At 44.2% G+C, this 57,671-nt stretch carries 56 protein-coding genes (1 of these 56 running past the window's edge); 17 read left to right on the top strand and 39 right to left on the bottom strand.

Annotation, left to right across the window (positions count from 1 at the left end):
- Together sdhC and QNI24_RS10155 are read right to left on the bottom strand one after the other, a co-directional pair.
- Positions 1 to 343 carry the 5' portion of a succinate dehydrogenase, cytochrome b556 subunit gene (gene sdhC, locus QNI24_RS10160; protein WP_267176936.1) on the bottom strand. Its footprint begins 35 nt before the window's first position, so 343 of the gene's 378 nt are visible here — the first part of the coding sequence; its start codon is at positions 341 to 343; the stop codon falls past the left edge of the window.
- 32 nt (positions 344 to 375) lie between these two features.
- The gene (locus tag QNI24_RS10155; RefSeq protein ID WP_267176935.1) at positions 376 to 531 is read right to left on the bottom strand and encodes a DUF1674 domain-containing protein; all 156 of its coding nucleotides are present in this window, start codon (positions 529 to 531) and stop codon (positions 376 to 378) included.
- Between the two features lie 163 nt (positions 532 to 694).
- Here QNI24_RS10155 and ygfZ point away from each other — a divergent pair, with 163 nt between their 5' ends.
- The 3 genes from ygfZ to QNI24_RS10140 all read left to right on the top strand — a co-directional run bounded on the left by ygfZ (position 695) and on the right by QNI24_RS10140 (position 2,797).
- Positions 695 to 1,399, top strand: a complete 705-nt coding sequence (gene ygfZ / locus QNI24_RS10150; protein WP_267176934.1) for a CAF17-like 4Fe-4S cluster assembly/insertion protein YgfZ — start codon at positions 695 to 697, stop codon at positions 1,397 to 1,399.
- Between the two features lie 146 nt (positions 1,400 to 1,545).
- On the top strand, positions 1,546 to 2,340 hold the full coding sequence (locus tag QNI24_RS10145) for a phosphate/phosphite/phosphonate ABC transporter substrate-binding protein (RefSeq protein ID WP_267176933.1): 795 nt from the start codon (positions 1,546 to 1,548) through the stop codon (positions 2,338 to 2,340).
- A gap of 88 nt (positions 2,341 to 2,428) precedes the next feature.
- Positions 2,429 to 2,797 (top strand): PilZ domain-containing protein, encoded by a 369-nt coding sequence (locus QNI24_RS10140; RefSeq protein WP_267176932.1) that lies wholly within the window; start codon positions 2,429 to 2,431, stop codon positions 2,795 to 2,797.
- A 4-nt stretch (positions 2,798 to 2,801) separates the two neighbouring features.
- On the opposite strand, the gene QNI24_RS10135 is transcribed toward QNI24_RS10140, so the two are convergent.
- The 6 genes from QNI24_RS10135 to ppsR are packed head-to-tail and all read right to left on the bottom strand — an operon-like array spanning position 2,802 to position 9,597.
- Positions 2,802 to 3,548 (bottom strand): class I SAM-dependent methyltransferase, encoded by a 747-nt coding sequence (locus QNI24_RS10135; protein WP_283708701.1) that lies wholly within the window; start codon positions 3,546 to 3,548, stop codon positions 2,802 to 2,804.
- 37 nt (positions 3,549 to 3,585) lie between these two features.
- Positions 3,586 to 4,638 carry a 2-oxoacid:ferredoxin oxidoreductase subunit beta gene (locus QNI24_RS10130; protein WP_267176930.1) on the bottom strand — a complete coding sequence of 351 codons (1,053 nt, stop codon included), beginning with the start codon at positions 4,636 to 4,638 and terminating at the stop codon, positions 3,586 to 3,588.
- Position 4,639: 1 nt separating this feature from the next.
- On the bottom strand, positions 4,640 to 6,478 hold the full coding sequence (locus tag QNI24_RS10125) for a 2-oxoacid:acceptor oxidoreductase subunit alpha (protein WP_267176929.1): 1,839 nt from the start codon (positions 6,476 to 6,478) through the stop codon (positions 4,640 to 4,642).
- A gap of 13 nt (positions 6,479 to 6,491) precedes the next feature.
- Positions 6,492 to 8,264, bottom strand: a complete 1,773-nt coding sequence (locus QNI24_RS10120; protein WP_267176928.1) for an FAD-dependent oxidoreductase — start codon at positions 8,262 to 8,264, stop codon at positions 6,492 to 6,494.
- Positions 8,265 to 8,319: 55 nt separating this feature from the next.
- Positions 8,320 to 8,775 carry a DUF1249 domain-containing protein gene (locus QNI24_RS10115; protein ID WP_267176927.1) on the bottom strand — a complete coding sequence of 152 codons (456 nt, stop codon included), beginning with the start codon at positions 8,773 to 8,775 and terminating at the stop codon, positions 8,320 to 8,322.
- Positions 8,776 to 9,597, bottom strand: a complete 822-nt coding sequence (ppsR, locus tag QNI24_RS10110; protein WP_267176926.1) for a posphoenolpyruvate synthetase regulatory kinase/phosphorylase PpsR — start codon at positions 9,595 to 9,597, stop codon at positions 8,776 to 8,778. It abuts the gene before it with no gap.
- A gap of 107 nt (positions 9,598 to 9,704) precedes the next feature.
- Here ppsR and ppsA point away from each other — a divergent pair, with 107 nt between their 5' ends.
- Together ppsA and QNI24_RS10100 are read left to right on the top strand one after the other, a co-directional pair.
- Positions 9,705 to 12,056 (top strand): phosphoenolpyruvate synthase, encoded by a 2,352-nt coding sequence (ppsA, locus tag QNI24_RS10105; protein WP_267176925.1) that lies wholly within the window; start codon positions 9,705 to 9,707, stop codon positions 12,054 to 12,056.
- 80 nt (positions 12,057 to 12,136) lie between these two features.
- On the top strand, positions 12,137 to 15,559 hold the full coding sequence (locus QNI24_RS10100; RefSeq protein ID WP_267176924.1) for a S8 family serine peptidase: 3,423 nt from the start codon (positions 12,137 to 12,139) through the stop codon (positions 15,557 to 15,559).
- A gap of 152 nt (positions 15,560 to 15,711) precedes the next feature.
- Here QNI24_RS10100 and QNI24_RS10095 read toward each other — a convergent pair whose 3' ends face one another.
- From QNI24_RS10095 to prmB, 10 genes are all read right to left on the bottom strand, one after another.
- On the bottom strand, positions 15,712 to 17,001 hold the full coding sequence (locus QNI24_RS10095) for a bifunctional folylpolyglutamate synthase/dihydrofolate synthase (protein ID WP_267176923.1): 1,290 nt from the start codon (positions 16,999 to 17,001) through the stop codon (positions 15,712 to 15,714).
- Positions 16,958 to 17,896, bottom strand: a complete 939-nt coding sequence (accD, locus tag QNI24_RS10090) for an acetyl-CoA carboxylase, carboxyltransferase subunit beta (RefSeq protein WP_267176922.1) — start codon at positions 17,894 to 17,896, stop codon at positions 16,958 to 16,960. The genes QNI24_RS10095 and accD overlap by 44 nt, the downstream gene beginning before the upstream one ends.
- A 36-nt stretch (positions 17,897 to 17,932) precedes the next feature.
- Entirely contained in the window at positions 17,933 to 18,730 is a 798-nt protein-coding gene (trpA, locus tag QNI24_RS10085) for a tryptophan synthase subunit alpha (protein ID WP_267176921.1), read from the bottom strand.
- Positions 18,727 to 19,932, bottom strand: a complete 1,206-nt coding sequence (gene trpB, locus QNI24_RS10080) for a tryptophan synthase subunit beta (protein ID WP_267176920.1) — start codon at positions 19,930 to 19,932, stop codon at positions 18,727 to 18,729. Before trpB ends, trpA begins: the two co-directional genes overlap by 4 nt.
- 42 nt (positions 19,933 to 19,974) lie before the next feature.
- Positions 19,975 to 20,607 (bottom strand): phosphoribosylanthranilate isomerase, encoded by a 633-nt coding sequence (locus QNI24_RS10075; protein WP_267176919.1) that lies wholly within the window; start codon positions 20,605 to 20,607, stop codon positions 19,975 to 19,977.
- A complete protein-coding gene (truA, locus tag QNI24_RS10070) occupies positions 20,594 to 21,361 on the bottom strand; it encodes a tRNA pseudouridine(38-40) synthase TruA (protein ID WP_267176918.1) in 768 nt (255 codons plus the stop codon). The genes QNI24_RS10075 and truA overlap by 14 nt, the downstream gene beginning before the upstream one ends.
- Positions 21,362 to 21,441: 80 nt before the next feature.
- Complete coding sequence (locus QNI24_RS10065) at positions 21,442 to 24,069, bottom strand: FimV/HubP family polar landmark protein (protein WP_267176917.1); 2,628 nt, start codon at positions 24,067 to 24,069, stop codon at positions 21,442 to 21,444.
- A gap of 95 nt (positions 24,070 to 24,164) precedes the next feature.
- Entirely contained in the window at positions 24,165 to 25,199 is a 1,035-nt protein-coding gene (locus QNI24_RS10060; protein WP_267176916.1) for an aspartate-semialdehyde dehydrogenase, read from the bottom strand.
- 1 nt (position 25,200) lies between these two features.
- The gene (gene aroC, locus QNI24_RS10055; RefSeq protein WP_267176915.1) at positions 25,201 to 26,277 is read right to left on the bottom strand and encodes a chorismate synthase; all 1,077 of its coding nucleotides are present in this window, start codon (positions 26,275 to 26,277) and stop codon (positions 25,201 to 25,203) included.
- The gene (prmB, locus tag QNI24_RS10050; protein ID WP_267176914.1) at positions 26,267 to 27,178 is read right to left on the bottom strand and encodes a 50S ribosomal protein L3 N(5)-glutamine methyltransferase; all 912 of its coding nucleotides are present in this window, start codon (positions 27,176 to 27,178) and stop codon (positions 26,267 to 26,269) included. Before prmB ends, aroC begins: the two co-directional genes overlap by 11 nt.
- 73 nt (positions 27,179 to 27,251) lie before the next feature.
- Between prmB and QNI24_RS10045 the strand changes: the two genes are divergently transcribed.
- The 3 genes from QNI24_RS10045 to QNI24_RS10035 are packed head-to-tail and all read left to right on the top strand — an operon-like array spanning position 27,252 to position 29,492.
- On the top strand, positions 27,252 to 27,872 hold the full coding sequence (locus tag QNI24_RS10045; RefSeq protein ID WP_267176913.1) for an SCO family protein: 621 nt from the start codon (positions 27,252 to 27,254) through the stop codon (positions 27,870 to 27,872).
- On the top strand, positions 27,869 to 28,720 hold the full coding sequence (gene asd / locus QNI24_RS10040) for an archaetidylserine decarboxylase (protein WP_267176912.1): 852 nt from the start codon (positions 27,869 to 27,871) through the stop codon (positions 28,718 to 28,720). Before QNI24_RS10045 ends, asd begins: the two co-directional genes overlap by 4 nt.
- A gap of 19 nt (positions 28,721 to 28,739) precedes the next feature.
- Positions 28,740 to 29,492, top strand: coding sequence for a hypothetical protein (locus QNI24_RS10035; protein WP_267176911.1), 753 nt, complete (start codon positions 28,740 to 28,742; stop codon positions 29,490 to 29,492).
- 150 nt (positions 29,493 to 29,642) lie between these two features.
- On the opposite strand, the gene QNI24_RS10030 is transcribed toward QNI24_RS10035, so the two are convergent.
- Entirely contained in the window at positions 29,643 to 29,888 is a 246-nt protein-coding gene (locus tag QNI24_RS10030; RefSeq protein ID WP_267176910.1) for a hypothetical protein, read from the bottom strand.
- Between the two features lie 420 nt (positions 29,889 to 30,308).
- Here QNI24_RS10030 and QNI24_RS10025 point away from each other — a divergent pair, with 420 nt between their 5' ends.
- Positions 30,309 to 31,064, top strand: coding sequence for a hypothetical protein (locus QNI24_RS10025; protein WP_267176909.1), 756 nt, complete (start codon positions 30,309 to 30,311; stop codon positions 31,062 to 31,064).
- Between the two features lie 134 nt (positions 31,065 to 31,198).
- Positions 31,199 to 31,837, top strand: a complete 639-nt coding sequence (locus QNI24_RS10020; protein WP_267176908.1) for a YiaD family glycine zipper/OmpA-like lipoprotein — start codon at positions 31,199 to 31,201, stop codon at positions 31,835 to 31,837.
- Between the two features lie 69 nt (positions 31,838 to 31,906).
- On the opposite strand, the gene QNI24_RS10015 is transcribed toward QNI24_RS10020, so the two are convergent.
- Positions 31,907 to 34,783, bottom strand: a complete 2,877-nt coding sequence (locus QNI24_RS10015) for a M16 family metallopeptidase (RefSeq protein WP_267176907.1) — start codon at positions 34,781 to 34,783, stop codon at positions 31,907 to 31,909.
- Positions 34,784 to 34,991: 208 nt separating this feature from the next.
- Here QNI24_RS10015 and QNI24_RS10010 point away from each other — a divergent pair, with 208 nt between their 5' ends.
- From QNI24_RS10010 to ubiB, 4 genes are read left to right on the top strand one after another with little or no spacing between them, the layout of a single operon-like run.
- Positions 34,992 to 35,897 carry an NAD(P)-dependent oxidoreductase gene (locus QNI24_RS10010; protein ID WP_267176906.1) on the top strand — a complete coding sequence of 302 codons (906 nt, stop codon included), beginning with the start codon at positions 34,992 to 34,994 and terminating at the stop codon, positions 35,895 to 35,897.
- On the top strand, positions 35,890 to 36,636 hold the full coding sequence (ubiE, locus tag QNI24_RS10005) for a bifunctional demethylmenaquinone methyltransferase/2-methoxy-6-polyprenyl-1,4-benzoquinol methylase UbiE (protein WP_267176905.1): 747 nt from the start codon (positions 35,890 to 35,892) through the stop codon (positions 36,634 to 36,636). Before QNI24_RS10010 ends, ubiE begins: the two co-directional genes overlap by 8 nt.
- Positions 36,633 to 37,265, top strand: coding sequence for a ubiquinone biosynthesis accessory factor UbiJ (locus QNI24_RS10000; protein WP_267176904.1), 633 nt, complete (start codon positions 36,633 to 36,635; stop codon positions 37,263 to 37,265). The genes ubiE and QNI24_RS10000 overlap by 4 nt, the downstream gene beginning before the upstream one ends.
- Entirely contained in the window at positions 37,262 to 38,896 is a 1,635-nt protein-coding gene (ubiB, locus tag QNI24_RS09995) for a 2-polyprenylphenol 6-hydroxylase (RefSeq protein WP_267176903.1), read from the top strand. The genes QNI24_RS10000 and ubiB overlap by 4 nt, the downstream gene beginning before the upstream one ends.
- A gap of 89 nt (positions 38,897 to 38,985) precedes the next feature.
- On the opposite strand, the gene QNI24_RS09990 is transcribed toward ubiB, so the two are convergent.
- The 14 genes from QNI24_RS09990 to QNI24_RS09925 form a co-directional block, all read right to left on the bottom strand.
- Entirely contained in the window at positions 38,986 to 39,537 is a 552-nt protein-coding gene (locus QNI24_RS09990) for a hypothetical protein (RefSeq protein ID WP_267176902.1), read from the bottom strand.
- 64 nt (positions 39,538 to 39,601) lie between these two features.
- A complete protein-coding gene (locus QNI24_RS09985) occupies positions 39,602 to 40,951 on the bottom strand; it encodes a hypothetical protein (RefSeq protein ID WP_267176901.1) in 1,350 nt (449 codons plus the stop codon).
- On the bottom strand, positions 40,951 to 42,372 hold the full coding sequence (locus QNI24_RS09980; protein WP_267176900.1) for a rhomboid family intramembrane serine protease: 1,422 nt from the start codon (positions 42,370 to 42,372) through the stop codon (positions 40,951 to 40,953). The genes QNI24_RS09985 and QNI24_RS09980 overlap by 1 nt, the downstream gene beginning before the upstream one ends.
- A gap of 167 nt (positions 42,373 to 42,539) precedes the next feature.
- Positions 42,540 to 42,728, bottom strand: coding sequence for a hypothetical protein (locus QNI24_RS09975; RefSeq protein WP_267176899.1), 189 nt, complete (start codon positions 42,726 to 42,728; stop codon positions 42,540 to 42,542).
- A gap of 11 nt (positions 42,729 to 42,739) precedes the next feature.
- On the bottom strand, positions 42,740 to 43,042 hold the full coding sequence (locus tag QNI24_RS09970) for a hypothetical protein (RefSeq protein ID WP_267176898.1): 303 nt from the start codon (positions 43,040 to 43,042) through the stop codon (positions 42,740 to 42,742).
- Between the two features lie 17 nt (positions 43,043 to 43,059).
- The gene (locus QNI24_RS09965; RefSeq protein WP_267176897.1) at positions 43,060 to 43,383 is read right to left on the bottom strand and encodes a P-II family nitrogen regulator; all 324 of its coding nucleotides are present in this window, start codon (positions 43,381 to 43,383) and stop codon (positions 43,060 to 43,062) included.
- A 7-nt stretch (positions 43,384 to 43,390) separates the two neighbouring features.
- Positions 43,391 to 44,398 carry a sodium-dependent bicarbonate transport family permease gene (locus QNI24_RS09960; protein WP_267176896.1) on the bottom strand — a complete coding sequence of 336 codons (1,008 nt, stop codon included), beginning with the start codon at positions 44,396 to 44,398 and terminating at the stop codon, positions 43,391 to 43,393.
- Between the two features lie 95 nt (positions 44,399 to 44,493).
- Positions 44,494 to 46,293, bottom strand: coding sequence for an ABCB family ABC transporter ATP-binding protein/permease (locus tag QNI24_RS09955; RefSeq protein WP_267176895.1), 1,800 nt, complete (start codon positions 46,291 to 46,293; stop codon positions 44,494 to 44,496).
- Positions 46,294 to 46,484: 191 nt separating this feature from the next.
- On the bottom strand, positions 46,485 to 46,850 hold the full coding sequence (locus QNI24_RS09950) for a hypothetical protein (protein ID WP_267176894.1): 366 nt from the start codon (positions 46,848 to 46,850) through the stop codon (positions 46,485 to 46,487).
- Positions 46,851 to 46,876: 26 nt separating this feature from the next.
- Positions 46,877 to 47,320 carry an rRNA maturation RNase YbeY gene (gene ybeY / locus QNI24_RS09945; protein ID WP_267176893.1) on the bottom strand — a complete coding sequence of 148 codons (444 nt, stop codon included), beginning with the start codon at positions 47,318 to 47,320 and terminating at the stop codon, positions 46,877 to 46,879.
- 25 nt (positions 47,321 to 47,345) lie between these two features.
- The gene (locus QNI24_RS09940) at positions 47,346 to 48,314 is read right to left on the bottom strand and encodes a PhoH family protein (RefSeq protein WP_267176892.1); all 969 of its coding nucleotides are present in this window, start codon (positions 48,312 to 48,314) and stop codon (positions 47,346 to 47,348) included.
- A gap of 16 nt (positions 48,315 to 48,330) precedes the next feature.
- Positions 48,331 to 49,665, bottom strand: coding sequence for a tRNA (N6-isopentenyl adenosine(37)-C2)-methylthiotransferase MiaB (gene miaB, locus QNI24_RS09935; protein WP_267176891.1), 1,335 nt, complete (start codon positions 49,663 to 49,665; stop codon positions 48,331 to 48,333).
- On the bottom strand, positions 49,655 to 50,248 hold the full coding sequence (locus QNI24_RS09930; RefSeq protein ID WP_267176890.1) for an NUDIX hydrolase: 594 nt from the start codon (positions 50,246 to 50,248) through the stop codon (positions 49,655 to 49,657). The genes miaB and QNI24_RS09930 overlap by 11 nt, the downstream gene beginning before the upstream one ends.
- A gap of 62 nt (positions 50,249 to 50,310) precedes the next feature.
- Positions 50,311 to 51,039, bottom strand: coding sequence for an FKBP-type peptidyl-prolyl cis-trans isomerase (locus QNI24_RS09925; RefSeq protein ID WP_267176889.1), 729 nt, complete (start codon positions 51,037 to 51,039; stop codon positions 50,311 to 50,313).
- 306 nt (positions 51,040 to 51,345) lie between these two features.
- On the opposite strand from QNI24_RS09925, the gene QNI24_RS09920 reads away from it, so the two are divergent.
- Positions 51,346 to 52,122, top strand: coding sequence for an enoyl-CoA hydratase/isomerase family protein (locus tag QNI24_RS09920; protein WP_267176888.1), 777 nt, complete (start codon positions 51,346 to 51,348; stop codon positions 52,120 to 52,122).
- 45 nt (positions 52,123 to 52,167) lie between these two features.
- On the opposite strand, the gene QNI24_RS09915 is transcribed toward QNI24_RS09920, so the two are convergent.
- Entirely contained in the window at positions 52,168 to 52,452 is a 285-nt protein-coding gene (locus QNI24_RS09915) for a hypothetical protein (RefSeq protein ID WP_267176887.1), read from the bottom strand.
- 147 nt (positions 52,453 to 52,599) lie between these two features.
- Between QNI24_RS09915 and QNI24_RS09910 the strand changes: the two genes are divergently transcribed.
- Complete coding sequence (locus QNI24_RS09910; protein ID WP_267176886.1) at positions 52,600 to 54,498, top strand: propionyl-CoA synthetase; 1,899 nt, start codon at positions 52,600 to 52,602, stop codon at positions 54,496 to 54,498.
- 93 nt (positions 54,499 to 54,591) lie between these two features.
- On the opposite strand, the gene QNI24_RS09905 is transcribed toward QNI24_RS09910, so the two are convergent.
- The 4 genes from QNI24_RS09905 to QNI24_RS09890 all read right to left on the bottom strand — a co-directional run bounded on the left by QNI24_RS09905 (position 54,592) and on the right by QNI24_RS09890 (position 57,321).
- Positions 54,592 to 54,894 carry a hypothetical protein gene (locus tag QNI24_RS09905; RefSeq protein ID WP_267176885.1) on the bottom strand — a complete coding sequence of 101 codons (303 nt, stop codon included), beginning with the start codon at positions 54,892 to 54,894 and terminating at the stop codon, positions 54,592 to 54,594.
- 139 nt (positions 54,895 to 55,033) lie between these two features.
- Entirely contained in the window at positions 55,034 to 55,399 is a 366-nt protein-coding gene (locus tag QNI24_RS09900) for an antibiotic biosynthesis monooxygenase family protein (RefSeq protein WP_267176884.1), read from the bottom strand.
- Positions 55,400 to 55,802: 403 nt separating this feature from the next.
- The gene (locus QNI24_RS09895) at positions 55,803 to 56,759 is read right to left on the bottom strand and encodes a DUF2971 domain-containing protein (protein ID WP_267176883.1); all 957 of its coding nucleotides are present in this window, start codon (positions 56,757 to 56,759) and stop codon (positions 55,803 to 55,805) included.
- Positions 56,760 to 56,892: 133 nt separating this feature from the next.
- The gene (locus QNI24_RS09890; protein WP_267176882.1) at positions 56,893 to 57,321 is read right to left on the bottom strand and encodes a hypothetical protein; all 429 of its coding nucleotides are present in this window, start codon (positions 57,319 to 57,321) and stop codon (positions 56,893 to 56,895) included.
- A 139-nt stretch (positions 57,322 to 57,460) separates the two neighbouring features.
- On the opposite strand from QNI24_RS09890, the gene QNI24_RS15470 reads away from it, so the two are divergent.
- Positions 57,461 to 57,671: phage integrase N-terminal SAM-like domain-containing protein (locus QNI24_RS15470; protein WP_430539211.1), on the top strand; the 211-nt coding region annotated here is incomplete at its 3' end.

Genomic DNA, 57,671 nt, shown 5'->3' with positions numbered 1-57,671 from the left:
CAACCGCCATGAATAACACCAAGTATCCAGAGCGATAAACTGCTGGAATCGAGATGCCCTTGCCAATATCCCAAAACAAATGCCTGATGCCATTACACAAATGATAAAAGAAAGTAAAAACCCATGCAAAAGTCAGAAACTGACCAAAACCAGATTTGAAAAAACCAATAATGGCGTCTGCTTGAACTGGGTTATTGACCAGTTGGAACAACCAGTAAATAAAAACCAGCATACCCAAGGACAACAGCAATCCAGTGATGCGATGTAATATGGACAGCATTGACGTCAGCTGAGGTTTGTATACCTGCAAGTGAGGCGATAATGGCCTTTGTGTGTTATTCATTTATAATCCTGTTTTTTTTGAGGTTGTGATAGTCAGAAATCGATGCATCTGCCGTTCTTCTCCCAATCTCCATAACGAGTGGGGTCCAAACCATCTTTGCGCCCGCCGTATTCTTTCTTTTTTTCAGCGGTTTTTGCATCATCTTTGTTTTTTTGTGGCTTTTTGTTGTCTTCTTTGATTTGATTCATATATCCTCAGTCTTCAGTGGGTAATTAATTATTTATATGGTATTTTGCTGTCTATTTTCAAGCGAGGATGATAGCAACATGTACTTGAATTTCACGTCAAAGCTGTACAAATTTAATAATCCAAATTATAACACCTAACTAACACCAATTAAACACCAAACTTATGTCTGAAAATAACAATAACCACATTGACGTTCTTGAATTAAGTGGCAAGGATGTCATGGCTTTCTTAAACAACCAAGTAGTCAGTGAGCTCAACGACAAGAATGAAGCAGTTGTTTACACAGCTATTTGCAACCCTAAAGGCAGAATCATATTCAGCTTCTTTCTGAAAAACACTGAGAAAACAACCTATGTCGCGATAAATTCAGATTTAAGTGACACTTTTTTGCAATACGTGCAAATGCGCAAGTTTCGAATGGACGTAAACATCAATCAATCAACAGCACAACTGGTTTTGACACAAAACTTAACAAATGATTATGGCGTCGATATTATCGAAGCAGAAACATCAACCCAAATCACACCCAACCATGATCAATTTTGGCTGCACATGTTTGATGTCGGCCTGCCTTGGATAACCAAAGAAACCAGTGAAATGTTCATACCTCAGCATCTTAACCTCGACCAGATTGGAGTCATAGATTTTAATAAAGGCTGTTACCCTGGACAGGAAATCGTTGCCAGGCTTCACTTCCTTGGCAAAGTTAAAAAAAGAATGATTGCCGTAAGTCATAAAAATCCAAGCGATGTCGTGAACGGACAAATGGCAGATTTAACCGGGTTTGCTAAAAAAGTAGAAGTTTGTGCGCCTTCTATCAGGCTTGGTGATGATTGGTTGACACAGGTTATTGCACCAGCAAATTGACGATATTTAGTGCAGTTAATCAGTCACTTCCAACCACATTGTGTGAAATTGGATAATCTTATAATCAGTCATCAGCGTATGTACTTAGCCATGTTGCCATGTTATTATCTATAGTAGATTAAATAATTTATGGTGGGACATAAAACATGAAACTAAAAAAACTGGTATGGCTGTTATTTTTCTTGCTTTCAGCACAAACATCATTGGGGCAAAATTTCACATTAGCTGTCGAGGCCATTTATCCCAAAGATCAAGCTGAATTGGTTTTCCAACCCTTACAAGAATGGCTGGAGAAAAAAACTGGATTAACAATCGATTTAGTCATATCCGACAATTATTACTTTTACTGGCGTTCGGCCAGAAACGAGGAACCTGACTTCACTTTGGATGCATCCCACATAGCTGCCTACCGAGTGCAGGAAAAAAACTATGTGCCATTGGCTCGATTCGAACAAGATGCCAGTTTCCATCTAATCTCTAACTTTGAGCCAGCTGAGGGACAAGACATTGGTGAATTCTTGGTTGGTGAAGGAGTTGTGACTCTGCCAAACCCAAATATGGGTTCAATTTATTTTGACCAATGGTTTACTGATTTATTTCTGCAACCCAACAAAATTGTAACTGCGCTTTCATGGGAAGATGTCATAGAACAGGTATTTGCACAATCAGCCAACGCTGCCATCATTCCGAATTCACTGTTCGAACTGTACCCAAACTTTTTATCTTTGAAAGAAAGTGAAAAAATTCCTGGCATGACATTCACTGCATCCTCAACTGTGGATCCAGGTATCAGAGAAATTGTTCGCAATGCCTTGCTGTCTATTGGTGATGACGATGAGTCTTTTGATATCTTGATTGAGCTGAATGCCGATGGCTTTGTAGAGGTTGACATGGCAGATTATGAGGGACTGGCTGATTTATTAACCAAAATGTTGTACTGAGTCACAGTTTCACTTCTGATCATGAGGTAGGCTCAATAGCCTGAAATGTTTACTTGTACTGAGAGCGAACGTGGGTAAAATCTACCGTATGAAAAAAAACCACACAGAAGAGCGGCGCCGGTATACTCGAATACCCTGGCGTAAGGAAGTTACTTTGTATTCAGGTATGGAAGCCCACAACGCCCAAATCTTAGATATTTCCTTAAAAGGGGTGTTGCTGGAGAACCCAGACAATCACAAAGCAAACCCAGGTGACTTGTACCGCTTGAGCATTCCCTTAGAGAACTCACCAGCCATCATAATGAACATTCAAGTGGTGCATGCCAATGAAGCTGTTTTTGGCGCAGAATGGACGCAAATCGATATGGACAGCTTTGCCAGTTTAAAACGCACGATTGAGCTCAACATTGAAGAAAAAGAGCTGTTAAGAGACGACATCAAAAAACTTTCTGAATAACTCCTTACTTTTCAGCCACAACATAGCATACCCAGCCTGCATCAGCCGTACCTACTTCTGATTTTGAGTATATTCCATCACCTTCACCGGTTTCAGCGTCGGTGCCTTCCCAATAAACCTCTGCCGAACTGAATCCCGCCTCAATCAGCATTTCGGTGATTTCAGGTAAGGTCCACAACCGCCAATAATAATCAAAAGCCTTGTCCATTCTGGTTCCATCATCCAGAACAAAATGGATGTAGCATTGCATTTGTGAATTTATGGGATTAAAACTGGCTTGTTCCCAGATATAGATGAAGCCATCACACTCACGTTCCTCACGCAACTCTTTGGCTGCCTCATAACCACCAAATGCGTCCAGAAAAAGCACACCATCCGTGTTCAGGGCCTCAAGTACACTGGAAAAATAAGCAATCATTTGACTGCGTTGCATAAAAATAAAATAACTGAAATTCATCGCCAATACCACGTCCAGTTGTTGGGTTGATGCTGTTATCACATCATCATTCAATAATTCTATGCGTTGCAGTTGATCAGGCGCCAACGCAGCCAAGTTGTTATTTTCGCCCCACTGTAATACCAAAGGATCTAAATCAACGCCAATGGCCGTGTTACTTGGATGCCGCTGCACCCACTCACAAGCTGTTTGAGCGGTTCCACAAAAATCCTCTCGCAAGCTTCGTGCCGGATGGCCTTTAATCAACTGGTATGTACTTTCGACGAAATCAATTTCAGCTTCAACGCATTGCACTGAGTTCTGGTAATAATAATGTTTATCCAATGGTGTTCTACCTTAAGCTGGCGTTCAGTTTTTCCAAAACCTTGGATCCTGGACACAGCTGTTGTTGTGAGAGTTCATTCAATGGTTGTTCAACTGTTTGAATCAGTTCATGGGTATCTTGCACTGATTGATTATGGTAAATCAACCCTGTTAAAATTTTATCTAATTCCTTGGTTGATTCAATCCGATCCATGGCAGCTTTGAGACTGCTTAAATCATAATCATGAGCATTTTTGTGCAGCAACAACTCACTGCCATCATGTAAAGCAAGCTTGCGGGTGGTGCCTTCAGGATAATCCACCGTGATTTCTGATTTTGAGGGAATAAAATCGACTGTTCCTGTTGCTTCCAGATGATCACGAACCCATTCATAACCTTTGGTCGATGTTGGCGTGTTATTGAAAGTCACACAAGGCGAAACCACATCAATGAAAGCAAAACCCTGGTGTTTTATTGCTGCCTTAATCAATGGTGTCAGTTGTTTTTTGTCACCAGAAAAACTTCTGGCAACATAACCCGCACCCAACTGCAAGGCAAGTTGACACAAATCAATTGAGTCAAACACGCTAGGCACACCTTTTTTACTGGCAGAACCCTTATCAGCAGTGGCTGAATCTTGGCCCTTTGTCAGGCCATAGCACCCATTGTTCATAACAATATAAACCATATTTAGATTTCTTCTCACCACGTGGGCAAATTGCCCCATACCAATTGATGCCGTGTCACCGTCACCAGAAACACCAATGTATAGTAAATCTCGATTGGCCAAGTTAGCACCTGTGGTAACTGAAGGCATGCGCCCATGAACAGAGTTAAACCCATGTGCCTTGCCCAAGAAGTATGTTGGGGTCTTGGAGGAGCAGCCTATTCCCGAAATTTTAGCAATCTTATGTGGCTCTAAATTCAAATCAAAACAGGATTTTATGATTGATGCACTGATTGAATCGTGACCACAGCCAGCGCAAAGGGTCGATAAAGCCCCTTCGTAATTTTTAATTGAGTAGCCGCGCTGATTGGTGTGGTTTTCGGGGTGTCTAAAATTGGGTCGTACAAAAGTCATGTCATGCCTCCTGTTGTTTGATAGAGGTTGTGGATTGTTCGAGGCGATGCCGAATTTCACCAACCAAAAACGCCGCAGTGATTGGCATACCATCAATGTTCAAGACTTCCACAAACTTATTAGGTGAAACCGCCAGTTCATTAACTAACAATGTCTTCATTTGAGCATCTCTGTTCTGCTCTATCACAAAAATAACATCATGCTTGCGGACAAACTTTGCCACCTCAGCGCCAAACGGGAAAGCCTTAATGCGCATAGAATCAATGTCTTGGTCAACTCGCAAAATATCCATTGCCTCCTGCGTGGCATAATCACTGGTGCCATAATAAATGACGCCTATGCTCTTACCTTCACCATCGATTTGCGCCTTTGGTACGAGTTTTTTGGCCGTATTCCATTTGACCAGCAGCCGCTGCATGCCTCTGGCATAAACTTCGCCGTCTTCGGTGTAAGCTGCGTATTCATCATGTGATGAACCACGGGTGAAATAAGCGCCTTTAACAGGGTGAGTGCCTGGAATGGTTCGATAAGGGACACCATCGCCATCCACGTCTAAATATCGGCCCCACTTTTCAGCCATTTCATCCAACTGCTTTTCGTTGAGCACCTTGCCACGGTCATAAACCTGGTCATCGTCCCAAGTGATTGGATCACACTGATGGACGTTCATCCCCAGGTCCAAATCACTCATTAATATAACTGGCGTTTGTAACCGTTCTGCCAAATCAAAACCAGCCACGGTTAATTCAAAGCACTCTTTGGGATTAGCCGGAAATAACAACACATTCTTAGTATCCCCATGTGAGGCATACGCGGCAGATAAAATATCTGACTGCTGAGTCCTGGTGGGCATACCGGTAGAAGGACCTGTTCGCTGTATGTCCATCAACATAACCGGAATTTCAGAAAAATAAGCCAAGCCTAAAAACTCACTCATTAATGAAACGCCCGGGCCAGAAGTGGCTGTAAATGCCCTGGCACCATTCCAACTGGCGCCAATAACGATACCAATGGCTGCCAGTTCGTCTTCGGCCTGCACAATGGCGAATTTATTTTTTCCTGATTCGGCGTCGACCCGATAAGCATGACAATACTTTTCAAATGCTTCCACCACTGATGTTGAAGGCGTAATGGGATACCATCCGGCAACAGTGGCTCCGGCATATACCGCGCCTAAACCAGCAGCCGCATTACCCTCTAACAGTATTTGTTCACCGTTCAAATCACGCCTGTGGATATTCAAGCCACAACTGTTACTGAAGTGTTGCTGCGCATAATCATAACCCAACCTCAAAGCTTGTATGTTAGGGGCGATGAGCTTTTCTTTCTTGGCAAATTGCGATTTGATAGAGTCTTCAAAAACCGTGAAATCCATATCAAAAAGGTAAGCCAAGGCGCCCACATAAATGATGTTTTTAAATATCTGCCTAAGCCTCGGTTCAGTGTAGTTGGCATTACAAATAGCAGTCAGTGGAATGCCGATTTCAATTACATCATCTCGCGTGAAAGTATCTGGCAGTCGCTTCGAGGAGTCATAAAAAAAATAACCTCCCGGTAACAAATCATGGTAATCCTTAAGCATGGTCTGGCCATTAACGGCGACGATGAAGTCATAGCCACCGCGGCGCCCTAAGTAGCCTTGCTCATTGATTCTCACCTCGAACCATGTTGGCAAACCCTGAATATTAGATGGAAATATGTTTTTGGATGAAACTGGTACACCCAAACGAAAAACTGCCTTACTGAACAGGTTGTTGGCTGAAGCCGAACCTGACCCATTGACATTGGCAAACCTGATCACAAAGTCATTGGTCGCTTTGATTGTATTGACTTCATTCATTCATGACTCTCCTTTACTTACCAGCTGTGGCTTCATGTAATAAAAACTTTTGCATGTCCCATGCGCCAGTCGGACAGCGCTCAGCACAAAGCCCACAATGCAAACAGACATTTTCATCTTTGACCATCACCCTTTTGGTTTTCAATTCATCAGAAACATAAAGGTCCTGGTCTTTATTCGTTGCCTTTACCTTAAGTTGCTCACGCAAAAGATCCTCAGGTGCATTGTCAGTGAAGTTGATGCAATCCACCGGACAGATATCCTCACAGGCATCACACTCGATACAACGATCAGTTTCAAACACCGTTTGCACGTCACAATTCAGGCAACGCATGGCTTCTTCGTAGCCCTGAGATAAATCAAAACCTTTTTCTACCTCCAGCTTGCGATCACCCACTGCTTTTTGTTTATCAATCAAGGCCACAACATGCCTCTGATCGTCTGATATGTGAGCATCATACAACCAGTCATGAAAACCCATCTTCTGACTGGTTAAGTTAACTTCGGGGGCAGGCCTATCTGTGGTCGACTTGCCGTGACAATAGTGGTGTATGGAAATGGCAGCCTGATGACCATGTGCCACCGCTGTGATGACATTCTCAGGGCCCCAAGCAGCATCACCTCCAATAAAAACATGCGGCAATGAAGTCTGAAATGTGGTTTTATCAACCTCTGGCATATCCCAGTCATTGAATTCAATGCCCAAGTTGCGCTCAATCCACGGAAAAGAATTCAACTGACCAATGGCCATCAACACATCGTCACATGGCATCATCACCTCTTCACCAGTCGGCACCAGTGATCTTTTGCCCTGTTCATCAAAAACCGGCTCAACACGTTCAAATACCATGCCAACCAATCGACCATTTTCGGTCACAAAAGCTTTGGGGTTGTGGTTTTCATACATCGGGATGTCTTCATGTTCAGCATCTTCAATTTCCCATGGGGATGCTTTCATATCAGACTTTGGACTGCGAACCACCACCCGCACATCTTCACCGCCTAAACGAATCGCTGTGCGGCAACAATCCATCGCAGTATTACCGCCGCCAAGTACCAACACTTTCTTACCAATTTTATCGATGTGTTCAAATGCCACACTGGCCAACCAATCAATGCCAATATGAATATTGGCATCACCTGAGTTTCTGCCCGGCAGGTCAGGCAGGTCTCTGCCTCTGGGTGCACCAGTGCCAACAAAAACTGCATCATATTGTTTGCTCAACACAGCAGCCATACTGGTTACTTCTTGATTAAAGTGGGTCACCACACCCATATCCAAGATGTAGTTAACTTCTTCATCAAGCACTGCTTCTGGCAAACGAAAAGATGGAATTTGAGAGCGCATAAAACCACCCCCCTTGTTTTGGTCATCATACAAATCTATGCTGTAGCCCAATGGCATCAAATCTCTGGCCACTGTCAATGAGGCCGGACCACCACCGATAAGAGCCACCCGTTTACCATTTTTTTCTTTTGGAATGGCTGGCAACCTATGTGTGATGTCAGATTTGTTATCAGCAGCAACCCGCTTCAAACGACAAATCGCCACTGGCTCCTCTTCGATCCGCCCCCGTCGACAAGCTGGTTCACAAGGTCGATCGCAAGTTCGACCCAACACACCAGGAAAAACATTGGACTGCCAATTAATCATATAGGCATCATCATACCTGCCGGCAGCAATTAAGCGTATGTATTCAGGTACAGGTGTGTGTGCCGGACAGGCGTATTGACAATCAACCACTTTATGAAAATACTCTGGTTTAGTAGTGTCAGTAGGCTTCATGGTTTTCTCTCTTTTTTTGTTATTTTTGCTGTGTATATTTAATTTTTATTGGTGTCTATTCTGTTTTTACCCAATTTGATTGACAGAAGCCATTTTGCAACAGGTATATCAACCATTTATTGAGGAAACAATTTTGACTGAAGCGCAAGCTGGCCTGGTTTTTTATATCCACTTGCCCACCCATTTGGCGGTATTGCTTTTCAAATTCATTGGAATAAATCAGCTCAGCCAGCTGGGCATCGTGGTAGATCCTGATCACCAAAGCATCGGAAACTGCTTGGTCAAAAACCATACACATAGACAGTTCAGTGGTGAACTTGAAACGTTCTCTGATGGTAACTTGTAGCGTTGGCTTGTCATCAACATTGGATACATAAGTGCTGGCCTCACTTAATTGTGCTGGCAATAAATGATTCAACAATTTGTGGTTGAACTCATGTAACTGCATCAGCGATATGTTGTGTCGACTGATGTATTGTCTATGGGTTAAGTATTGTTCAGTGAGCAACATTTAATAAAGTCTTTTATTTAAATCTAAAGCTATCATTATCTTACCTGAAATTTCTTCAATTGAGGTATGTGTTGTACTTAAAAATGGAATTTGATTGCGGTGGTAGATGAGTTCAGCGTCGCTGACTTCCATTTGACACTTGCGCAATTCAGCATACCTGGAGTTGGGCCTGCGTTCACTGCGAATTTGCGATAAGCGAAAGGGATCAATGGTCAAACCAAACAATTTTTCTTTGTGTTGAATCACATCATCAGGTAATCGCATGCGCTCTAAATCCTCATCGGTGATGGGATAATTGGCTGCTTTGAGCCCATAGTGCAAAGCCAAATACAAGCACGTCGGCGTTTTACCGCTTCTTGATACGCCCAACAGTATTAAATCAGCTTGGTGCAAGTTCAGGTTCACACCATCGTCATGAGACAGTGCAAAGTTGGTTGCTTCAATGCGGTCATTATAAGAGGCACTGTCTACCATGCCATGGGCGCGACCTACACCAGGATCACTTTTGATGTTGAGGTTTTTTTCAATCCGCCTGAGCAATCGATTAAAAGGGTCTAACTTTAACCCACCTGCCGAATGAATGATTTTACGTAATTTAATATCCACCACGGTGTTAATGACCAAAGGCTGAAAGTCTGTTGGTGTTTTAGCGATGATATCAGCAGCAATTTGCGCCCCCGCCTCATCATTGATGAAAGCCAAACGTTTTTCAACGAACTCGATGCCTTTAAATTGACTGATCAAAGAACGACCAACAGTTTCAGCCGTGATGGCGGTGCCGTCAGACACATAGAAAATTGCACATTTTTTTTCTTCACTCATTAAGGAACCACTTTTACGTTATTTTTTATAATTAATCAGATTTTGCGGTTTATGCAGCCGCCTGTTGACGATAGAATATAACACTTTTGTCGATTCTTAGGAAATCCATGTCAGATTACATCATCAAACTTGACCAGTTGACCATGCAAGACTTAGACCAAGTGGGCGGAAAAAATGCCTCATTGGGAGAAATGATCACACACCTCAATGCCTTGGGTGTAAAAGTTCCCGGTGGTTTTGCCACCACTGCTTATGCCTTCAAAGAGTTTTTACAAACCTCTGGATTGAACGAAAGGATCAGTAAGGAATTAAAAAATCTTGATACAGATAACATTGATGATTTACGGAGCAGTGGTGAAAAAATCAGAAACTGGGTCTTGGAAACTCCTTTTCAAGCACCACTGGAAGCAGCGGTGAGAACTGCTTATGATGAAATGAAAGGCGACTTAGGTGATGACTTTACTGTTGCTGTAAGGTCCTCAGCAACCGCAGAAGATTTACCTGATGCCTCTTTTGCTGGACAACAAGAAACCTTTCTTAATGTGCATGGCGCCGATGAAATCCTCAGCAAAGCCCATGAAGTTTTCGCCTCTTTGTACAACGATCGAGCCATATCCTACCGAGTTCATCATGGTTTCGAACACGATGATGTTTATCTATCAGCTGGAATTCAACAGATGGTCAGGTCAGACATTGCTGCCAGTGGCGTGATGTTCACCATGGACACCGAATCTGGTTTCAATGATGTGGTGTTCATCACCTCATCTTACGGTCTGGGTGAAATGGTAGTACAAGGTGCTGTAAACCCTGATGAATTTTACGTTTACAAACCTGCATTGAAAGCCGATAGACCCGCGGTACTGCGCAGAAACTTGGGTTCAAAAGCGATTGAAATGACTTATGGCGAATCAGGCGTACAAACCCAAAACATTGAAAGTGATCGCAGCACCCGATTTTCCATCAATGATGATGAAGTTCAACAATTAGCCAAACAGGCCATGATCATCGAGCAACATTATGGTCGTCCAATGGACATCGAATGGGCCAAAGACGGCCTCACTGGTGAGTTATATATTGTACAAGCCAGGCCTGAAACGGTTAAATCCAGAGAAAACCAAGGACAGAAAATTGAACGTTATGCGCTGAAAAACAAGGGCGCCGTGGTATGCGAAGGCCGCAGCATCGGACAAAAAGTAGGCCAAGGCACCGCCAAAGTCATCAAAAGCATCGCCCAAATGGATCAAATCAACAGCGGTGATGTACTGGTTACCGACATGACTGATCCTGACTGGGAACCGATCATGAAAAAAGCCGCTGCCATAGTTACCAACCGTGGCGGCAGAACATGTCACGCTGCCATCATTGCACGTGAATTAGGTATTCCAGCAATTGTTGGTTGTGGCGATGCGACCAGCACAATCTCACACGACCAAGAAGTGACCGTATCATGTTGTGAAGGCGATACCGGCTATGTTTATGATGGAAAATTGGGTTTTGATATCCACACCACAGATTTAGAAAACATGCCTGAGGCGCCATTGAAAATCATGATGAATGTGGGCAACCCAGATCGCGCGTTTGATTTCCAAAACCTGCCGCATTTTGGTATCGGCTTGGCGCGTCTCGAATTCATCATCAATCGCATGATAGGTATTCACCCCAAAGTGTTATTAAATTACGACCAACAACCTGAGGCGGTGACTGCCATCACTGATCCGATGATTGCCGCTTATGCTTCTCCGCGGGAGTATTTTGTTAAACGCTTGGCAGAAGGCATTTCAACTTTGGCTGCTGCCTTCAGCCCAGAACCAGTGATAGTCAGGCTGTCTGACTTTAAATCCAACGAATATGCCAACCTCATTGGCGGCAAACAATACGAACCTCATGAAGAAAATCCCATGCTGGGATTCCGTGGTGCATCTCGCTATTTGGATGACTCATTTGTTGACTGTTTTGAAATGGAATGCGAAGCACTGAAGTACATCCGAGATGAGATGGGACTGACCAATGTTTGGGCCATGGTGCCTTTTGTCAGGACTTTGGCAGAAGGCCAAGGCGTGATTGACCTGATGGCAAAAAATGGCCTGAAACAAGGTGAGAATGACCTGAAAATCATCATGATGTGTGAACTGCCATCCAATGCTTTGATGGCAGATGAATTCTTAGATATCTTTGATGGATTCTCTATTGGTTCAAACGACATGACACAGCTAACCCTGGGACTGGACCGAGACTCCGGCATCATTGCTGATCTTTTTGACGAAAGAGACCCGGCGGTGAAAAAAATGCTGGCGATGGCCATCACAGCTTGTAAAAAACGCGGCAAATACATAGGCATCTGCGGCCAAGGCCCATCAGATCACCCAGATTTAGCCCAATGGTTAATGGAACATGGCATAGAAAGCGTGTCATTGAACCCAGACACCGTTGTAGAAACTTGGCTTAAATTAGCCAAGTAAGAGGTGCTTGTGTGGAGCGCCATTTGATTGAAACTAAAACAAGTTTCATCACCAAATAATTATATAAAAAAAGAGGAAACATGAAACAAAAACTTACCCTAAAACCATTGGTGGCAGCACTGATGATAGGCTCACTAAGTTGCGCCTACGCCAACCAGCAGGTACTCAGTTCCGCTCAACCTGAAGTCAATGAAATTAAACAGGCCGTCAACAGCAATGCACTGATCTTAGCTACCGGCATCTTTGACCCGAAAGAGCAAGCACTGAGTTTTGCAGCCAACGGCATCAACAACAAGGCTTCAGCTCATTACGGCATTGTGCAATTTGAATCAGGCAAGAGTGACACGAGCTGGTTACAACAGAATGGCTTTACAGTGCTACAATCATTCTCAAACAATGCTTATGTGGTTAATTGGAGTCAAGCTGATTCAACAAAACTCAACAACAACAGCAACATCCGCTGGTACGGCGCCTACCAATCCGGCTATAAAGTGTCTCCCAACCTGTGGCAAAACCAAAGAGTAGCACTCAGCAGTTACCCTATTACGGTCAGGGCGTTCAAAGATTACGATGCCAGTCAATTAAAAAATTTGGTCAGAAAATCACTGCCCAATGCCAGCTTCATTAACACCAATGCCCCTGATAACAGCGGCGAAATTGCACTTGATGTTGCAGCCACTGAATTGAATCAGGCACTTGATGTACTGGCAGCTGCTGAGGGCATTCAATGGATCAATATTTATCGTGCTGAAAAATTCCTCAACACCGAGGCCGTCTCTGCGGTGCAAGCGGCAGGCCCCTCTGGCGGTTCAGGCAGCCTGTATCGACCGACAAATACACCTATATTCGATCAAGGCATTTTCGGCACAGGCCAAATTGTTGGTGTGGCTGATTCTGGATTAGACCGGAATGAAGATTGGTTTGTTAATTATGATAACGGCAGTGGCGTCAATACCGCAATCACCGATGCCGAAGGTGTGTTTCCACCCTTGTTAGGCACCTTATACCCCAACAACAAAGTCATCGCATATTGGACCATGCCAGGCGCCACCGCCTATGACAACGGCACCTATCATGGCACCCACGTTGCTGGTTCAGTTGCTGGAGACAGAGAGGACTGTGTTGGCAGCTGTGAATCTCCGGCGCCAAGCACCTCATCCCCCACCTCCTCTGGTTATGACAATGATGATGGTATGGCACCCAATGCACAAATATTATTCCAAGACATAGGTAGCAATGCTGGTTTAACCGGTTCTGGATCATCGCCGATGTGGCAACAAGCTTATGATGCTGGGGCCAAAATCCATTCCAACAGCTACGGTGCCTCAACTTTTGGTGAATACGTCTCATCTGATAAAAACCTGGATGACTCATTGCGTGATTTGGATAACATGATTATCCTGTTTGCGGCAGGCAATGATGATGGATTCAGTGGTACCACCAGCTCACCTGGCAACTCAAAGAACGGCTTAACTGTTGGCGCTTTGAACCATGGTGACAGCGACGCCGTGGCCAGTTATTCAAATGGCGGACCCACAGATGATGGTCGCTTAAAACCAGACATTTCTGCCACAGGAACTTCAATTGGTTCGGCAGCTGGCGACAGCAATAATTCAAACGCCATAGATGCACCCTCTCGACGTTCCACCAGCGGCACCTCAATGGCCACACCCATTACCGCAGGTGCTACAGCCTTATTACGCCAATATTTTACGGATGGTTTTTATCCAACTGGCATCAAAAACAGCAATGACAGCTACACTCCCAGCGGTCAATTGATGAAAGCCATGCTACTCAACGGAACCAACACCGATGTTGGCTTTTTCTCCAACCGAGCCGGTTGGGGTAAAGTTTGGTTAGAAAACACCTTGCATTTTGCCGGTGATCAGAGATTCTTTAGGTTCTGGGATGTAACCCATGACAGTGGTTTAAACACGGGTGACAGTCTCGATTTTGAGGTTGTGGTAAATCCTGGCGAGGAATTTCGAGCCACATTGGCTTGGTATGATTTATCTGGTCCAACGGGTTCAGGCGTGACCTTGGTTAACAACCTGGACTTGAGTGTGACCACACCAGATGGCACCTATCTAGGTAATCGCTTCAGTGGCTCAGAATCAACCACAGGCGGCTCTGCTGATGCCATCAACAATGTCGAGCAAGTGCGTTTCACCAGCCCCACTGGAGGTGCTTATCAAATCACAGTGGATGCCACCAACATCCCAGGTGATGGCACCTTAGGTTCTGATCAACAAGGATTTGCATTGGTGGTTTCGGGTGATTTAGATACGCCAGAGTTGAATGCGGCTGATTTAATTTTCAGCAACGGGTTTGATTCAGACCTGCCAACAAACCTGATTGCCACGGACCTGGGCACCACTGGAATCGGCTTGAATTGGGACAGCCTCAACAATGCCAGCAGTTATGAAATCTATCGCAGTAACGGCACCTGTGCTTCGATGGAGCCAGGAACCATGCGTTACATTGGCAGCGAAATAGGAACTGCATTTATCGACAGTGAGACCACCGGTGGTTACGAGTACGCCTATCAAGTTCGTGCCGTAAACAGCGGTTTTGTCAGTCCCTACTCTAACTGTGTTGATATCACATCTGATCAGGCCTGTCTGCTGCCTCCAGCATTCAACGCCAACGCATCAGCCATAGACAACAATGTCAATGCCAGTTGCAGCATTGGACTCACTTGGCCCAGTGCTGTGAGCAATTGTCCGACCGTCTCTGATGTCAGCTACAACATCTATCGCTCCACAAATCATAATTTTGTGGCTGATGCCACCAGCTTACTTGACACTGTTACCAATGCCACCAGTTACAGTGACTCATCAGCGGATGCCGATGTGCCCTACTTCTATCGCATTGAGGCAGTCAACAACGGCAACGCTGCTGATTTATCGCCAGAACTGGCTGCAACCGCACTGGGAACACCAACCGGCAGTGTTGGCACTTTCAGCGACGATGTTGATAACAGCTTACTAATGAACTTATCAGGCACTTGGTCGGTATCCAATGACCGTGCCAGCAATGGCACACTGAGTTATCGCAGCACCTTTGAAGGCGCATCAACTTATACATCAAACACCTGCGCGCGTATGGTTTCACCATTGATTGAAATACCCGCCTCTGGCTCACCCAGTATTGATTACCAAGCTTGGTACCAGATTGAGGCAGAATGGGATGGTGTGGTGGTTGAAATATCAACTGATGGCGGCAACAACTGGAGTGACTTACCACCTGTCGGCGGTTACCCCAGTGACTTCAGCGAAACATTGAACCCACCCATCAACGCCTGTGGCTACCCAGCCTCCCAAGGCGCCTTTGGTGGCGCTTCTTCAGGCTTCGATCCATTTGCTCATGACTTATCAGCATACTCAGGCGAGTCGGTATTAATCAGATGGAGCTTTTCAACTGATCCCGGTTATGAAGAGGAAGGCTTTTATATTGATCAAATCAACTACAATGATGTCATCACATACGGTAGCTGTAACTGATTTTTGAGTTGAAGATCTGTGTTTACAAAACCGCTGTCTGTAAAGTCAGCGGTTTTTTTATTTCCGGTCAATAAAACCACAACAGGGTTGGAATCATGGTTCGAGCAGAGCTCTTATTATGGAATCAGGGACAAAGTTAATTCATCTGCCAGTTACAGGTCGCTGGAAAAAACTTCCTCCAGAACGTGGAAAGAACCAAATACGACAATCCTATCATTGACATCTGACAGCGACTTGGCTGCCTGCAGTGCCGTTTCACCATCTTCAAACTGTGACAACACCCCCACATCATCTGCTAGAGTAATCTTCAATTCATCGATTGGCATGGCTCTTTGGTTGTTTAATGGAAAAATCAACCAATGACTGAATTCACCTACCAACTCACCCAGCCATGATGCCAAGTTTTTATCAGCCAATACTGAAAAAACAGCCCGGGTCTGTCCCGCAACGGGATGATCATGTAAATATTTGGCCAATTGTTGCGCAGATTGTCGGTTATGCGCCACGTCAGCCACCACCAGTGGCTTATTGTTCATGATTTGCAGTCTGCCATTGATATGCCATGATGACAGCGCATGGTTCAACTGCTTGGTATTGAACTCATAACCCAAAGTGATCAATACAGTCAAAGCCGAGGCAAAATTTTGGATTTGGTAATCACCCAACAACTGGGGTTTATTTAGACCAGTAAAACGCCGGTCAGACTGAACATAATCAAAACCCACATCTGTCATTGCCAGCTGATAATCAATACCCTGTTGATAGAGTCTGGCTCCAATGCTTTCGGCTTGTTCAATGATCGCTGTTGGGGTGTTACTTGCACCAAAAATAATCGGCTTTTCAGCACGCATGATACCGGCCTTCTCCATGGCAATGGCCTCGATGGTATCACCCAACCATTGTGTGTGGTCTAAGTCCACAGTGGTGATAACGCAAGCGTCGGCATCCAGAACGTTGGTGGCGTCCAGTCTGCCACCCAGCCCAACTTCAAGCACCATCACTTCCACTCGATGCTCAATAAACACCAACAGAGCAGCTAAAAAAGCATACTCGAAATAAGATAAATTGATGGTTCCCTTGGCCTCATCTATTGTGTTGAATGCTTTGAGGATTTCATCATCTGTTGCCAGGGTATCATTGACCTCAATGCGCTCATTGAATTTAAACAAGTGTGGAGAAGTGAAAGCACCGTATGTTTTGTTCTGGGTTTTCAGTAAGGAGCAGATTGCGGCAACAGTAGAACCTTTGCCATTGGTACCCCCCACAGTGATGATTTGTGGTAGCTCAGAGGCTATGGCTAATTGCTCAATGACCAGCTGCAAACGGTCCAGGCCCAAATCAATCTTATATTGATTCAGCTCGTCTAGTTTGATTGCTAGGGCTGATTTCGCAGACGTTTTATTCTGTCCCTTTGGGGTGGTCATCGGCCACAATGATTTCATCTGGTTCAACGGCTGATTCATCGGTCAGAACAGCTGCTTGAGGCAATGGCTTCAATAAATCCAGTATCTGAGCAATGCGATCGCTCAAATCATGGCGAGTCACTATCATATCAATTGCCCCTTTTTCTAATAAAAACTCACTGCGTTGGAAACCCTCTGGGAGGGTCTCACGAACAGTTTGTTCAATCACCCGAGGTCCAGCAAAACAAATCAAGGCATTGGGCTCTGCAATGTTGATGTCACCCAACATCGCCAACGAAGCCGATACGCCACCTGTGGTTGGGTTAGTTAACACCGAAATATATGGCAAACCCGCCATTTTCATGCGTTTAAGGGCCGCAGCAGTTTTCGACATTTGCATCAGCGAAAACAGAGACTCTTGCATTCTGGCGCCACCAGATGCTGCAAAATTTATCAAAGGCAAACCTTGTTCCAGGGCCAGATGTGCGGCACGGACAAATTTCTCACCCACCACTGATCCCATGGATCCACCCATGTATTTAAAATCAAAGGCTGTGACTACCACATCACGCCCCTTAAGCTGGCCTTTTACCGCCACCAAAGCGTCATTTTCGCCAGTGCTTTTTTGCGTGGCCACAATGCGGTCTTTGTATTTCTTACTGTCTTTGAACTTTAATGGGTCTTCTGGCTTGACGTTGGCTGCAATTTCTTCTATTGGCGCATCATCAAGAAAAAACTCAATTCGATCACGACCTGACAGAGAATCATGGTGGCCACATTTGGGGCAAACCTTACCTTGTTTTAATGATTCTGGTTGGTACAAAACAGCCTCACAAGATTTGCACTTTCCCCACAAACCTTCCGGTATGTTCTTTTTCTTGTTACCGCCTTCGGTGCGAATACGCGATGACATTATTTTTTGGAACCAGCTCATTGAAACCCCACAAAGTTTTTCTAATTTGGCCGTTGATTATAACGAATCTAATGCCGTTCTGATAGGTTTGATGAAATCAGCAATGACTTTAGCTGCAGTTGCAGCATCATCACAATCACCTAAAGCAGAGACCAACGCGCTGCCTATCACCACCGCATCTGCCACTTCTGCCACCGCAACAGCAGATGCCGCGTCTTTGACACCAAAGCCCACAGCTACAGGTAAATCCGTGTGTTGTTTGATCTTTTTGATGTCTGCATTAACTGAATCAGCATCCAAGTCAGCGGAACCTGTAACGCCCTTCAAAGCAACGTAATAAACAAAACCTGAGGCATGTTCACAAATCATCGTCATGCGCTTTTCAGTGGTGGTTGGAGCGATTAAAAATATTTGCTCTAACTGATTGGTTTTCAATTGCTGCAGGATATCTGAAGACTCTTCAGGTGGACTATCAACCAATAAAAGCGCATCAACACCCGCTGATTTGGCTGCTGAGACAAAATGATCGTGGCCCATACATTCCACTGGATTGAGGTAACCCATCAACACCACTGGCGTGCTGTTGTTTTGTTGGCGGAATTGTTTGACCAAATCTATGGTTTTTTCAATACCTATGCCTTGTTTAATGGCTGATTCAGATGATTTTTGAATCACTGGTCCATCGGCCATAGGGTCTGAAAAAGGCATTCCCAGTTCAATCACGTCGGCGCCTTGGCGTACCAACTCGTGCATGATATCAACTGTCAAGTGAGGATGTGGATAGCCAGCAGTCACAAAAGGGATCAGCGCTTTTTTATTATCCAAATCTCTGAATGTCTGTAACAAACGGCTCATACCATCACCCCTTCAATTGCAGCAATGGTGTGGACGTCTTTGTCGCCACGTCCAGATAAATTCACGATGATATTTTGACCGGGTTGCATGGTTGCAGCTAACTTTTGCGCATAGGCCACAGCATGCGCGGTTTCTAATGCTGGCAGAATACCCTCAATTCTGGTTAAATCATGAAAACCCTTCAAAGCTTCATCATCGTTTATAGTAACGTACTTGGCTCGACCTGTTTCATTGAGGAAAGCATGCTCAGGACCAACGCCTGGATAATCCAAACCCGCTGATACAGAATGAGTTTCTATGATTTGTCCTTGGCTATCTGACATGACATAAGTGCGGTTGCCATGCAACACACCCACTTTACCTGCGGTGATAGATGCAGCGTGCTCTTTGGTTTCAGGCCCCAATCCACCAGCCTCAACGCCATAAATAGCGACTGACTCATCATCTAAAAAGGGGTGAAATAAACCAATGGCGTTTGAACCACCGCCCACACAAGCCACCAAAGCATCTGGTAGGCCGCCAACTTTTTCAGCAAATTGCTTCTTGGTTTCTTTACCGATGACTGAATTGAAGTCCCTAACCATTTGCGGATAAGGATCAGGTCCAGCCACGGTGCCTATGATATAAAAAGTATCATCTACGTTGGTCACCCAATCACGCATCGCTTCGTTCAATGCATCCTTCAATGTTTTGGAGCCTGAATCGACACTGCGAACCTCGGCACCCATCAGTTTCATCCGATAAACGTTGATGGCTTGGCGTTCGATATCAACTTCGCCCATGTAAACCACACATTCCAAGCCCATACGGGCACAAACTGTTGCCGTGGCAACACCATGCTGTCCAGCACCGGTTTCAGCAATGATGCGTTTCTTGCCCATCGCCTTGGCCAGCAAAATCTGCCCTACGGTGTTGTTAATCTTATGCGCCCCAGTGTGGTTTAAGTCTTCACGTTTGAGCCATATATTGGCACCACCGGAATGTTTGGTTAAACGTTCGGCCAAATACAAAGGAGACGGGCGTCCCACATAATCAGCCAAATCTTGATTGAACTGAGCCAAAAACTCAGGATCATGTTTTAAACGGGCATAGGCTTGGTTGAGCTCCTCTAAACAGTGCATCAGTGTTTCACTGGCAAACACGCCGCCAAATTGGCCAAAATGGCCTTTGCTATCTGGGTATTCTGAGTATTTTATGGTCATAGGTCTGTGAGTTCTGTTAATGTTAATAATGATTGTGGTTTTTTATGTTATTTCAATGGCTTTTACTTGTTGCATAAAAGACATCATTTTATTGGCCGATTTTACGCCTTTCATTTCTTCAATTCCACTGCTGATATCAATAAATTCGGCACCAGTTGAGAGTATCGCATCGGCGACGTTGTTTTCATGTAAACCACCAGCTAAAATCATTTTTTCTTTGTGTTGTTCAGGAAATTGGAACCACTCGAAAGCGTGTCCAGAACCTCCCGACTGCTGTTTACCAAAAGTATCCAACAAAAAAGCTTCGGCGTTGGGGTATTGGTCAAAATAGCTGAGATAATCAGCTGTGCTGAGCATGGGTATGGCCTTCCAATAACGGTGTTTGAACTGCTCACAAAACCCAGCCGTCTCAAAACCATGAAACTGTAAGACATCTGGATAACAAGAATCAATCACTTTATTGACATATTCTGCTGGGTGATCAGCAAATAAGACCACTGTGATTAATTGCATTTTTTTGGCGGCATCAATAAGTTCTTTGGCCAACTCCATATCAACATAACGAGGACTTTTTTCAACCAATACAAAACCGACTGCATCAGCACCCGATTCTGCTGCCCAATGAAGTTCATGGTGCTTTTTTAAGCCACAGAATTTAACTTTAATCTGTTTCATTTGGAGGGACTCTATAGGAATGGGGATACGTGACACCAGTAAACATCAGTCCATTAGGTGGTGCAGTCATCCCTGCTTTGGTGCGATCCTTACCTAGCAACACCTCTTCAACCCATTGTACAGGCCGCTCTGCTTTACCTACTTTAAGCAATGTGCCAACAATATTTCTGATCATATGGTGCAAAAAAGCGTTGGCCCTGAATTCACAAATGATATGATCCCCAACCTGATAAACACGCGCTTCATGCATGGTTCTCACTGGATTATTGGCCTGACATTTACTGGAACGGAAGGCATTGAAATCATGTTCACCAAGTAAATACTGAGCGGCTTCATGCATTTTTTTATGATCCAGCGGTGGCAACACCCAAGTCAGTTGATGACGATTAATGGCCGGACGCACTTTGCGGCATAAAATACGGTATTGGTAACTGCGACTGGTGGCAGAAAACCGAGCGTGGAATGTATCATCAACCTGTTTTGCCCAAAGTACCGATACGCCCTCATGGATGGCGGTGTTGACACCCAGCACCCATTGTCTGGGAGTGCGAACTGCCGTGGTTTCAAAATGGATGATTTGTTGGGTGGCACTGACACCAGTGTCGGTGCGTCCAGCACAGATGACCCTGACTGGATGGTTTGCCACCTTGCTGACTGCTTTTTCTAAACATGACTGAACAGTGGGTTCTTGTTTCTGAGTTTGAAAGCCATAAAAAGGTTGGCCATCATATTCAACACCAAAGGCTATGCGCATAAAAAAAGCCGAATTAAAAAATCCGGCTTATTATAAATGAATGTCGTCAATGCTTCATTCAATTTAACGCTTGCATTGCATCACATGTTATCCATTAAGTTTTTGGCTTCTGCAATCTGTTCTTCACTGCCCTCTGCAAAAACTTCGTCTAACAAATTCTTAGCACCTTCTGCATCACCCATCTCTATGTAGGCTTTGGCTAAATCTAATTTGGTGCTGATGGCATCAGCGTCTTCCATCAGATCTTCTAGACCCAGGTCAATTTCATCATCCACTCCAGACTCCATATCATCATCCTCAAAACTATCTTGACTGTCTTCTTCAGAAATATCCAGCATATTGTTAAATTCATCTTCTGCTGCTTCTGAAGTATCGTTCACAGCATCTGCGACTGCTTCAACAGCCTCATCTGCCAAACTGGTTTCGATGTCATCTGCTTGCTCTAATTCTTCCAGTTCCTCGTCTAAATCAAAATCAAAGGCTTCATCATCAAAACTGAAATCATCTGCATCTTCATCACTTGAGTCTTTAGAATCATCTTCTCCGTCAGACATGATGTCATCCAACTCATTTTCTAAATCAGCCAAAACTTCATCGGCTTCATCTGTTGAGTCTTCATCAGCATCATTGGTTTCTGCTTCATCAAGTTCAAAATCATCCAAATCAAAATCATCTAAGTCATCTGCTTTGACTTCAACCGCATCGTCCTCAGCTTCATCATCTGAAGGATCTTCTGTCATAGACTCGACCTCAGCGTCATCCACTTTGGCGTCCTCGTCATCATCAAAGTTCACACCAGCCAAAGTTTCAGAATGATCAACTGTGTCAGACATGTTACTGTCAAAGTCATCATCGTCATTCAAAAAGCCGTCCAAATCAAAGCCATCATCTTCTTTAACCTTGGTTGTTTCTATCTCTTCATCAAGGTCACTGGAGAACTCGTCACCCTCATCGCTTGTGTCACCATCATCCCCATCGAAGTCAATACTGCTGTCCAATTCTGCCAAAACATCATCTTCATCTGACTCAAATTCATCGGCTTGGTTGGTATCATCCATCAACGGTTGATTCATTTTAGTGTCAGCTGAATCTTCACTGCCATCAGATTCTGGTTTATCACGGCCTTTGATGTCATCAAGGAAACTTCCTCCTTCTTCCTCATCGTCGCCAGAGCCACCCAACATTTTTGGTACAAACAAGAGCGCAATTAATGCCACCAGACCAATCAATAACCACATCAGGTTGTCCATGACAAAGCCCATGGCTTTTTCAACAAACGAAGGTTCTGGTTTGCGTTTTACCACAGGAATTGAGGAAGATGTCACTGGTTTGTCAGTGCTGGCTTGCTCTGCATCATCGGCCTCAATGTTTGGCTCAGCTGCGGTATCATCGATACCATCAACTGCCAAACTCAATTCACCCTCGGTGGCTGAGTCATCATTAACTGTATCCCAAACATCATCGGCTGTGGCAGCTGCATCAGAACCATTATCAACGGTTAAGTTATCATTTATATTTTCGTCAACTTCTTCACCTGCTTGCTCCAATTGGTTTTCCAAATTGGCCAAGCCATCATCTGCAATTTCTAAAACTTCCTGTTGTTGATCAACAATTTCTTCCAGCTCTGAAATACGCTCTTTCAATTCACTGTTTTCTGATTCAGTGGTCAACAAGTCCTCTTCAGCTGCCATCGCAGCTTCAGCAGAAGTTTCATCTGCATTGCTTTGACCATTGTCGGAATCACCAGCGTCACTGCCTGATAATTGCACGCCATAGTCTAAGCTTGAGGCAGGCTCTTGATAACTGTCTTGTGTTGCTGTTTCAGTTTGAATGGAACTATAGTCTTGGCTCGATGGTGCCCATGACTGGTTGTGTGACTTGACCTGCTCCAGTGCCTCAGAATAGGCAATGTTTCTGGCATCATCCGCATCGGGCAAGTTCAATTCGCTGCCCTTGATTAATTGGTTGATGTTGTTGTCGATGAAAGCACTGGGGTTGGCGTTGTAAATAGCCATAACCATTTGATGGGTGGTTAAATCCCCGGCCTTATTGTTATTGGCTATGCTCCATAAGGTATCACCGGTTTGAACCGTTATTGAATCGGGGTTGGTTGTAGCCAACATTTCAGTTGTTGTGACTTGCTCAGATGGGCGCTCATATTCAGCCACATCTTCATTGGTATAGGTGACAGTCTCTGTTGCAATTTCTTCAGCAGGAGTCGCCTCTTCTTCAGCCACAGGCTCAATGACTTCCGATTCAACTATGGGTTCAACCACAACATCATTATTCAATGCAGCGGTGACGTTACTCGACTCATATACCGGTGGATCGAGCAATATGGTAAATTCTCGTAAAATTCGGCCGTTACTCCAATTCACATCTAACAGCAAACTCACAATGGGTTCAGTGACAGGACCATTGGAAGTCACATTGATTTGATAGGGATTTTCCTCATCGAAAGCAACCATGATATTTGCTGGCACAAACGATTTATCTAATCCAACTTTCTGGTAGTCTGCACTGCTGGCCAATTGGACTTGAAGTTCACCCAGCTCTTCTTCGGCATTGGTGATCAAGTCTATGCTAGATCTCAGTGGTTCGTTTAAGGCAGAATACACCTGTATTTTGCCCATTCCAAGCGACAATGATGACTGTGAGACGATGGTTAAGCCTATAACCAAGGCCAATAAAATCAATTTTTGCTTCATAATTTACCCAATGCTTCTCTGTTTTATAAGGATATCGTTATTGATGGTAACTAATTCTACAATAAAAATCCAAGAATTTATCTAAAAAAAGTGTGCTAACTTACTCTTTTATCCAGTATTTTTATTAATTCCTCAGCAATTTGCACGCTATTTAAGGCCGCACCTTTGCGGATATTATCTGACACAATCCATAGATTGATGCCGTTTTCATAGGAAATGTCTTCACGAATTCGACCCACATACACAGCATCATTGCCCGCACTGTGAACTGCTGGAGTTGGAAATCCCAACGAAGCTGGATCATCGAGCAACTCAACACCTGGGGCATTCTGCATCAAATGCTTCACTTCATCTGCGGTTATCTTTTCGCGTGTCTCAATATGTACTGCCTCTGCATGACCATAAAAAACTGGTACACGAACACATGTTGGATTGACTTGAATGCTCCTGTCACCAAGAATCTTTTGAGTTTCCCAAACCATTTTCATTTCTTCTCGGGTGTAACCATTGTCTTGAAATTGATCAATTTGTGGAATCACATTGAAAGCGATTTGCTGGGAAAAGGCTTGGGTTTTCAGCGGCTTGAAATTCAATATAGATCTGGTCTGTTCTGATAATTCATCAATGCCTTTGTTACCAGCACCTGATACCGACTGATAAGTGGCCACATTGATTCGCTCGATACCGACCTTACTATGAATGGGAGCCAACGCCACCAACATCTGCATGGTGGAACAATTCGGATTGGCAATGATGTAGGTGTTTTGATACGACTCGATGGCATTGGCATTAACTTCAGTCACCACCAATGGCACATCCTCTTCATTGCGAAAGTAAGAGGTATTATCAATCACTACACATTTGGCATTGGCTGCAATCGGCGCATAATGTGCCGAAACACTGCCACCAGCAGAAAACAAAGCCAAATCTGCTTGTTTGAAATCAAATTCGGCTAAATTACCCACACGCACCTGCTTATTATTGAAATCAATCAATTCACCAGCACTTTTTTCACTGGCCAAAGGGTAAAGGTTTGCTATTGGAAATTGCCTTTCTTGCAGAATCTCCAGCATTGTTTTGCCCACCGCACCGGTGGCCCCAACGACGGCTACATTGTATTTTTTAGTCATATTATTTTGCTATTTTTTCAGATTGGGTTTGGGCATTATGCCGCATGATATGGTCCATCAACACCAAGGCCATCATGGCTTCAACTATGGGTGTGGCACGGATACCAACACATGGATCATGTCTGCCTTTGGTGACCACTTCAATGGCATTGCCATCAATGTCGATACTTTTTCCTGGTATCCTTAATGAAGAGGTGGGTTTAAAAGCCACACTCAAAGTCACGTCTTGACCGGTTGAAACACCTGCTAAAATTCCACCGGCATGATTGCTGGTGAATTCATCATCAATGATTTCATCTCGATGCACTGTGCCATTTTGCGCAACCGCATCAAAACCAGCACCAATCTCGACCCCTTTGGTGGCGTTGATGCTCATCATCGCCAATGCCAACTCAGCATCCAGCTTGCCATAAACAGGTTCTCCCAAACCGGCCGGCACATTAACCGCCTTGGCATTGATTCTGGCACCAACTGAATCACCAGATTTTCGTAAAGCATCCATGTAAGCATCTAACTCTGGCACCCGCTCAATGACGCCAGTAAAAAACGGACTTTCATCAATTCGGGATAAATCACCTGCTTCCAGTTCAATATCACCCAATTGGGCCAACCAAGCAGTGATGGTGATGTTGTAATTATCGAATAACCATTTGCGTGCCAAAGCACCTGCCGCCACACGCATGGTGGTCTCACGGGCGGATGAACGTCCACCGCCGCGATAATCACGCACGCCATACTTTTTCCAGTAACTGTAATCAGCATGTCCCGGACGAATTTGTTTGGCGATGTTGGTGTAATCCTTACTCCTGGCATCGGTGTTTTCAATGATCAAAGCAATTGGGTGCCCTGTGGTGACACCCTCAAACACGCCTGAGACGATTTGCACATCGTCTTTCTCTTTGCGTTGTGAAGTGTGCCGAGACTGGCCACTGGCACGGCGAACCAATTGGCTTTTGATTTCTTCGGCCGTGATTGACATACCTGGCGGAAAACCGTCAAGGACGCAGCCAATGGTGCTGCCATGGGACTCTCCAAAAGAAGTGAAACGAAGGATTTTACCAAATGTATTATGTGACATTGTCTTGAAGAAACGATTTAAACAAAGGGTTGTACTTTAACAAATCCTCGCGGCTAAAAACACATATTCCTTGGCCACCCATGCTTAAATGAACCCATTCGAATGAGATGTCAGGAAAAAAATCCTCCAGCACCTCATCATTGTATCCCACTTCCAAAAACAAAAAGCCTTGTTCACTCAAATGGTTGGGCGCTTCGAATAGAATTTTCACTGGAATTTCCATGCCTGAACGATCACTCACCAAGGCTTGTTTCGGTTCATAAGTGTATTCATCCGGTAACGCTGCAAACTCCTCTTCATCAACATACGGTGGGTTACTGACAATCAAATCGTATTGACCTGAAATCTCAGCAAACAAATCAGACTCAATCACACTGACATTGGCCCCCAGACCCAGCAGTCTTTTGTTGGTCTTGGCCAACTCCAAGGCATCACTGCTGATGTCAGAGACATCAACTTGTGCTTGTTCGAAGTAATGAGCAATGGCCAATCCGATACAGCCTGACCCAGTGCATAAATCAAGTACGGTGGTTGCTGTCTCAAACCCTATCCAGGGATTGAATCCCAAGTCAATCAATTCAGCGAAAGGCGAACGTGGTATGAGGACACGGTGATCAACCTTGAAACGCAAACCAGCAAACACAGAAAAACCAACCACATATGCCATCGGTATGCGCTGTTCAACCCTTTTTCTCAACAGGTTCTCGGCCTGTAGTTTTTGTTCGGGATGTACTTCATAGTCAGGTTGGGTGTTGAATGTGGCATAATCCATGTCCAAAACGAACATCAATAACAGCAGAACTTCATCCTCTGCAGTCTCTACACCATGACCATAATATAAATTCCTGCTCGATAAAAAACCCACTGATTGGTCAAATAATTCCCTGAGTGTTGTGCTCACTTATTTCGCCTTCACAAAAAAAGTTATACAATGCCTGTTTTTGTCATTTAGGTCAATCCCCAAATTAATGATTATGTTAAAAAATATCACTGGTCTTATGTTGTTGCTGATCACGGGTGGCTTGCTTTCTGGTTGTCAGCAAAATGATGCAGGTAGCATCCATGAATTACCTTTCAAAGCATTGAAGCTATTTCCTCAAGGAAAATCCTTCTCAGGCTTTGAGCTTGTTAGCCACAAAAACCAGCCATGGCAAGCGGAAGATTTCAAGGGTGACTTTTCAGTGTTGTTCTTTGGCTTTGCCAATTGCCCTGACATCTGCCCCACCACTTTATTGGACATGCAAAAAATAGATAAAAGCTTAACCGAGCAAAACATCGAAAGCCCAAGGTTTGTGTTCATTTCGGTTGACCCCGATCGTGATACCCCAGAACTACTGAATGATTACATCAATTTTTTCAATCCTGAGTTTTATGCCTTAACTGGAGATGCGCCAAACATCCTATCAATTGCCTCACAAATTGGTGTGGCTTATAAAGTGGCTGAGCATCAACCCGGTGATTTAATTTATGATGTTGATCATGCATCGGCCCTTTTTATTTTAGATGAAAAAGGCGAGCGCATTGGGATTTTTACCGCACCGCATGACATCAACGAAATCACCCATGATTTGGCTTTATTAATGGAGTCAGCATGAAGCAATTGGCCTTGGTTTTTCAATACATCTTGCCGCATCGGTTGTTATCCAGGCTGATGTATTATTTGATGCGCATTCGATTCAAGCCGATAAAAAACATGACCTTGAATCTCATGATCAACAAATTCAACATCAATTTGGATGAAGCAGCATCAAAAAACTATGACGATTATGAACACTTCAATGCTTTTTTCACCCGAGCACTGAAAGACGGCACACGTCCAATCGATGAGAGCAAAGACAGTTTGGTGTCACCCGTTGATGGCGTCATATCACAGATGGGCGCGATTGAACATGACGCCATATTTCAAGCCAAAGGACACCATTACAGCATCAGCGACTTGTTGGCCACAGAAATGACGGAAGATTTTATTGATGGCCAATTCATGACCATCTATCTGTCACCCAAAGATTACCACCGCCTCCATGCACCTTTAAATTGTGACCTCAAAAGTATGCGCCATGTACCCGGGCGCTTATTCAGTGTGGCTGACTGGACCACGCAGAAAATTCCACGGTTATTCGCTCGCAATGAACGGTTAATCAATCATTTGCACACCCCCATTGGACATGTGGCTTATGTCTATGTAGGCGCCATTTTGGTCTCGAGCATTGAGACCGTCAGTAATGGAGTTATTACACCGCCGTATGCTTCCCAAGTGACCGATCTTTTGGTGCAAGGGCAAAGTCAGTATAAAAAAGGCGAAGAAATGGGCCGTTTTAACATGGGTTCAACAGTGGTTCTTTTATTTCCCAAAAATACCGTTACATTTGAAACTGGCCTGCAAGCTGGTTCAGCTGTTAAGCTGGGTGAAAAAATTGCTTCATTAAATGGAATTTCCAAGTAAAAATGTGGTCTGAAAGTACATGAAAAACATAACGCGTATTAAATACCTACTGTTCATGGTGATGTTCATAATTGCTATATCAGCTTCGGGTCAATCGACCAAAAGTGATTTATTGCCAGAGGCTAACCGAGACTTCAGTTTTGATTACCAAGACATCCAGCCGATTAAGTTCGAGTCATTCGCGGCTGCAGCCGAATGGGCTGATGTGGTCGCTGTGGCACAAGTGATTAATGTTGATTACGAACAAACCCGTGATATCAATACCAAAGGACAAGCCTTTTTGAACGTGTTGGTGCCATACAAGGGTACACAACGCAACGAGCTTTTGATTGTCAGCAGTAAAGGTTTTGACGATCACGTTTGTTATTATCCAGACCGTGACGGTGAAGGCGAACGCTTTTTGGTGTTTTTAAAAGCAGCCAACAGCGACGGCGAATACCATGGATTTAACCCTTATTGTCAATTACAAGTGTTGTTAACAGACACGGGTGAGTTCGCATTGCGCTATCCACTGGACATAGATTTTGCTTTGGCGCCTGAATCTATCAGAACCTTGAATTTCAATGACCCCCACTCTCAGATTGATGCCACCGAGTGGACTGGGTTAGCCAGAGCAGCGCACCAACAGAAATACCAGTCGACACTTGAAGAAGATGAAGACACGTTTCAAAAATACTACTTTCTGAACTACACCCAAGGGGTGATGATTTACGAAATAAGAAAATTGATGAACCTCAAAGTCCAACCCAGAATCAGCTCCAAACAAATGTAACAACCATAACCTCACAGTTTTCAGCATTCATTTTTAAGAACAAACAGGTTATCAGCTTTTATTTGTCAGTCAGTAACTACTGATAGACATCAAAATCAGCACTGCCATTGTAGGTCCTGGTCCATGAATCATGACCCACACCAGGATATATCACCATACTGACATCATCAGGATCCGATGCATCCCAAGCCAATATCTGATTGATTGGGGTGCGGGTCCATTCATTCCTACCACACCATCGGCATCACCATGAAAAGCCCATAATGGCACCGTACCAAGTGCACATCCTGCGGCATTGAAAGCGGCCCTGCCATCACCAGCAATCGACACCATGGCAGCGAGTTCTTCATTTAAACCACAAATATATAACAACAGCGGAAATGTTTGCTCACCCATAACATTGCCCAGTGATAGGTATTCATACTATACCTTTGAGTGGCAGCCGTTGAAGCCAAAACACGCGGAGTCATTCGACTGGATGAGGGTTGATCGACTTTGGGGATAAGAGGCAAGTCAAGTTTTTCAAAAAACTGCCATAAAGATGGCCGATACTGGCTGAACGAACCAACAACCAAGCAAAATAATTAAGGCAAATTTGTTCATAATAATGAGCAGCAATAAATCACACATTTTAGAAATTTACACTGTACGAAATTTTGATGTATTCTGCAAAATCAAACACACCCAATAATTTAACAGTAAAATCAACAACATAGACAATCATGAATTTATGTACTATGATGTTAACAACGTCAACCCTAAAACAGCTGATCAGAAAGATGAGTTCTGACTGGCAAAAAATATAGGGGAAAATCAATGAATAAAGTTTATTCAATTCTGTTCTTATTATTAACTGTTCCTGCTTTGTGTGTAGCAGAGGACAAACCACCTCAAGTCATCTCAGATGCTTGGACCATGATTCCAAAAGCCGGTCATGAGGCTAAATTTGAGGAAGCGCTGAAGGCACACCTTAAATTTCGCCACGACAACGGCGACACACGTCATTGGGACACATACAGGCCGGTTACTGGTGATTCACTGAATCGCTACATTGTCAGGTCATGCTGCCAACCATGGGCTGAGCAAGACAGTTACCGCAAATGGTCCAACGAAACCCTAGGCAACCATTTCAACGAAAATGTTCACCCTCATGTTGAAAAATACATGCATAACTTTGGCGAAGTTGATATGGACAACAGCAATTGGGGTGAAGGTGTTGAGGCCAATTATGTCGGCGTCACATACTGGAATATTAAACCAGGCAAAGGTGGTCAGGCATCAGATGCCATCAAACAAATGAGCACCCTAGCGAAAGAGAATGATTGGCCAAGAAGCTGGTCATGGAGCTATCCAGTTGGTGGCGATCACAGGGTGATGCTGGCCACACCATTTAAAAACTTTGCTGACATGGCACCGATGGAAGAAAACTTCTACCAGTTTGCCATGAGTCACATGAAAGAGAAAAAAGTCAAAGAAATGTTCAAAAATTTTAACGGTTCTTTCAGTGGTTCAAGTTACGGCATCTACAGGCATGACAAATCACTGTCGATGCACCATGATGAAAAAGAATAATTTCAGCCACAAGTAATAAAAAAGGGGTCATTGACCCCTTTTTTTATGTTCCCCAAAAACAACGATTCGTTCACGAATTATTAAGCCAAACCTAGTTATTATGAGCACACTTAAAAAAACATGACAATTATTCAATGAAAACAACAACGATATTTATTGCCATTATCTTACTGACAGGCTGTTACACCAATGATCCCTATACCGGTGACCAAAAAGTACGTAAAAGTGTCAAATACGGCGCTGCAGGTGCCATTGTGTGCGGCCTGATAGGCGCTACCAGAGACTCTAAGAGTGCCCGTAATGCAGCTGCAGGTTGTGCCGCCATTGGTGCAGGGGTGGGTGCCTACATGGATCACCAAGAGGCCGAATTACGTCGTGAACTACAAGGCACCGGAGTGCAGGTGCGCAGAGATGGTGACCAAATTCAACTCATTATGCCGAGCAACATCACTTTCAACACTGCTGAATACAACATCAAAAGCAGCTTTTACCCCAGTCTTAATGCTGTTGCTAAAGTGCTGTATAAATATAAGGACACGGTCTTGGATGTGATTGGTCACACTGATTCAGTTGGTAAAGATGAATACAACCGCGAACTATCTTATCAGCGCGCCTACAGTGTTGCTGATTATTTGGCTGCTCAAGGTGTTCCCGGAAACCGCCTGTCCCCTTTGGGATTGGGTGAGTCACAGCCCATCGCTGATAACAACACCGAATATGGGCGAGCTCAAAACCGCCGGGTTGAACTGTACATCACCGCTGATCCACAGTAATAAGCGATTCACATAAAAAAAGCCAAGGTTTGAGGCCTTGGCTATTTCTTACACTTCAAGTTAAATCAATTACTTAAATACGTCATCTATTGGTACGATGTCTACATTTTCTGATTCAATCTTCAACGGATAATCCTGAATCACTTCATCCTCTGCCAATAACTCAGCTGGCTTTTCAGAGTTGTAAGTCATGGCTGAAGTGGTGTCGTTAACCAATCTGTTTTTCATGTCAGTGCCGTCACTGGTAATGAATACAAATTGGATGTCATCAGTCTGCAGGTGTTTCTTGATGACTTGATTAACACCATCAACTGTCAGCTTGTCCAAGCCCTCTTTGACCAGAGTGACAAAGTCAGTGGTGCCATAAAAATCTGCATCCATCTGATAACCTAACACCCGATCCTGACCTTTCAGTAATAACCCAGCATACTTACTTAAGAATGCTTTGGTGGCAGTGAATTGCTCTTCACTCATACCATTCTCAATCAACTTCTCCAGCTCGTACATGGCTGTTCTGGTAGCAAAATGAGCGTCTGTGTTGTTGCGCAGTGGTCTCAGCCAGACTTGGAAAATTTGTTCTGAACGACCCAGATTGGCATTGGGCTGGGTTCTGAACATGCCTCTGGGGAAATATTCAATGTATGCATAGTCGCCGTAATTCATACCCCGAGCTTCACGGATTCTTTGGTACAAAAATGAATTGGAATTTCTGTGCTCACCCAAGAACGAACGCACCAGCCAGAGTGCCACCCAGTCTGGGTGCGAGCGGTTGACTTCAATCGGGAATCCAAATGAAACAGCTGTTGGCATGGTTTGTTTCTCAACGATTGTTACATGACGATCGGTGAATTCTGGTGCCGCATCAATGGCCACTTTCTCGGTGCCTTTGACGTTCAATTCAGTGGTGATGCGATCCAACATCATTTGTTTTAACTCAGCCGATAAATTACCTGTGATTCCCACATTTAAATTATCCTGAGTCAACTGCTGTTGATAAAACATTTTTACATCATCCAACGTAATGCTTTCCAAATCACTGACATGACCTGAGTTCAAAGACTCATAGGGGTGTCCCGGGTAGAGTTTTTGGTACAGGACTTCCTTACCCAACTCTTCGTCATTATTCTGTTTTAAGTCGGTTTGAATTGAATTGATTAACTGTGTTTTCAAACGCTTGAAATCATCTTCACGGAAGCCAGGTTTTAAAAGACTGTCCAGCACCAAATCCAACCAAACATCGGCTTTCTCGCGGTGCACCCGACCACTCAAAGAAACCATTTCTTTATCGACCTGAGAGTTGAAGTAGGCGGCCATTGGTAGCATGGCTTTCTGAATTTCTTTGATTGATTTACTGGCTGAACCGCCGTTGGTTAACATAGAAGCCGTCAATGCTGCCAAACCTTTTTTACCTATTGGATCTTGTGCTGGGCCTGTATTGAATAAAAAATTCACATCAACAATGTCACTGGAATTCGACATGTCTGTGATTTGGTAACGCGCCTCTTTAGGTTGTTTGGCAGCGTTCACAAGTTCTGCCAAAAGGAAATCATTATCAATGCCATCAACAGCTTCCGCTTGAGCTAAAGTCACCATTGTGCGACCATCATCAACCAAGTACTTATTAGCAATTTGTTTCACATCTGCTGCGGTAACCGCATCCAGTTGCGCGTATTGTTTATTGATGTGCTCTGGATCTCTGTTGTATTGCACCACTGATGCCAACATGTCACCAATGGCCTCAGAGTTATCCAGTGAATTAGCAAAACTGTATCTGGCAGCTGACTTGATGTCATTCAGTTGCATTTCATCAGCCGTTTCAGTGCGGGCGGCGACAATCGTATCCAGCATGGCTTGTTTGACAGCAGGATAATTATCCGCACTGGTCAAGCGTGCCAAAATGTAGATTAAGCCCGGATCTTTTCGATCTGGTGAGTAGAAAAACAAAGCATCAGCCAATTGGCGATTGACCACCAAATCCTGGTAAACATCTGAATTTTGGCCGAAATAGATTTGCCCCAACATGTCCAAAGCTGATTTGTCTATTTGATTAGGATCGGCAGCAGGTCCTCGAAAAACCATTCCCAGCATGGGTAAGGTTTGTGATTCCCACTCAATGTGATGGTACTGAGTCCCTTCAGCCGCTGGTTCAACAGGAATCTCCACTTCATAATTACCCCGCTCCCATGGGCCAAAGTACTTTTCAACCAAAGCATGGGTGTTTTCAACATCAACATCACCCACCACAATCACGGCGGCTTTTTCAGGGCGGTACCAACGATCAAAAAACTCATACGAGTATTCCAATTGGTTGGGCATATCTTCAATGTCTTCAATGAAGCCCATGGTGGTGTGACGGTAAGTGTGCTCTGAGTAGGCGTTCTTTCTGACTGTCTCAAACATTTTACTGAAAGGATTGGCGCTGTTTTTCAGGTATTCACCTTTGACTGCCAAAGCCTCTGTTCTGAATTGAGCCTCTGAATACTTTAAATTTTGAAAACGATCGGCCTCTAACATCAACATGCGTTCCAAGTCTTCATTGATGAATGTCACATGGTAGTTGGTGTAATCATCGGTGGTGTAAGCATTTTGGTCAGCCCCCACTTCTTTTAACATGGCACCGTATTGTTCTTGCGAGAAATTCTCTGTGCCGCGAAACATCATGTGCTCAAAAAAGTGCGCAAAACCAGACTTGCCAGGCTCAACTTCATTTCGCGACCCTGTTTGTACCGGAATTTGCAAAGACACCACACCTGGATAATCGGTTTTTACCACAATGACTTTCAGGCCATTATCCAACTCACGCATGTCATAATCTTGGGTAAACACCCTTGAGTCTTCACTTTTTACTGAATCAACCGCAGCTGACTCATTTTGTTTCAGCTGTTTATTCGGGGCACAAGCCACCAACATCGCAACTGCGAACATTGAAACGATTGTTCTTTTCATTAAAACCTACTCCTGAATAATATATTATCGAGATTATACATGGGTTGTCTTAACAATTAGTCAAGCAACACCGCACAATAAATCCACAATGGTTAAACCCAATTCTGGTGAATAAACGTTCAGTGCTTTGAAAAGTTACTTCTGTTGATTTTACCCTCACACCAATCGGTTATAATGCTGCACCATTGAACCCAAGATAAAACTGAAAATGAGCGAAAACAAACTCAATAAAGTGGTGGTGTATGGCTTAGGCGCCATGGGCCGTCCGATGGCCAGAAACCTCAAAGACAATGAATTACTCATTGGCGTAAAAAATCGCACAGAAGGCAAAGCCATTGCGATCAGTAATGAGCTGGATTTACCCGAGTTTGAGGACGATGAAGAACTGTTTTCTCAAGCCGACTGTGTGCTGACTTGCGTGGCTGCAGACGATGATTTAAAACAAGTGGTACATGGTTTCATCGATCACCTGCAACCAGGTGCTGTGGTGATTGATTGTTCAACGGTCAGCCCCAACACCGCCAGAACTTTATCAGACGATTTGGCTTCACAAGGCATCAGTTTCATTGATGCCCCCGTATCAGGCGGCGTGGAAGGCGCTAAGAAAGGCTCGTTGTCAATCATGGTCGGTGCAGACCGTGAACAGTACAAAAGGGCGTCTGATGTTTTTGCAGCCATAGGCAGTCAAATCACTCACATGGGCCGAGTCGGCCAAGGCCAAGCCACCAAAGCAGTCAACCAAGTGATGGTAGCTGGTGTCGCTCAAGCAGTTTGCTCTGCCTTGGCCATGGCAGAAAATTGTAATTTGGATATGAAAAAAACCATCGAGGTTCTCAGCGCTGGCGCCGCGGGTAACTGGTTTTTAGAAAACCGAGGTAATACCATGGTCAACGATGAATTCAATGTGGGTTTTAAGCTCAGTTTACTCCACAAAGACTTAAAAATCTGTCAGTCCGCCGTGCAGGAGTCCGGCGCAACGTTACCTTTGATCAATGACAGCATTGAGGCGTATGCACAACTGATGGCAATGGGGCATGGCGATGAAGATATCTCCGCCTTGATTCGCTTAAAAAGAAAACTGTTTGAAAAGCAAGAGGATAAAGCCGATGAATGATAAAACCACCCACTTCGGTTTCAAACAAGTGGCTGCCGATGAAAAAGAAAATTTAGTAGGTAAAGTGTTTACCTCTGTGGCCAGCAAATACGACCTGATGAACGATTTGATGTCCGGTGGCATTCACCGCTTGTGGAAACGCCATTTCGTTGGCAGCAGCGGCATCCATGAAGGTGACTTGGTACTGGATTTAGCCGGAGGTACGGGTGATGTGGCCAAACTGATGATGCCGCAAATTGGTAAAACTGGTAAAGTCATCATCGGCGACATCAACCAAGCCATGCTGGATGTCGGTCAAGATCGCATGATTGACGCCGGCTTTTATGGCCGCTTTGAATGCATCCAAATGAATGCTGAGAAATTGCCTTTTGAAGACAATTCCATCGACGCCATCACCATGGCGTTTGGTTTAAGGAATGTGACCAACAAACAACAGGCCTTGAACGAGATGTACCGGGTACTGAAGCCCAGTGGCAAAGCCATGGTTTTAGAGTTCTCAAAAGTCAACAACGCCCTATTGAAAAAGCTCTACAACGTATACTCATTCAAACTGCTGCCAGAAATAGGTCACATGGTCACCGGTGACCGTGATTCGTACCAATACCTGGTGGAATCGATTGAGCAACACCCTGACCAAGAGACCTTACAGCAAATGTTTGAAGCAGCAGGTTTAGAGATGTGTTCCTATGAGAACTTGAGTGGTGGCATCGTGGCCATTCACAAAGGCTACAAATTATGAATGAAACGGACAACCAGCAACTAAAAAGTGGCTCAACGATGTTGGCTAAATTACTCTCAAATGCCATCCAAAAACTACTTAAGTACGACCAGAAATCCAGCAAAAAACTGACCCACCATGCTGACAAGAAGGTCAAAATCACCATCCAACCGATTAATCAATCAGTGGTGGTCTGTATCCATGAAGATACTTTAAGTGTTGAAACCGATACCTCGATAGAAGTAGACACCACCATCAGTGGCAAACCCACTGCGCTATTCGCCATGAGTACCAACCAACACATTCCTGGACTGGATGGTGTCAGTATCAACGGCGATGCCACCACCGGACAATTCATGGCTGACTTTTTAAAGCAGCTTGAACCTGATTGGGAGGAGGCTTGGTGTGATTTATTGGGCGAGGTACCCGGCTACCACGTCAACCAATTCATAAAAAGCATCAAATCCGCGGGCAGCAACTTAATCAATTCATTCCAAACCAGCAGCAAGGAATATTTGCTTGAAGAAAACCGTGAATTGGTTTCACCCAGAGAAATGGAAGCTTTTTTGGACAACGTCGATGACTTGCGCGCCGATACCGATCGGATTGAAAGAAAAATAAAACAAATAACCCAAACAGACAACCCATGAAACTATTCCGGCTTTTAAAAATTGCCCACACATTGGCCGCCTACCGAATCAGCGGACTGATGCCAGCCAGAGGCATCAACTTTTTTGCTGTCATCAACCTGCTCTCACCCTTTGGGGTCAAAGGTTTGAAGCACATGAGCCAAGGACAACGCGTCAGAGGGGCACTTGAATCATTGGGCCCAATCTTCATCAAGTTGGGCCAAACCCTCTCAACCCGGCCTGATTTGATCCCAGTTGAAATAGCCCAAGCATTGGAAAAACTTCAGGATGATGTCGAACCGATATCGTGGGATGAAGCCAAGGCAGTGGTTCAAGAGCAACTGCCTGCTGAAATCAGGGACCAATTCGCCTCTGTAGATGAAACAGCGCTGGCATCAGCATCAATTGCGCAGGTTCATGCTGCCCAATTAAAAAATGGCGATGAAGTGGTCATCAAGGTATTGCGGCCAGGTATTGGTAAACGCATCAAACGTGATGTGACTCTGATGCAAGCACTGGCCTCTTTCGCAAAAAATAATTTAAACCCAGGCGTGCAGGTAGACCCCACTGAAATAGTCGCAGAGTTTGAAAAAACCATTTACGATGAATTAGATTTACAACGTGAAGCGGCCAATGCTTCGGTATTAAAGAAAAACTTCAAAGACTCAAAAGATTTATACATCCCCAATATTTATTGGGACTTTTGCAAAGAGAAAGTGATGGTGCAGGAACGCATTTTTGGTATTTCAATCAAAGATTTTGCGGGACTGAAAGCCGCGGGCATTAACTTTGAAAAGCTGGCAGAGAAAGGCATTAAAATCTTTTATACCCAAGTTTTTCGGGATAATTTCTTTCATGCCGACATGCACCCAGGTAACATTTTTATCAGTAAGGAAAACCCTGAGGACCCTCAAATCCTGCTTTTGGATTTTGGGATTTGTGGCTCTTTACCTAAAGGTCATCGTGTTGACTTAGCGAATAATTTCATGGCTTTCTTCAAAGAAGATTACCGGCGCGTGGCTGAGTTACACATTGAGTCAGGCTGGGTTCCTGCAGACACCAACCTAGAGGATTTAGAGTCAGCCACGCGTACTATTTGTGAGCCGTACATGTCCAGACCGATTGAAGAAATTTCATTCGGTGAAGTGATGCTAAAAACATTTCAAATGGCCAAACGTTTCAAGTTAATTGTCCAACCAGAATTGATTTTACTGCAGAAGACTTTACTAAACATCGAAGGTTTAGGTCGACAGCTCTATCCTCAATTGGATATATGGCAACTGTCAGAGCCCATTTTGCGTGACATCATGAAAACACATTATGGCCCTGAACACTCTTTGGAAAAACTGAAAGAAAATCTACCCAAGTGGATCGAACAAGCAGCAGAAACACCGATGTTGGTGCATCAGTTGTTGAGTCTGCAAGTTAAACCATTGCCCAGACACATCAAAATCGAACAACAGCTGGAACATCAAGCCCAGATGCAGGAAACCAAGAAGAACCGCTACACCTTGTTAACTGTCGGTGGTTTGATCACAACCGCCTTGCTGTACAGCCTGGACCAATCAAGCACTTGGGTGGCCTGGAGCCCCAACTCGGCCATCATCACAGCTGGTCTCACTGCATGGATGTTTTGGAAATCAATTAAATAGAAGCCCAATTGGCACGGTCGTGCACCCAATTGGACTGCCTTTAACCCCACATTTGAGGGTCATATATAAGACTGAAGCAACTTGTTTTTTTAAGCCACTTCAATCCCCAAACTCGAAATGATTTTGTAATAACCGAATATAACGACCAAAAAGAAAACAAATAAAATCACTTCATGCTTGAAATGGTTGCTGAGGTAAAACTTCCTTTCTTTATGATGCAAAACATCCATCAACTCATCACCAAAACGAATCGATAAGAATGTGCCTAATGCGGAAAGCAAGATAACCAACCAATATGGGTTCGGTGTGGTTAATATAACCTGCATGGTTTGAGTGACAAAAGTGGTTTGGTAATACTGACTGAAATAACTCAATGCCAATAAATTGATTGCTATGGCAATCACCCAGACCACAACTTCAGACCAAATCATACGCACACCAAATAACAGCCTAATTGGGAAGTCCAGCATAAAACCTGCATCAGCGATTGGTGTACACAAAACAAAAAAGCTCCACGTAATCAGCGCAGCCACTCCACCTGTCAAAAAATCATACTGGTAACTCAGGTAAAAAAAGTAGGCGAATAAAATCGAACACAGCAACAAGAACTTTATCCATACTTGGTGGTTGGGTTTTTTCATAGAAAACTTAATCAAATCAAAATCATTAAACAGTTTTCTATTATGCCAAAGATGCAATTCAATTCTATTGATTTGAATCAACTTTATTCATGCGATGAATCATTTTTCTATAGGCCTGGGCGTGTTTGTTGTATTGAGGAAATTCCCCTAAAGCATCAATCAAAAGGGTTAAAGCTGGAATCATAGCAGTAAATTCGGGGTGCTTCTTGTGTATGCCATGTAACAACTTAATCACTGTTTTAGCATCATTTTGATCAAAACTGGCTTGTGAGATCAACAGTTTCAACGCAGGATCGATCAACTCAAAATCAGGGAGTTTATGTAACAAACGCTTGTAACTGCGACTGATAAGATCAGACCTGCCCTGCTTTTCCAATTGCAAAAAATAATTAGGTACAAATGTGGCCAATTCATCGGCATTTCTGGTCGCTAACAAATAGTCAAAATACTGCATGTTCAAAGCCAACTGATCATTGTTCAGACTCACTTGTTCTTTGAATATGATGTTGGCAGCATTGAACTCTCCCTCTTTGATTAATGCCGAAATCTTGGCCATGGCTATTTGATGAGAGCCACGTCTTTTGTTTGATTCACCTTGCAACCGAGCACTGTAACCCAATGCACTTTGGTATTGAAACACCATGTAGCCCATCAAATGGTGCAGCACAATCAAATAATAAAAGGTCACCGCATACAAAAAAACTGAATCCAGACTTGAGGGTACCCAAGCAACCAGCTGGTAAACCACTGCAATTGAACCGGACATGATCAATATAAAAGCCAGAATCAGGCCATAAGGTAATCCGATTGAATTCATCAAATTCAATATATTAGCTGGGCTCAATGATTCAAACATGTTGTCGCTGATGGCATAATTGATGATGATGGCAGGAAACGACAGTGTCACCAGCAAGGCCACCACCCCACCTAAGGCGGCACCCAGGTATTTATCCACGGCATAAGTCACTGTGCTGGTGATAAACACCATTAAAATCAACACCAACATCTTTTTGAAACCACCGACATAAGCTTCTGTGATTTCTGGTGGGGTCATGTAACCATCAGCCGTGTGGCTCAAACAACTCAAACAATATTTAAAGCCTGAGCCAAACAACGCCAAGTATATGACTAAAGCAAAAGGCAAATACAGCGCAATTGAGCACAACACCGAAAGCCCCAAAATAAACACCAATGATTGGGTTGCTAGTGGGTACTTAAAACTTTGCTGCAATCGGCGCCAAAAAGGTTCAATGTTACCAGGCCCACTGGCTTCAAGTTCATGATTACACTGGAAACAACGCGGCACTGGGTTGTACCTGGAATCGTCAACACAATGGTCACAACAGTTAGTTTCACAGTCAGGGCAGTAATACGTGCTGGTTTCTAACGGGTGGTATTTACAAGTCTGATCCATCAACTGAGCTCCTGGGCTAAGGCCATGTATTTATCAGTTTCAGCCCGATTCTCCAGCCGTTTATAAGCAAAAGCTATTTTTTTCGCCAACACATTCAAAGCAGGATGCTTGTTATCTGCCTGGTACATTTGTTGGAAGATTTTGATGGCCTCATCAATGTAGTCAGGGACAGTAATGAAGTTCCATGCCAACTTATATTGTGCTTCGGCATCAATCACCCGCTCATCTTTTGACAATGCCTGCCACATCTTTTCTATCTTGGCTAATTGTTGGTGATTGGGCTTGATTGTGCTCACCAATGAACTGAAGTATTCAGCAGCCATTTCGGGCTTTGTCACTTGCAGCAGTTTGTACTTCAATACTTTCAAATTGAAATCAGGGCCATAATCTGAAATGTGTTGGTTAACCTGTTTGAGCGCTTTATCAAACTGGTATTTTTCTAGGCTTTGATAAATTTGATTGAGACTGACCTGTTCCGGGTTGGCGGCCTGGTCCTCATCAATATATTGTTGGTTTAAAGTTTCTGGTTTTAACCAGACCAATAAACCAATCAAAATGGCACCGGTCACAAAGCCACCCACATGGGCCATAAAAGCCACGTTGGTTTCTGGCATAGACCACATGGAATACAGTTCATTGCCAATGTAAAACGGCAAAATAAACAGTGCCGGTGCCCGAAAGTAGCCCACAAAAACGAAGAACCAATAAAAGAACTCTATTTTCTTCAATCGGAATATACCTAAATACATCGCCATGACACCTGACACGGCGCCAGATGCACCTATCAACGGCACATCGCTGTCCAGATCCATAACAGCTTGAGCGAGACCAGCACCAATGCCTGTGAGTAAGTAGAACAACAAAAACTTTTTATGTCCTAAACTGGCTTCAACCGCAAAGCCACAAATAATCAGAAAAAACATGTTACCCAGCAGGTGCATGGTACCGCCATGCAAAAACTGATGGGTTATCAGTGATGTTATTTTGATGTCTTTTGCAACCAGCCCGTGTTTTTGGTAACTGACCTCAAACATCATGTCATGGATGTATTGCCTTTGGTACTCCCAATAAACGTAATAATCTGCGGCAAAAAATTCGGCTGCGTTGGCCAGCATGTGCTCATAAAATGCTTGGTCTTGGAGGATTATAAATGCCGCATAAGTGGGTTGTGGGTGGGCTTGAACTTCGCGAAATAAGTTCAATGCTTCCAGTGATTCATTGGCGACTAAGAAATCCTCATAAAGCTGTTTCTCATTGTCATAAATACCATCTGAAACATACAGATTAACGGCTTCTTCAAAATGATCGGTATCGCCGGTTTGGTAAACATAAAAAACCAAAACATTGATAACCACGATGGCAAACAGCACAAGCGGTGCATTTTGCCAATCAAAGCGCTTTTCAGTGGGTACTATAATCATTCCTTAATTCATAGATCTGCTGTCAGAGAGCCTCATTCTAGCTGACATCCTTCACCAGAACAAATAAACACAGTAAGTTATTGCTTTGTTGGTACTTTTCAAGGGCTGCATCGCCTGCCTAAGAAACAGACCTTCAGGGACTGGTTGATGCTTGAAATTTATGGCAGTTATTTGTGACTTGGCTTGGATAAAAATGCCAAAATCAGTGTCACAAAGGGTCCAATAAACAAAGAAAGCACCAACCACAACAAGCCGCTGCGATTTTTACCTTGAGCCAACACACAGTTGATCAATGCCAATGTGCCCCAACCTGCATAAAACTCATTGCTGACACCTGCTAAAAAAGTTGTATCCATTTTAAAACCTCCTAATTATCTAAGTCAGACCAAACATCATATTTATTGAAATACCAAAGCATAAAAGGCAATTCCAATAACAAATAGGTAGTAAGTGTAAACCAAAACCAGTTTACAGATAAAAACAACAAACTGAATTCGACACCAGATCCCCAATAAACCGACCCAACCACCATCAGCACCAAAGCGGTGGCAATCAAGTCATTGTTGATGATTTTTTTGATGTCTGCACCACAAAATTTGGGGTATATCCAGAAATAGGATAACAGCATCACCACCAAGTTCAGGCCTATGACATTAATTTCAGCTGACATCTTTCAAACCACCCACTTTATGAGAACTTTTCAGGACGCAATATCTTAATGTCTTCTAAGTAAGTGATGCCTGAATAGTTATTGAAGTATTTATCTTTGACTTGATCCATGATGGCCTCAGCCATGGCGTAATCATTGACAATGATTTCTATTTTGATGTTAGCAAAATCATCCACCACAGAAGCACGTTCGGTGGTGGATCTCATGTTGCGACTGCCCTTGCCGCCAGCGGGCACGATGGTGTATCCAGTTGCACCACACCCATCAATGATCTGACAAACGCCTTTGGCGATTATTTTTTCGGTGATGATAACCACCTTTTCTGCTACATGTAGAGTCATGATTGAATTAAACCTCGAAAATTGTTTGAGCCATCACGATAAATAATGGAATACATACTGCGATTGCCACTGGTGTACCGACACTGGTGGATGCACCAATGTAAGCTGATGGATTGGCCGATGGAATGCCACTGCGTAAGGTCGGCGGCCCTGAAATGTCTGAACTGGATGCAGCCATAACCGCCAACAACACCACACCACCTGGACTGAAACCCACCCAGTAATGTGCCAGTGTGCCCAATCCAAAAGCCAACAAACCATGTATTATGGGCGCAAAAAAGGCATACACGGCATACCACTGTGCAACCCGCTTCAGTTCATGGATTCTGGCATAAGCCTCCATGCCCATAATCAGCATCAAGATCGATAAGAAACCACGAAACAGCGGTTCATAGAAACTACCAAACACTTTATCTGGGGTGGTGAAAAGTCCCAGCGCCAAGCCTAATATCAAAGCCGATAACGCCGAGCCTTGTAAACTTTCTTTGATGATGCCCCAAACATTCACTTCAGTTGTGTTGCCTTGCTGCTGTTTTTTCATGTAAACATTGGCCAAAACAATGGCCAAAACCAAGGCCGGTATGTCCATGAAAGGATACAAAGCGGGCACCCAAGCCTCATAAGCAATCGCCTCCTCTTCCAACAACACCATGGCCGCGGCAAAAGTGGAAGCACTGACGGCACCGAACAAGCCAGCCGTGGCGTAACCATCCTCTTTTTTGATGCTCGATATGAATGAGAAGAACAAAATGCCCAGCAACACAATGACCACCCCAATGACGATGGTAATCACAGCTGGTAGAAACATCTCAGCCAGATTGGCGTCTCTGATTTCCATGCCACCTTTCAGACCGATCTTCATCAACAGCATAAAAACGATGAACTTATAAATGGCATCTGGAATGGTTAATTTGCTGCCGCAAGCCACCAACAACATACCACCAATCAAAAAACCCAAAGTCGGAGACTGGAATTGAGCCAATAAACGCAATAAAAAATCCGCCAAAAAGTCCATTAAAAAACACCCAAAATGTTTAAAGAATTGATGACAAATTGTATCACCTTAATTACCCACAAAGAAAAAAACCAAGTGTTCTGGCAGCAGCGGTTTTAAAAGCTTGTGTCCTCTTCCTCTTGTTGTGCTGCCCACAAACTGGCATAAACACCACCGAGTTTGAGCAGCTCTTGATGGGTGCCCTGTTCTGCCAATGCGCCTTGCACCAACACGCAGATTTTATCGGCGTTAACAACGGTCGATAATCGGTGTGCTATGACTAAGCTGGTGGTGTTTTTGGAGAGTTCGGAAATGGCATCCAATATCATCCTTTCAGCGTGGCTATCCAGCGATGAAGTGGCCTCATCAAAGACCATGATAGGTGGTTTTTTCAGAATAGTTCTGGCAATGGCCACGCGTTGTTTCTCACCACCTGATAACTTCAAACCGCGTTCACCGACTTGGGTCTCAGTGCCATCAGGCAGTTGCTTGATAAAATCATCCAAGTACGCCATGCTGATGGCTTTCTCTACGGCCTCATCACTGGCTTCAGGACAGCCGTAACGGATGTTCTCCCAAATAGAGTCATTAAACAGTACCGTTTCTTGCGGCACAATACCAATCGCTTTGCGTAACGAATTTTGAGTCACCGCCTTGAGGTTCTGATCATCAATACTGATGGCCCCTGAAGTCGGGTCATAAAAACGAAACAACAATTTGACCAATGTCGACTTTCCTGAGCCACTGGGACCAACCACGGCCACAGTTTGTCCTGCTTCAATGTTCAAGTTCAGCTTGCTGATGATTTCGCGATCTTGGCGGTAATGGAACGACACATCACTGAATGTTATTTGACCCGAGCTAATCTGCAATGCTGCAGCATCCGGTACATCGGTGATTTGAGGCGGGACATCCAAGATATTGAACAGTTGCTCGATGTTAATCATTGAAGTCTTAATTTCACGATAAACAAAACCGAGTGAACCCAGCGGTATGAATAATTGCATCATAAAGGCATTGACCAGGACAAAATCACCGACACTCATCTGTCCATCTTGCACGCCCAACACCGCCAGCAGCATCATGGCTGTCATTGATAGACTGATGATCAAGGCTTGGCCACCATTGAGCACAAATAGTGACAAGCGGTTCTTTCGTTTGGCTTGCTCTAATTGCTGCAGATTGACATCATAGCGATCGGCCTCAAAACTTTCGTTGGTGTAGTACTTGACCGTCTCATAATTCAGCAGGCTGTCAATCGCACGAGAGGAACTGGCTGAATCTGCGGTGTTGGCTTCCCTGAGAAAAGCCCGCCGCCAATTGGTGACTTTCATTGAGTAAAAGATATAAACAACAATTGCAACAAAAGTGGTCAAGCCGAAAGACCAGCCATACTGAAACAACAAAATTCCCACCACCAACAGGATTTCTATCAAGGCCGGTAAGATACTGAACACCATAAATCGCAGTAAAAAGCTGATACCACTGACACCGCGCTCAATGTCGCGCGAAACGGCACCTGTTTTGCGGTTCAAATGATAAGCCAAATCCAATTGATGCAAATGCACAAACACTTCATGCGCGACCCGACGCATGGCCCTTTCAGTCACCCGGCCAAATAAAGTATCTCGAATTTCTCCAAACAGCACATTGGCAAAACGCAACGCACCATAGACGAAAACCAAGCCCACCGGGGCCAATAACCACGCACTGGTGTCGGTGTTTTCTTTTGCACCTAATTGATCAACAATGCCTTTGACCATAAAGGGCATGCCCGTGGTGGCTAATTTCGCCCCCACCAGGAACAACAAAGCCAGAATAACCCGCCATTTGAATTCAGTGAGGTAAGGTACCAATCGCTTCAAGACGCCCCAGTTTTCGGCTTCGTTAGATTCAGGTATGGGATTTCCGCGCATGGCTTAAAATGAATTGAATAATGGGGTATTGTAGCAGCAGATTTTTCCATGGGTTCAATAACATGATCTTGCTAGCTCATCACCACCGATCAATGTTCATTAAAAGCAATCTAGATGCCGTCATTAGGTTGTGTTAACTAAGTTTTAAGCCATGCATTTCCTTGCAGGAGCATAGTTACAAGTTCAAAAGTTTATTTTGGCTTATCTGTCCACTTTTTCTTAGTACCAATTTTGTGACCAAACAAACGATGTGCACGTAAGGGCCCATAACGCCTTTTTTCCCTTTCTGCATCTGCTTTAAACCAAAGTCCAGGACGGGCTTTTTTCTGCTCAGCAATTTTAGCAATCAAATGTGCCACTGGCTTGACGGCTACCGAGGGCGCTACCGATAAAACAATGACAACAGGAATGACATACCCAGATGGAATGACAGTTGCTATTAAAATCACCCAAACCATAAACACCACCACACCCACCCATAGATACAGTGAAAAACTGGGCTCAAGAAGCCTCACCCTATCCGTTTCCGGGTGGTTGTCTTTTTTGGGATGAGACATATTTTGATAAACCTCTTAAGCTTCAGTTATTGATAGGGGTTAGGAATCTCCAAATGTGCCAATATCTCAACCTCCAGCGCTTCCATCTCATCGGCCTCATCTTCTTCAATGTGGTCATAACCCAATAAATGCAGTACGCCATGGATCATCATGTGCGCCCAATGGTGTTTCAGAGGTTTGTTTTGTTGTTCTGCTTCAGTTGTGACAATCGGCATACAGATGGCCAAGTCTCCCAAGTGATCGGAGTCGACAAAGTCTGGAATTTCTGAGGGGAAAGAAAGCACATTGGTAGGCCGGTCTTTACCACGGTAGGTTTGATTCAAGTACTGGCTTTCATCGGCATCAATGATTTTGATACAGACTTCACCTGTGGCTTGTAGTTTCGCTGAAAGTGGCGCCAGCCATTGCTCGAATTCGGCTGCTGCGGGGGCATTTAATTGGCCTTCGTTGATCAGCTCAATTTGGATCATTCAGTCCGCTGGTTCAGCACGATGATTAAGACTGAGATTTGGGCTTTTGCTTGTCATAAGCATCAACAATTTTCTGCACCAAGTTATGTCTGACCACGTCTTTTGATTTGAACCAACTGAAACTGATGCCTTTGATGTCTTGCAAGATTTCCATGGCATGTTTCAAACCAGATTTTTCGCCGGGACGTAAATCAATCTGCGTGATGTCACCTGTGACCACCACCGTAGTATTAAAGCCAGTACGAGTCAAAAACATCTTCATTTGTTCAACCGTGGTGTTCTGAGCTTCATCTAAAATCACATAAGCATCATTCAACGTCCGGCCGCGCATGAATGCCAAAGGTGCCACTTCAATTTCGTTTTTTTCCAGCATCTTTTCGACTTTGTTGTGCCCTAACATGTCATACAAGGCATCGTACAAAGGACGCAGATAAGGATCTACCTTCTCACTTAAATCACCTGGAAGGAAACCCAAACGTTCACCCGCTTCCACAGCAGGTCTGACCAACACCAAACGCCTGACTCGATCAGTCAAAAACGCTTCAACAGCACAAGCCACCGCCAAATAGGTTTTACCTGTTCCCGCTGGACCAATACCGAAATTAATGTCATGGGTGACGATATTGTGCAGGTATTCTTTTTGGTTATCAGAACGCCCGGTGATGACACCGGCTTTGGTTTTGATTGCAACTTCTTGCGGTTCGTAGTCAGGTTTGCTGGCATTACCGGCCAAGATGACATGTACAATCTCAGGATTCAGGGCTTCTTTGCGTGCCTCTTTGACCAGCAGATGCAGCATTTTTGCGGCCTGATTGACGTTACCCTCTTCACCTTTGATTTGAAAATTATGGCCGCGGGCATGGATGTCAGTCTCGGTATGTTCTGCCAGTAATTTAAGGTGAATGTCTTGTTGTCCATAGAGGTTAACCAGACTGCCGTTGTTGACATCGGTAAATTCCATGTTACGAACTGCTGCTTTTCCTGTTGCGTTCATTGTTTCTGCCTTGGCTTCATTTTTCATCAATCAGTACGCGACCTCTTAAAGAGTTTCTTAATGCTTCGGTGATGACCACGTCGACCATTTCACCGATCAATCTTTGGGGGCCAGCAAAATTGACCACCCGGTTGTTCTCTGTTTTACCAGAAAGTTCTTCATCTGACCACTTTGATGTGCCCTCAACCAGAATTTTCTGCGTGCTGCCCACCATATCTTGGCTGATTTTTGCCGCCATGTCATTGATGGTACTTTGTAAATGTTGTAGACGGGCTTTTTTCTCATCCATCGAGACCAAGTCAGGCATGGATGAAGCCGGTGTGCCTGGACGTGCCGAGTAAATGAAGCTGAAACACTGATCAAAACCAATGTCAGTGATTAACTTCATGGTGTCTTCGAAATCTTTTTTCGTTTCACCAGGAAAACCAACAATAAAATCTGATGACAAGCTGATGTCGGGTCTGACCTCACGTAATTTACGTATGGTTTGTTTGTATTCCAGTGCGGTGTGGCCACGCTTCATCATCGATAAAATGCGATCTGAACCACTCTGCACCGGTAGATGCAGGTAATTCGCCAATTCTGGCACATCGCGGTAAGCTTCGATTAAACCGTCAGTGAATTCTACCGGGTGTGAAGTGGTGAAGCGGATGCGCTCAATGCCATCAATCGCCGCCACATAATGAATCAACAAAGCCAAGTCAACAACCTCACCCTCGTGCGATAAGCCGCGGTAGGCATTGACGTTTTGGCCCAATAGGTTGACTTCTTTGACGCCTTGTTCGGCCAGTTTCATGATCTCAGCCAAAATGCCATCCATTGGACGTGACACTTCCTCACCACGGGTGTAGGGCACCACACAGAAAGAACAGTACTTACTGCACCCTTCCATGATTGACACAAAGGCCGAAGGGCCCTCTTTTCGAGGTTCGGGTAAGTTATCAAATTTTTCAATTTCTGGAAACGAGATGTCCACCTGAGGTTGTTGTTGCTCGTTTCTGGCGTTCAGTAATTCAGGCAAACGGTGGATGGTCTGTGGACCGAACACCAAATCCACATATGGCGCGCGTTTGATGATGGCATCACCTTCTTGTGAGGCCACACAACCGCCCACACCAATGATCACATCAGGGTTATTTTCTTTGATTTTGCGCCAGCGGCCCAGCTGTGAGAACACTTTTTCTTGGGCTTTCTCACGAATCGAACAGGTGTTGATTAAAATCACATCGGCCTCTTCTTCAACATCGGTGATGCTCAAGCCGTGTGACTTCAAAAGTACGTCTTGCATTTTGTCAGAATCATACTCATTCATCTGACAGCCGTGGGTTCTGATAAATACTTTACCGCTCATAGTTTTCTTCGTTCATTCTGTCTACTAATTGTACAATGATTTGGGCTGTTAAACCCCAAATCACGTCTTTTTTATATTCAAAAACATAATAATGTTTTTTGCCCCAAGGGGTCTTCACATGGTGTTTGGTACGGTTTTTATGGTCTTGGAAAAAACTAAAAGGCACACCAAAAGCTTTATCCACCTCATTGTGATCAATCACCAATTCACTCACGTCTTTGATTTCACCGACAAAGGGTGTGACGTGAAAGCCACTGATAGAAGGCAATCCATCCAAAAAACCCCACAGCTCAATGTGCTGACGTGCCACACCAATTTCTTCAAAGGTTTCTCGCAAGGCCGTGTGCTTGATGTTTTTATCTTGTGGTTCATGTGCACCACCAGGAAAGCTGACTTGACCTGAATGGTGCTTGAGTTGTTCATTGCGTTTGGTCAACAACACCCAAGGCTCTTCATGTTTCCAGTAAAACGGAAAAAACACCGCAGCAGCCCGCTCCATGTCACCCGATGCACCCAACCACAAATCTTCATCAATCAGATTTTGATTGAGGTGTGGTTTGATTTGTTGAGTGAATTTCTGCATGGCTACAAACTAAAAAAGGCAAGTCTTTAACTTGCCTCTTTCATTATATGCTGGGTTAAGGCTTATTTGATTTCAAGTAAATGCACATCAAAAACCAAAACTTCATTAGGACCGATCGGACCTTGTCCTTGAACGCCATAGCCCATTTCAGGTGGCAGGAATACTTGCCATTTGTCACCTTTTTTCATCATGGGTACAATTTCTCTCCAACCAGCCAAACCGATTTTAGTCATATCCATATCGACAGGTTGACCGTTTTTATAAGTACTGTCAAACTCTTGGTAGTTATCGAACACTTCAGTACCAATCAATTTGCCGCTGTAGTGAACTTGTACAGTGTCATCCAAGGTGGCGTTTCTGCCGCTGCCCGATTCAATGACGCGGTACTGGATGCCAGAGGCCAATTCTTTGATGCCGGTTTTGCTGCGGTTTTGCGCCAAGAATTCATCACTGCGTTTTTGGTTCTTATCGGCCAATTCAAGGTATTCTTCGCGTTGGAATAACTGAAGTTTTTGTTGGTATTTACCGTAAGCTTCGCTCATGGCTTCACGAGTGATTGAAGGCTCCTGTTTGGTGGCCGCCTCTCTCAAACCTTTCACTGCTTGTTCGATGTCTAACTCAAACTCACTGCCTTCACGACCGGCAGCTTGTAAACCCATGCGGTAACCGATGGCATAGGAAGCAGCCGCTTTATCAAATTGAATGTCGGCACTTTTAGGAACTTCTTGTTGGTTTTGTGCCATGGCAGTTACAGCTGTTGCCAAAAACATCAATGTAAATAATTTCTTCATTCGTAACCTCTTAACAAATTTAAGTGTTTTGTGAGCAGTCAGTGTCCATCTCAATAAGTCGAATCACAACTGCCAAAAAAATAGCGCTTGTACACCTGAAAATCTCAGATCGAATCAACCAAGTCGCTTTGCAGCGGCGTATTGTACGCCAGCATACGGAGTTAAACAAGACACGCAAGGCATTAATAAGTTCAAAAAAACACCCTGATTGGCCGTCAATTTGATTGATTTAACGTTATCCTAATAGATTGAGACCAGTTGGGTTTTGTTGCTATAATTTCCACTCCTTAAACCGACACCTGAATCATGACCAACGTATTATCTGAATTGAACAACAAAGTCCTTACCATCACCATCAATCGACCCGATAAACTCAACGCCCTGAATCAAGCCACCTTGAAAGAACTCAATGCCATCATCGACCACGCCAAAGACGATGATGAGACTGCCGTGATCATCATCACCGGTGCCGGTGAAAAAGCTTTTGTTGCAGGTGCCGATATATCAGAACTGGCCACCACAGATGCCATGACCGGCATGAAGTTTGCCAGCTATGGTCAATCGGTATTCAACAACATTGAAAACTGCGGCAAACCAGTGATTGCAGCGGTCAATGGATTTGCTTTGGGCGGTGGTTGTGAATTGGCCATGGCTTGTCATTTGAGAATCGCCTCAGACAACGCCAAATTCGGTCAGCCAGAGATCAAACTGGGTGTGATTCCTGGGTTTGGTGGCACCCAAAGACTGACGCGTTTGGTTGGCAAAGGTAAATCAATGGAAATGAACTTGTTGGGCGACATGGTTTCAGCCCACAAAGCCGAACAAATTGGCTTGGCCAACTGGGTGGTATCACAAGGTGAATTGATGCCTTCGGTAGAAAAAGTGGCACAACAACTGGCTCAGTCCGCTCCAATTGCCATCAGCATGACCATTGATGCCATTAATAAAGGGCTCGAATGCGCCCTGCCTGATGCTTTGGATTATGAAGTGAAAGCTTTCGGCATATGCTGTGCCTCTGAGGATAAAAACGAAGGCACTTCAGCTTTCTTGGAAAAACGACAAGCTGAGTTTAAAGGCAAATAAACGACCTTCTTTTAAGGTGCTTGTGTCACACAGGCACCTTGTTTTTCAACTTTTCAGCTTGTTATCAGTTTGCTTTCTGGCTCGTTGTATCAAATAAAAACCGGTGGCCAGGGCCATGGCTAAACCACACCACAGGCTTTCTGAAACCGACAACTGAAAGACGGCGTTGTTGATTTGGATCAAAGCATAACTCAAGGCACCAAATACCAGTGTCATGGTCACAATGACCAATGCCGAGTTGAGGACTTGATGCCTTTTCTCTGGGTTGGCTTGCTTCGTTTCTTGGTTGGTTTCTTGATTATTATCTGTGGATAATTCTGATGTGTTCATGGTCTTATACCTTTGTTTCTCTGAGGTAGAATAAAGTTTGATCCATCAAAAAACCGTGAATCAAGCAATAAATCACTGCGCCTAAAGTCTAATGGCCTGCTGCTAAAACATCATTCATAATGAATGTATCAGACACTTTTCGCGCTCATGAGTAACAACTACCGCACCACTTTTCAACAAGCCGCCAACCACCCAACAGCATTTTGGGCCGATGCAGCCCAACACATTCACTGGGATAAACCCTGGCAGCAGGTCCTGGACGACAGCAACAAACCATTCTACCGCTGGTTTACCGGCGGTGAGCTCAACACCTGTTACAACGCCGTTGATCGGCACGTCGAACAAGGCCGCGGTGAGCAAGCAGCAGTGATCTATGACAGCCCAGTCACTGGCGTAAAAACCACCTACAGCTACAAACAACTCTTAGACCAAGTCTCGCGCTTGGCCGGGGTATTGCATGACTTGGGTGTCTTTCAAGGCGATCGCGTGATCATTTACATGCCAATGGTGCCTGAAGCCATATTCGCCATGCTGGCCTGTGCTCGCATCGGCGCCATTCATTCGGTGGTGTTCGGTGGTTTTGCTGCCAAAGAATTGGCCACCCGCATTGATGATGCCAAACCCAAAGCGATTTTATCCGCCTCTTGTGGCATCGAAGTGGCCAAAGTGATTCCCTATAAACCACTGTTAGATCAAGCCATTGCGATCGCCACGCACCAACCCAGACACTGCCTGATTTTACAGCGTCCCCAAGCCACTGCCGGTCTACAACCAGGTCGAGACGTGGACTGGGTAACCGCCATGGAATCGGCCATGCCCTCGCCCTGTGTGCCGGTGGCGGCCACTGATCCTTTGTATATATTGTACACCTCTGGCACCACCGGCCAACCCAAAGGCGTGGTGCGCGACAACGGTGGACATGCTGTGGCGATGCAATGGAGCATGCAAAACATCTATGACATTAAGCCCGGAGAAGTGTTTTGGGCCGCCTCTGATGTTGGTTGGGTGGTCGGTCACTCCTACATTTGTTATGCACCCCTGATCAACGGCTCTACCACCCTGATCTACGAAGGCAAACCCGTTGGTACCCCTGATGCCGGCGCTTTTTGGCGGGTCATTGCTGAACATAAAGTCAAAACCCTGTTCACTGCCCCGACCGCCTTTCGTGCCATCCGCAAAGAAGACCCTGAAGCTGCGCTGCTGCACCAACATGATTTGAGCCATTTCAAAGCCTTGTTCTTGGCCGGTGAGCGTTGCGACCCTGACACCCTTGAATGGGCCCAACAACAACTCCAAGTGCCGGTGATTGACCACTGGTGGCAAACCGAAACCGGTTGGGCGATTGCGGCCAACTGTCTGGGTATTGAAGCTTTTCCGGTGAAGCCAGGCTCACCGACCAAGGCCGTACCAGGCTATAAAGTGCAAGTGGTTGATTCAAAAGGCCAGGAAGTCGCTGCAGGTGAAATGGGTAACATCGTGATTAAACTGCCCCTACCACCCGGCACCCTGCCCACCCTGTGGCAGGACGATGAACGTTTTGTCGCCTCCTACCTCTCGGCCTTTGAGGGTTATTACCTCACCGGCGATGCCGGTTACAAAGACGAGGATGATTATTTGTACATCATGAGTCGCATCGATGATGTCATCAATGTCGCTGGCCACCGCCTCTCCACCGGCGCCATGGAAGAAGTGTTGGCCGCCCATGAGGCCGTTGCAGAATGTGCGGTTTTGGGGGTGAATTGTGCTTTGAAAGGCGAAGTGCCCTTGGGCTTGGTGGTGACCAAAGACGGCACCGACATCAGCCAAGCTGACTTGTCATATGAACTGATCCAAGCCGTGCGCCAAAAAATTGGTCCAGTGGCTGCCTTCAAACAAGTCGCAGTGGTCAAACGCCTGCCGAAAACCCGCTCCGGCAAAATCCTCCGCGGCACCATCCGCGCCATGGCCAACGGCACCGAACACACCATCCCCGCCACCATCGATGATCCAGAGATTTTAAAGGAGATTGGTCAGGCGATTGCGGTGTTGGGGTATCCTCAAGGTTGAGGTGAATTTTTTTGACGTTAGGATTCAGCTTCCCCTATATGGACGGGAAAGCCGTTGCGGGCACTTTTACCGCTAGTCTACTGCAATGAATTGTTAGGTGTAACCTGTAATTAAAGAAAAACATGTATCTAAAACCAAAACATCATTATTTGAGGATAGCTGCTTAGATGCTTTTTCTTGCCAGTTTATTGCACTTTCTTCTATGGATAAACGGTTATCTCTACCATCGAATACAAGACGAAAAGTTTTACCTGATCTTTTTAAAGTAAGCCACCAAGAACCAAAAGCTTCATAGGTATAACTGTGCTCTAAAATTAAAGCTGGAATAGAGGCCATTTTAGAGGCTAATTCAACCATCAGGTTGAAATGTTTAATAGAGTATTGATGTTCATTCATTTATTTCTTCAGCTAACGCCTTGCTCAGTTGCGCAGCGGTTGTAGTGAGTTTTTGTGCAACAATGAGCGCAGAGAATGCACAAAAAGGAGCGTAGACCGCTGCGTCAACTGGATCAAATTGTTATGTTTATGATGCATATTACCTAAGTACCTTCGTAACTTGTACCTGATAGGATTTATACCATTTCTCTTTACCCAACTTCTGAGCTTCTTGATGCTCAGGATTACTATGCCAAGCTTTAATATGCTCTTGAGATGGCCAATAAGAAATTGCTATTTCATAATTTCCTTCTGTGCACGCTGTAAACTCCGTACAACCATATTCATCTATAGCCAAATTCCTCATGCGTTCAGCCATTGCTGAATACTGCGAATCCAGTTCTTTTATTTCTGCTCTAAATATGACTGCATACATGCCGTGCAAAAATCCTTTTTGAAACATAACGTTAAGCCCACCCGCAAATATTGCGGAGAGCGTTTTTGTGTGTTTATTTACTTTGTACATTTACTGCAGACTAACCGTCCAGAATTTGAGTACTGAGCTAATGATTATGCCAATAACAATTATTGAATAGAAAGCAGGTTTGTTTACTTTGTAACGATGCATTAACCAAAACCATAGATACGAATATAAGAAATCGAAAACGAAGCCTACGGTAATTATTACAAAAGAAGACGCAGAAATTGAACCTACAAATGCCGTATATAAAACGCTGATAACTGTGTATACAGAGGCATAAATAAGTGCTGTTTTTCTAGGCTTACAATTATCTAGTAAGTGTCTAACACAATAGATAAAAACAAAAAATCTTAAGAGTAAAGGTAGTAGTTCCAACTTGGCCCTTCCTTAAAAACATAACGCCGCAAATCAGCGGCGGTGCTTTTTGCCGTCCGTTGAATTTGCATTGTTAGGGCCGGTATGGGATTGATGATGCATGCACTTTCTCGATTAACCCATGCTTACCCTTAATTTCTAGCATTCTAGCCAAAGATCTCATGGAAAGCACAGAGGATGCAGTAGGGCCCAAAATAACCCTATCAATCAATGATTCAAGTGTGAGAGGTACATTACTACTGGGTATTTGACCTAGCTTCAATTTTAATTTTGGTTCAACCCCCTTATTCGATATATGGTAGCCGAACATTGGAGGATAGTGTGCCTTAGAATCTCGATCACTAAGATATACAAACCTCCATTCCTTTTCTTCTTGAAACCCTCTGTGTTTTGTAAATAGTGAAAATACTTTAAGTCTTTCAATCCAATTCCATGCTATGGAATTTAGAACTTCTTCCGACTTTTCGATATCATTCAGCAAATCTGCCAGCTGGTTTATTCGTTGATTTATCCATGAAATACGGTCTTCATTCGTGGCATAGTTTACCGGCGCGAGAATTATTGGTGATTCTTCATTAGGCTCTATTTTTTTTGTATCTATAACAAATGAAATCCCGTTCCCGTCAGCACCGTACCCTCTCCACATAGATAGAGACCCATCGAAATCATCATCACTATGCTGAGAAAAACACGAAATATAAGTATCAAGAACATGATTTTTATCGAAGTGGTTAAAGTGATAATCAAATATATCCATTAACCGAGCAAACACCGTTTCGCTTCCGCAAGCTCTGATCAAGGCCTCGTTCTTTTTAAACTCAGCAGAGCCCTGACTCATTCCAAAAATCAGCTCATCTGAATCGTTCATATTCAGCGGGTTAGAAAACCACAGCTCATCACCATTAACTATGCAGTCAAAGTTGGTGATAGATGTATAGTGTGCGAGTAGCGGAGTTTGATTTGGAAACTCAGCTTCGCTGTCGTGGTCACTCCATAGGGCTTCGTGGATTGTCTCGTTAATGTCTTTCATTTTCTATGTGGTGCCCTAACGCCAGTGTATGCCGAGCCAAACCGGGAGCGCAGTGTAGCCCCTATAATGGCCGCAGGCCAGGGGCGAAACGGAGCGAAGGTTTGGCTTCGGCATGACACTTTTGTTATGCATTTTACTGCTTATATTCATTTAGTTTGAACACTAGAACCATAGGGGGAGAACCTTGAGGGCCTCCATAGACAACTGTAATGTAGCCAGATTCGAGATCTTGCTGATTTAAACAAACAGAGCCAAGATCATGATGATCATCTTTCCCAATGAGTGGCACCTTAATTCGGGTGCCTTTAGAAGCTAATTGCCACCCCAGATTACTATTAGTTCTTTCATATGAAGCTCCCCAAATCTCTCGCTGGCCTAGTTCCTTAAAAGTTATCTTGCTTGAAAAAGAGGCCAAAACATCAAAGCACTCATTAAACTTTACATACTTTATTTCCAAATTAGCACCAAATTCATTAATGTTTTCTCTGGTGATTTCCCTTGAACCTATTGCGTAAGTTGAACTTGAAACAATAAACAATAGAAATGAAAGTATTAATTTCAACGCACTCTCCCGTATTGCATAACAATTTAATATATGTGCATTAATGCTGTATAACGCGATATTTGCGTATTTTAATGCACTTAGAAATCATGAATTTTAGCATAAGTCATTGATTTCTTACAAAGTAGGGATTTAATGTATGCACATATATCCAGTTATGGGCGGATATATTTGCACGAATGCATTAATTTACGCTGATTACCGGGTAAACGTGCATTTTATGAAATTATTAGATCGTGTTGCATTAAAAATAAAATTTTTACATTACAGTGAAAATACAGAATTAACTTACATTTATTGGATAAAGAAATATATTGTTTTTCATGGCAAAAGACACCCACAAGAAATGG

The sequence above is a fragment of the Marinicella marina genome (assembly GCF_030065545.1).
GTDB classification, from domain to species: Bacteria; Pseudomonadota; Gammaproteobacteria; order Xanthomonadales; family Marinicellaceae; genus Marinicella; species Marinicella marina.
This window is presented reverse-complemented; position numbering and strand designations above follow the sequence as displayed.

Coding starts and splice junctions, on each gene's coding strand:
- QNI24_RS10155 (WP_267176935.1), bottom strand. CDS start 531: ATGAATCAAATCAAAGAAGACAACAAAAAGCCACAAAAAAACAAAGAT.
- ygfZ (WP_267176934.1), top strand. CDS start 695: ATGTCTGAAAATAACAATAACCACATTGACGTTCTTGAATTAAGTGGC.
- QNI24_RS10145 (WP_267176933.1), top strand. CDS start 1,546: ATGAAACTAAAAAAACTGGTATGGCTGTTATTTTTCTTGCTTTCAGCA.
- QNI24_RS10140 (WP_267176932.1), top strand. CDS start 2,429: ATGAAAAAAAACCACACAGAAGAGCGGCGCCGGTATACTCGAATACCC.
- QNI24_RS10130 (WP_267176930.1), bottom strand. CDS start 4,638: ATGACTTTTGTACGACCCAATTTTAGACACCCCGAAAACCACACCAAT.
- QNI24_RS10125 (WP_267176929.1), bottom strand. CDS start 6,478: ATGAATGAAGTCAATACAATCAAAGCGACCAATGACTTTGTGATCAGG.
- QNI24_RS10120 (WP_267176928.1), bottom strand. CDS start 8,264: ATGAAGCCTACTGACACTACTAAACCAGAGTATTTTCATAAAGTGGTT.
- QNI24_RS10115 (WP_267176927.1), bottom strand. CDS start 8,775: ATGTTGCTCACTGAACAATACTTAACCCATAGACAATACATCAGTCGA.
- ppsR (WP_267176926.1), bottom strand. CDS start 9,597: ATGAGTGAAGAAAAAAAATGTGCAATTTTCTATGTGTCTGACGGCACC.
- ppsA (WP_267176925.1), top strand. CDS start 9,705: ATGTCAGATTACATCATCAAACTTGACCAGTTGACCATGCAAGACTTA.
- QNI24_RS10100 (WP_267176924.1), top strand. CDS start 12,137: ATGAAACAAAAACTTACCCTAAAACCATTGGTGGCAGCACTGATGATA.
- QNI24_RS10095 (WP_267176923.1), bottom strand. CDS start 17,001: ATGAAATCATTGTGGCCGATGACCACCCCAAAGGGACAGAATAAAACG.
- accD (WP_267176922.1), bottom strand. CDS start 17,896: ATGAGCTGGTTCCAAAAAATAATGTCATCGCGTATTCGCACCGAAGGC.
- trpA (WP_267176921.1), bottom strand. CDS start 18,730: ATGAGCCGTTTGTTACAGACATTCAGAGATTTGGATAATAAAAAAGCG.
- trpB (WP_267176920.1), bottom strand. CDS start 19,932: ATGACCATAAAATACTCAGAATACCCAGATAGCAAAGGCCATTTTGGC.
- QNI24_RS10075 (WP_267176919.1), bottom strand. CDS start 20,607: ATGAAACAGATTAAAGTTAAATTCTGTGGCTTAAAAAAGCACCATGAA.
- truA (WP_267176918.1), bottom strand. CDS start 21,361: ATGCGCATAGCCTTTGGTGTTGAATATGATGGCCAACCTTTTTATGGC.
- QNI24_RS10065 (WP_267176917.1), bottom strand. CDS start 24,069: ATGAAGCAAAAATTGATTTTATTGGCCTTGGTTATAGGCTTAACCATC.
- QNI24_RS10060 (WP_267176916.1), bottom strand. CDS start 25,199: ATGACTAAAAAATACAATGTAGCCGTCGTTGGGGCCACCGGTGCGGTG.
- aroC (WP_267176915.1), bottom strand. CDS start 26,277: ATGTCACATAATACATTTGGTAAAATCCTTCGTTTCACTTCTTTTGGA.
- QNI24_RS10045 (WP_267176913.1), top strand. CDS start 27,252: ATGTTAAAAAATATCACTGGTCTTATGTTGTTGCTGATCACGGGTGGC.
- asd (WP_267176912.1), top strand. CDS start 27,869: ATGAAGCAATTGGCCTTGGTTTTTCAATACATCTTGCCGCATCGGTTG.
- QNI24_RS10035 (WP_267176911.1), top strand. CDS start 28,740: ATGAAAAACATAACGCGTATTAAATACCTACTGTTCATGGTGATGTTC.
- QNI24_RS10030 (WP_267176910.1), bottom strand. CDS start 29,888: ATGGGTGAGCAAACATTTCCGCTGTTGTTATATATTTGTGGTTTAAAT.
- QNI24_RS10025 (WP_267176909.1), top strand. CDS start 30,309: ATGAATAAAGTTTATTCAATTCTGTTCTTATTATTAACTGTTCCTGCT.
- QNI24_RS10020 (WP_267176908.1), top strand. CDS start 31,199: ATGAAAACAACAACGATATTTATTGCCATTATCTTACTGACAGGCTGT.
- QNI24_RS10015 (WP_267176907.1), bottom strand. CDS start 34,783: ATGAAAAGAACAATCGTTTCAATGTTCGCAGTTGCGATGTTGGTGGCT.
- QNI24_RS10010 (WP_267176906.1), top strand. CDS start 34,992: ATGAGCGAAAACAAACTCAATAAAGTGGTGGTGTATGGCTTAGGCGCC.
- ubiE (WP_267176905.1), top strand. CDS start 35,890: ATGAATGATAAAACCACCCACTTCGGTTTCAAACAAGTGGCTGCCGAT.
- QNI24_RS10000 (WP_267176904.1), top strand. CDS start 36,633: ATGAATGAAACGGACAACCAGCAACTAAAAAGTGGCTCAACGATGTTG.
- ubiB (WP_267176903.1), top strand. CDS start 37,262: ATGAAACTATTCCGGCTTTTAAAAATTGCCCACACATTGGCCGCCTAC.
- QNI24_RS09990 (WP_267176902.1), bottom strand. CDS start 39,537: ATGAAAAAACCCAACCACCAAGTATGGATAAAGTTCTTGTTGCTGTGT.
- QNI24_RS09985 (WP_267176901.1), bottom strand. CDS start 40,951: ATGGATCAGACTTGTAAATACCACCCGTTAGAAACCAGCACGTATTAC.
- QNI24_RS09980 (WP_267176900.1), bottom strand. CDS start 42,372: ATGATTATAGTACCCACTGAAAAGCGCTTTGATTGGCAAAATGCACCG.
- QNI24_RS09975 (WP_267176899.1), bottom strand. CDS start 42,728: ATGGATACAACTTTTTTAGCAGGTGTCAGCAATGAGTTTTATGCAGGT.
- QNI24_RS09970 (WP_267176898.1), bottom strand. CDS start 43,042: ATGTCAGCTGAAATTAATGTCATAGGCCTGAACTTGGTGGTGATGCTG.
- QNI24_RS09965 (WP_267176897.1), bottom strand. CDS start 43,383: ATGACTCTACATGTAGCAGAAAAGGTGGTTATCATCACCGAAAAAATA.
- QNI24_RS09960 (WP_267176896.1), bottom strand. CDS start 44,398: ATGGACTTTTTGGCGGATTTTTTATTGCGTTTATTGGCTCAATTCCAG.
- QNI24_RS09955 (WP_267176895.1), bottom strand. CDS start 46,293: ATGCGCGGAAATCCCATACCTGAATCTAACGAAGCCGAAAACTGGGGC.
- QNI24_RS09950 (WP_267176894.1), bottom strand. CDS start 46,850: ATGTCTCATCCCAAAAAAGACAACCACCCGGAAACGGATAGGGTGAGG.
- ybeY (WP_267176893.1), bottom strand. CDS start 47,320: ATGATCCAAATTGAGCTGATCAACGAAGGCCAATTAAATGCCCCCGCA.
- QNI24_RS09940 (WP_267176892.1), bottom strand. CDS start 48,314: ATGAACGCAACAGGAAAAGCAGCAGTTCGTAACATGGAATTTACCGAT.
- miaB (WP_267176891.1), bottom strand. CDS start 49,665: ATGAGCGGTAAAGTATTTATCAGAACCCACGGCTGTCAGATGAATGAG.
- QNI24_RS09930 (WP_267176890.1), bottom strand. CDS start 50,248: ATGCAGAAATTCACTCAACAAATCAAACCACACCTCAATCAAAATCTG.
- QNI24_RS09925 (WP_267176889.1), bottom strand. CDS start 51,039: ATGAAGAAATTATTTACATTGATGTTTTTGGCAACAGCTGTAACTGCC.
- QNI24_RS09920 (WP_267176888.1), top strand. CDS start 51,346: ATGACCAACGTATTATCTGAATTGAACAACAAAGTCCTTACCATCACC.
- QNI24_RS09915 (WP_267176887.1), bottom strand. CDS start 52,452: ATGAACACATCAGAATTATCCACAGATAATAATCAAGAAACCAACCAA.
- QNI24_RS09910 (WP_267176886.1), top strand. CDS start 52,600: ATGAGTAACAACTACCGCACCACTTTTCAACAAGCCGCCAACCACCCA.
- QNI24_RS09905 (WP_267176885.1), bottom strand. CDS start 54,894: ATGAATGAACATCAATACTCTATTAAACATTTCAACCTGATGGTTGAA.
- QNI24_RS09900 (WP_267176884.1), bottom strand. CDS start 55,399: ATGTACAAAGTAAATAAACACACAAAAACGCTCTCCGCAATATTTGCG.
- QNI24_RS09895 (WP_267176883.1), bottom strand. CDS start 56,759: ATGAAAGACATTAACGAGACAATCCACGAAGCCCTATGGAGTGACCAC.